A 57,671-nucleotide genomic window follows, 5' to 3' on the forward strand; every position below is an offset into this window, starting at 1 on the left:
GTCAGCGATGCTGGCCGGACGGCTTGGCATCGGTCCCGGAGGGCTTGTCCGCGCCTTCCATCTGCGAGCGCATCGCCTTGGCGGCCTGCGCCGCCAACTCGGCCTGCCGCTTGGCGGCGCGTGCCACCTTGCTCTGGGCCGCGGCCAGCTTCTTTGCCCGATCCGCTTCCGCCCGGGCCTGGTCGGCCGCCTGCGAATACTCCAGGCCCTGCGCCTGCAGCCGGGCCGCCTCCTCCTGCGCCAGCTGGTATTGCAGGCGCTGGCGCTCCAGCTCGCGCCGGGCCAGCTCCGCATCGCGACGGCTGTTGTCCAGCAGGATCTGGTCGTGTTCGCGATCGAGCTGGGTCAGCTTGACCTGGGCGTCCTGCACCTGCGCGGCGGTCTTGGCCAGGTCGACGCGACGCTCGGCCAGATACAGCGCATGCGGCCGCTCACGCGAGCCGGCCTGGGCCAGCCGGTTGATGGCGTCGCGGGCACGGGCCTGTTCGGCCTGGGCGTAGGCGCCCAGGCCGGGATCGCTGGCGAGCTGGTTGAGGCTGCCGGTCAGGCGGTTGATGTCGATGTCGTCCTGGCGGGCATGGGCCGAACCCAGCGTGCCCAAACCCAGCGCGATGGTGGCAAGGATGATGGCGGAACGCTTCATGGCTGACCTCCCGCGGGGTCCACCGCAGGCTGTTGTGCGTTGTCCGGCACGGTCTGGAAACCGTCACCGGCCGGCGTGGACAGCGCCGAGGACGGCGGAGCCGGCATGTCTTCGGTGGGCTGGGCGTTGCTGGCCGGTGGCGCCGGCGCAGGCGCCTGCGCCGCGGCGGCCGCAGCCTCGCCCTGGGCCCGCAGACGGCTGTTTTCCTGCATCTTGCTCTGGATCTGGGCGCGCGCTGCGCCCAGGCGGGCTTTGGCCTGGGCCAGTTCCGCGTCGGCGCGGGATTCCTCGGCCAGACTCGCCGCGTCGGCGTACTTGCGTTCGGCCATCGCCGACTGCGCCAGCTGGAACTTGTCCTGGGCAAAACCGAGGTCCACCGGCGCATAATCGGCCGCGCCGGCGTCGCGAGCCATCTGCAGCTGGGTCTGGGCCATGTTCATCGAGTCATTGGGCGGCGGCACCGAGGCGCAGCCAGCCACGAACAGGGCCAGGACCAGGGCGATCAGGACGGTGCGGCCGGGCCGGAAATGTCCGGCCGGCAGGGAAAAGATGTGCATCACATTCCTCATGGTGTGTCGCAGCGTATTGTGGGCGGGCATAATCCATCATTGCAACGCGCATTTCGCAAACTAGGGGTTTTTCGTGGACATCGGTTACTTCCTGAAGCTTATGGTAGACAAGGGCGCGTCGGACATGTTCCTGTCCACGGGCGCCCCGGTGAATATCAAGGTCGAGGGCAAACTGTATCCGCTGGGCAATACCGGCCTTCCCAGCGGCATGGTCAAGAAGATCGCCTACTCGCTGATGGACGAAGGCCAGGTGCCCCAGTTCGAGCGCGACCTTGAATTGAACATGGCGCTGGCGGTGAAGGAAGCCGGCCGCTTCCGCATCAACGTGTTCAAGCAGCGCGGCGAAGTGGGCATGGTGATCCGCGCGATCAAGAGCGAGATCCCCAGCATCGAGCAGCTGCAGCTGCCGAAGATCTTCCGCGACCTGATCATGGAGCCGCGCGGCCTGATCCTGGTGGTCGGCGCCACCGGCTCGGGCAAGTCGACCACGCTGGCGGCGATGCTCGACCACCGCAACACGAATTCCTCCGGCCACATCCTCACCATCGAGGATCCGATCGAATACCTGCACCGGCACAAGAAGTCGATCGTCAACCAGCGCGAGGTGGGCCTGGACACCCATACCTATCACGAGGCCCTGAAGAACGCGATGCGCGAGGCGCCGGACGTGATCATGATCGGCGAGATCCGCGACACCGACACCATGGAGGCGGCGATCGCCTTCTCCGAGACCGGCCACCTGTGCCTGGCCACGCTGCACTCGAACAACGCCGACCAGACGCTGGAACGCATCCTCAACTTCTTCCCCGAATCGGCGCACAAGAACGTGCTGATGAACCTGGCGCTGAACCTGCGCGCGGTGATCAGCCAGCGTCTGGTGATCGGCAAGGACGGCCGGCGCATTCCCGCCGCCGAGGTACTGCTGAACACCCCGCTGATCCGCGACATGATCCGCCGTGGCCAGACCCACGAGATCAAGGAGGCGATGGACCGCAGCCTGCAGGAAGGCATGCAGACCTTTGACCAGTCACTGTACCGCCTGTACAAGGAAGGCCGCGTGGACCTGGACGAAGCGCTCAACAAGTCCGACTCGCGCGACGGCCTGGCCCTGAAGATCCGCCTGGCCGAAGGCGGCACCAGCGACGAGGAACTGGCCGGCAACGACCCGTACGGGATGGGCTTCTAGAAAAGCGGCCCATGGCCGCCGCAAAGCCCCTTCTCCCCGCCGGGGAGACAAATCGGCAGGATTGCCGATTTGCACGGCGACAGCCGCCCGAAGGGTGAGGGCCAAGGATGGCCCGAATGCAGGTGGCCCGAAGGGCCGGATGAGGGGTCACGGTTGCGACAGACCCCCACCCCCGACAGAGCGATCGCGCACAAGGTGCGCTCCTGCACGTTCTCAAGGCGCGTCCGGCTGAGCCTCCGGCGCAGCCCGCTGGAAGGCTTCCAGCTCGTTGCAGGCGCGGTGGATGCGCGCGATGGTGGGGTAGTCGTCCATCGGCAGTTTCCAGCGCAGCGCGTTGTACACCTGCGGAATCAGGCAGGCGTCGGCCATGCTCGGCGTCTCGCCGTGGCAATAGCGGCCCGTCGCGGCGCTGTCGGACAGCTGCTCCTCGATCGCCTTGAAACCCACGGCCATCCAGTGCCGCGACCAGGTCGCGCGCTGTTCCTCGCTGGCGCCAAATTCGGCTTCCAGCTGTTGCAGGACACGCAGGTTGCCCAGCGGATGGATGTCGCAGGTGACCGCCATCGCCAGCGCCCTGACCTGGGCGCGACCACGGGCGTCCACCGGCAGCAGGGCCGTTTCCAGTTCCGGGTGCATCTCGTCCAGGTATTCCATGATCGCCAGTGACTGGGTGATCACCCGATCGCCATCGAGCAGGCACGGCACCATTTCCTGCGGGTTGAGTGCCTTGTAGGCCGGCGCATGCTGCTGACCGCCGTCCTGTACCAGATGCACCGGCCGGGTTTCGTACTCCAACCCCTTGAGGTTCAGCGCGATGCGCACGCGATAGGCAGCGCTGGAGCGCCAGTAGCTGTAAAGCACCAGACCGGTGGCCATGAGCAGTCCCCCTCTGCACGATGATGGCAAGCAGGCGACAGTGTGGCCCGGGCCGGTCCGGGCCGCAACGCCCCGTCGAACGGCAGCCGGTTTGCATCGACACGACCGGGGCCGGACAATAGTCGGCTGCCGCCCGTTCGCGGTGAATCCCGACCACCACTGGAGTCCTGCCGTGTCCGTCACCCGCATGAGCGACCTCGATTTGCGCGACCAGCGCGTGCTGATCCGCGAAGACCTGAACGTGCCGTTCGACGACCACGGCCAGATCACCTCGACCCAGCGCCTCGATGCCGCCCTGCCGACCATCCGGGCCGCCCGCGACGCCGGTGCCCGGGTCATGGTGATGTCGCACCTGGGCCGCCCCAAGGAAGGCCAGTTCGACGCCGAATCCTCACTGGCGCCGGTGGCACTCTGGCTCGGCGGCAAGCTGGATCAGCCGGTGCGGCTGGTTTCCGACTATCTGGCTGACGGCGTCGAGGTCGGCCCGGGCGAAGTCGTGCTGCTGGAAAACTGCCGCATGAATGTCGGCGAGGGCAAGGACGATGAGGCGCTGGCAAAGAAATATGCGGCGCTGTGCGACATCTTCGTGATGGACGCCTTCGGCACCGCGCACCGCGCCCAGGCCTCGACCCACGGCGTGATCAGGCACGCCCCGGTCGCCGCCGCCGGCCCGCTGCTGTGCGCCGAGCTCGACGCGCTGGGCAAGGCGCTGGAACATCCGGCCCACCCGCTGCTGGCGATCGTGGCCGGTTCGAAGGTGTCGACCAAGCTGACCCTGCTGGACAACCTGATCGGCAAGGTCGACCAGCTGATCGTGGGCGGCGGCATCGCCAATACCTTCATCGCGGCGATGGGCCACTCGGTCGGCAACTCGCTGGTGGAGATGGACCTGCTCGACGCGGCGAAGAAGGTGCTGGCCGACGCAAAGCGACGTGGCGCCGAAGTGCCGATGCCGGTCGACGTGGTGGTGGCACCGACCTTCTCCGCCCAGGCGCCGGCCACGGTGAAACCGGTCGACCAGGTCGGGCCGGACGAAATGATCCTCGACATCGGCCCGCAAACCGCGGAGATCTATGCCGCGCTGATCGCCAGGGCCGGCACCGTGGTGTGGAACGGTCCGGTCGGCGTGTTCGAGTTCGACGCGTTCGGCAAGGGCACCGAGACCCTGGCGCGCGCGATCGCCGCGTCGAATGCATTCTCGATCGCGGGCGGCGGCGACACCCTGGCGGCCGTCGACAAGTACGGCATCGCCGACCAGGTTTCCTACATCTCCACCGGCGGCGGCGCCTTCCTCGAATTCCTCGAAGGCAAGGAACTGCCCGCAGTCACCGCACTGAAGGCGCGGGCCGCGAAGTAATGCTCTGCCTGTTCGACCTCGACGGCACCCTGATCGATTCCGAGCACGGCATCACCGCTTGCGTGAAACACGCGCTGGCCCGGCTCGACGTGCCGGCGCCCGCGCACGAGGAACTGCGTCGCTGGATCGGCCCGCCGCTGCGGCACAGCTTTGCGCCCTTGCTGGATCACGATCCCGAGCGGATCGAGGCGGCAGTGGATTACTACCACGAGCGTTTCAACACGCTGGGCTGGCAGGAACACGAGATCTATCCGGGCATCGAGGCGCTGATCGAACGGCTGCTCGGCGCCGGCCACCGACTCGCCGTGGTCACCAGCAAGCCGCACCGCCATGCCGCGCCGATCATCGCCCACCTGCCCTTCGGCGACGCCTTCCTGCGCCTGTACGGCCCGCATCCGGACAGCCCGAACAGCGAGAAGGCCTCGATGATCGCCGAGGCGCTGGCGGACTTCGACAGCGACCCGGCAGACGCCGTGATGATCGGCGACCGCCACTTCGACATCGACGGCGCAGTGGCCAACCGCGTGCGCGGTTTCGGCGTGCTGTGGGGCTTCGGCAATCGCGAGGAACTGGAGCAGGCCGGGGCCAGCGCGATCGCGGCGACACCGGACGAACTGGCGGACTTGCTGCTCGCCTGAGTTTGCCAGCGCGTAAAAAAAGCCGCGGCATGCCGCGGCTTTTTTGTGGATGAAGAAACCCGCGCTCAGCGCACGACGCGCTTCACCGCATCGATCACGTGCGCCACGGTGAAGCCGAAGTGCTCGAACAGCTGCGGTGCCGGTGCGGAGGCGCCGAACGTGGTCATGCCGATGACTTCGCCGTCGAGGCCCACGTACTTGCACCAGAAGTCGGCCGTCGCCGCTTCCACCGCCACGCGGGCGCGGCACCAACCGGGCAGCACGCCTTCGCGGTATTCCAGCGGCTGCGCGTCGAACACTTCGGTGCAAGGCATCGACACCACACGCACGGCCACGCCCTGCTGGGCCAGCGCGCGCGCGGCTTCCATCGCCAGCTCCACTTCCGAGCCGGTGGCGATCAGGATGGCCTGGAACTTGGTGTCCAGCGGATCGGACAGCACGTAGCCGCCGCGCATGATGTCGGCGACCTGCTGCTCGCTGCGCTGCTGATGCTTGAGGTTCTGCCGCGAGAAGATCAGGCAAGACGGCGCGCCCTTGCGCTCGATCGCCGCCTTCCACGACGCAGCCGATTCCACCGCGTCGCACGGACGCCACAGCTGGTTGTTCGGGATGTAGCGCAGGCTGGCCATGTGCTCGACCGGCTGGTGGGTCGGACCGTCTTCGCCCAGGCCGATCGAGTCGTGCGTGTAGACGTGGATGGCGTGCGCCGGAATCAGCGCGCTCATGCGCACTGCATTGCGGGCATAGTCGGAGAACACCAGGAAGGTCGCGTCGTACGGGATGAAGCCGCCGTGCAGCGCCACGCCGTTGGCGATCGCGGTCATGCCGAACTCGCGTACGCCGTAGTAGACGTAGTTGCCCTTGCCGCCCGCGCTGTCGCCGGTGGCGGCGTCGAGGCTGCCCTTCCACTTGGTGAGGTTGGAGCCGGCCAGGTCGGCCGAGCCGCCGATCAGTTCGGGCAGCAGCGGGCCGAACGCGTCCAGCGTCATCTGCGAGGCCTTGCGCGAGGCCACTTCCGGGCCTTCGGCCTGCAACTTCGCGATATACGCCTGCGACTTTTCCGCCCAGTCGGCGGGCAGCTCGCCGGCGAGGCGGCGCTTGAACTCGGCGGCCAGCTCCGGATGCGCGGCGGCGTACTTCGCGAACGCGTCGTTCCAGGCCTGCTCGGCTTCATTACCTGACTTTTTGTGATCCCAGCCGGCGTAGATCTCGGCCGGGATTTCGAACGGAGCGTACTTCCAGCCCAGCTGTTCGCGGGCGGCGGCGATCTCGTCCTTGCCCAGCGGGGCGCCGTGGCTTTCTTCCTTGCCCTGCTTGTGCGGCGCGCCGAAACCGATGATGGTCTTGGCGCAGATCAGGGTGGGCTTGTCGTGCTGCGCCGTAGCGGCAGCAATCGCCTTCCTGATCGCCTCGGCGTCGTGCCCGTCGATGCCGCGGATCACGTTCCAGCCATAGGCCTCAAAGCGCGCCGGCGTGTCGTCGGTGAACCAGCCGTGCACTTCGCCGTCGATGGAGATGCCGTTGTCGTCGTAGATCGCGACCAGCTTGCCCAGCTGCCAGGTGCCGGCCAGCGAGGCCACTTCGTGCGAGATGCCTTCCATCAGGCAGCCGTCGCCGAGGAAGACGTAGGTGTGGTGATCGACTACTTCGTGGCCGTCACGGTTGAAATGCGCCGCCAGCACCTTCTCCGCCAGCGCGAAGCCGACGGCGTTGGCCAGGCCCTGGCCCAGCGGGCCGGTGGTGGTTTCCACTCCCGGCGTTTCACTGGCTTCCGGGTGGCCGGCGGTCTTCGAATGCAGCTGGCGGAAGCGCTTCAGCTGATCCATCGGCAGGTCGAAGCCGGTCAGGTGCAGCAGCGCGTACTGCAGCATCGAGCCGTGGCCGTTGGACAGCACGAAGCGATCGCGGTTGAACCACTTGGGGTTGGCCGGATTGAACTTCAGGAAATCGTTCCACAGCACCTCGGCGAGATCGGCCATGCCCATCGGCATGCCCGGATGGCCGGACTTGGCCGCTTCCACGGCATCCATGGCAAGGGCTCGCACGGCGTTGGCGAGTTCGCGGCGGGTGGTCATCGGGCAGTCTCCGGCGGGTGCAAAACGTCTATTGTCGCCGATCGACCGTGCGCTGTCGTCTGCGGCTTTTCGATTAATCACCGCTTAACCCCGACACCCCACGGTTCGGCGAGCTTCAGTCTCGACCCACTATCAATGTGCCCGCAGCGCCATCCCCGAGCGCTGCCCGACCCGTGCGTTCCGCTGAATGCGCCGTGGTCCGGATCAAAGAAGAGGACTCCCCATGAACAAGCATCTATTCGCACTCGCCATCGCCACCACCGGACTGTGCACGGTTCCGGCCTTTGCCCAGGACACCCAGTCCACGGCCAGCACGACTGAAGCCGCCACGAGCGGCAACTTCCAGCCCGGCCAGCCGATCGGCAGCGGCAACTGGTTCCTCAACGGCAGTGTCGGCCAGGCGCACATGCGCGTCGGCCCCTACAACGACCACCCGACGACCTACGCCATCAACGGCGGCTACCGCTGGAAGGTCGGCCCGGATGTCGGCCTCGGCGTGGAGGTCGGCTACAACGACCTGGGCAATTTCAAGCTGAAGAATGCCTTCAACAGCGACGACGTCAACCTGACCGACCGCCGCAACGCGCTGCGCGGCTGGACCGCCGGTGTCAACGGCAAGATCAACGTGTGGCAGGGGCTGTATGTCAGCGGCCGGGCCGGTGTGTATGGCTGGAAGGGCCACGGCTACGCCAACCAGGACATCAACCGGCATGACCTCGACCAGGTCGACTGGTATGCCGGCGTGGGCACGGGCTACGACTTCAGCCCGCATTTCAGCCTGGGCCTGTCGTACGACTACTACCGCGCCAACAAGGATCGGGTCGGCCTGACCTCGGACACGGCTTCGCTGACGGCCGAGTACCGTTTCTGATCCGTCCGAGCCGTTTTCGTTAACGCCGGCTTAATACTGAACCAATCGGTATTGAATCTTTTACGACCCGACCCATCTAAGTCTCCGTGTCGCCGACCACCTTGGACAGCGCACCACCAGCAGCGGCCACTCCCCCATCGGGCCGACTGCCATGACAACAAACTGGAGAAGCTCCATGAAAATGAACAAGACTCTGATTGCCCTCGCCCTGGCCACCGCTGGCGTGTTCGCCGGCCCCGCCGTGTTGGCGCAGAGCGCGCCCACGCACAATGACGGCTGGTTCATCAACGGCAACGTCGGCCAGACCTCGATCAACCATGGTGCGTATGACGACAACGACACCGGCTATGGCATCAACGGTGGCTACCGCTGGGCGGTGAGCCCGTCGGTCGCGCTGGGCGCCGAGGTCGGTTACAACGATCTGGGCAACATCCACGCCAAGAACATCTTCAACAGCCAGCCGGTAGTCGAGGATGGCAAGTCGCAGCTGCACGGCTGGACGGCCGGCGTGAACGGCCACTTCAACGTCACCCCGAACTGGTACGTCAGCGCCCGCGGCGGCATCTACGGCTGGAAGGGCCACGGCCTCAGCAACGACGCCAACCCGGTCCGCAAGGGCCTGGACGACACCAGCTGGTACGCGGGTGCCGGCGTGGGTTACGACTTCAGCAACAACGTCAGTGTCGGCCTGAACTACGACTACTACGACGCGAAGAAGGACCGCGTGGACCTCAGCACCGACATGGTCTCGGTCAGCGCCGAATATCGCTTCTGATCGGTTGTCGGCTCAACGTAAAAAAGAACGGGCGCCGCGAGGCGCCCGTTCTTTTTTCAGCGTACAACTTCCCGCGATCACCGACGATCGCGGGAATTCAACCTCAGCCCTTCCACTGACCCAGCGCCGCCAGGCCGTTGTCGCGGGCGCGGGCGTGCACGGTCTTCTGGGCATCGGCGTAGTTCGCCTTCATGTCCTTCGACCACAGCTTCAGCGCCGCCTGCTGCATGGCGCGACCGTAGGAGAACGACAGCGGCCACGGATGCGGGCCGATCTGGTTCATCGCGTTCAGATGGGCGGTGGACTGCTCGTCGGTCTGGCCGCCGGAAAGGAACACGATGCCCGGCAGCGAGGCCGGCACGGTGGACTTCAGCACGCGCACGGTGGCCTCGGCCACTTCCTCGACGTCGACCTGCTCGTCCGAGTCCTTGCCCGGGATGACCATGCTGATCTTCAGGATGGTGCCTTCCAGCATCACGTTCTGCTCGTACAGCGCGTTGAACAGGCTGCGCAGCACGGCCTCATGCACTTCGTAGCTGACTTCGATGCTGTGGTCGCCGTCCATGATCACTTCGGGCTCGACCATCGGCACCAGGCCCGCTTCCTGGCACAACGCCGCATAGCGTGCCAGCACGTGGCAGTTCGCCTCGATCGCGGTGGAGCTGGGGTTCTCTTCGGTGATGTTGATCACCGCGCGCCACTTGGCGAACTGCGCGCCGAGCCTGGCGTATTCCTGCAGGCGTTCACGCAGGCCGTCGAGGCCTTCGGTGACGACATCGCCGGGGAAGCCGGCCAGCGGCTGCGGGCCCTTGTCGACCTTGATGCCGGGGATGATGCCCAGCTTCTTCATGACCTGGGTGAACGGCACGCCGTCCTTGGTCGACTGGCGGATCGTCTCGTCGTACAGGATCGCGCCGGAGATGTGCTCGTTCAGGCCCGGCGTGGTCAGCAGCAGCTCACGGTAGGCGCGGCGGTTTTCCTCGGTGTTCTCGATGCCGACGGCCTCGAAACGCTTCTTGATGGTGTTGGTCGACTCGTCGATGGCGATGATGCCCTTGCCGGGCGCGACCATCGCCAGGGCGATGCTTTCGAGATCTTCAATACTCATGACGACTCCGTGGTGCGGCCGGCTTCACGCCCGCACATGGTTGAAGCCGCCTCGAAGACGAAGCGGCATGGTTCAAAACGGCAATTATAGGCCAGATTCACCGGCGGGCGCGCCGGGCCGCCCCGCGGCGGCCCGCGACCGCCTCAGGGCGTGTAGCCAGGGAGCTTGCAGGCATCCATCAGCTGTTGGCGCTGGGCCGGGTCCTTGGGCGCGTTGAACGGCACGACGTAATAGGTGGCCACCGGCTCACCGATGCGGTTGCTCAGCGACGGACCGTAGCGGAAGTTGGAAACCGCGCTGCGCGCCACCGGCCCCAGGTCGCTCTTGGGCACCACCTTGGCCACCTGCACGTTCATCGGCACGCCGTCCGAACCGACCGTATACGTCACCGCCGCACAACCGGGCTTGTCCAGGTTCAGTCCCGTATTGGGCACATCCATCTGCACCTGGGTGTTGAGCAGGATCCAGTAGCGATAGAGGTCCTGCTGGTCGATCTTGCGCGCCTGGCCCTGGGCGAATACCGGGGCGACGACGCCAAGCGCCAATGCAAGCAACAGTCCTTGGCGCAATGGGCGGAAAATGGTCTTCATGGCGTTTCTCCAGCACGGGTGGGCAGTTCAAGTTTAGTCGACCGCTTGTTCAGCGACAGTCAGCACGACCCGGCCAGACAGCAGGCCGTCAGCATTACAGGTCGCGCAGGCACTCCACCATGCCGTCGCTGCCGACCGAAAGCAGCTTCAGCGTATTGGTGCCGCCGCCCTGGCCGACGTGGTCGCCTTGGGTCAGCACCACACGATCGCCTTCCTGCAGGCGACCTTCGGCGAACAACTGCTGCACGGCCGAGCGTGCGGTGGCGACCGAGGTCAGGCCCTCGTGGGAGAACGCCACCGGCTGCACGTCGCGCAACAGCAGCATGCGCCGACGCGAACCGGCCATCGGCGACAGGGCAAAGATGGGTACGGCGCTGCCGTAGCGCGACAGCCATTGCGCGGTGGCGCCGGATTCGGTCAGCGCCACGATCGCCCGCACGTCGAGCTGGCTGGCCAGCATCATCGCGGCCAGCGCGATCGCCTGGTCGGTGCGATCGAGCATGTGGCCGGTGGCGGTCAGGTCCTCCTTCGGCTCGAACTGGCGTTCGGCGCCCAGGCAGATCCGGCGCATCGCGGCCACCGCCTTGTCCGGATGCGCACCGGCGGCAGTTTCCTCCGACAGCATCACCGCGTCGGTGCCGTCGATCACCGCGTTCGCCACGTCGAGCACTTCGGCGCGGGTCGGGATCGGCGAGCGCACCATCGACTGCAGCATCTGGGTGGCGGTGATCACCGCGCGGTTGCGCTGCACCGACTCGCGGATGATCTTCTTCTGCAGGCCGGGCAGTTCGGCGTCGCCGATCTCCACGCCCAGGTCGCCGCGCGCCACCATCACCACGTCGGACGCGTCGATGATTTCGCCCAGCACGGGGATCGCATCGGCGCGCTCGATCTTCGCCACCAGCGCGGCGTTGCCGCCGGCCTCGTGCAGCAGGCGCCGCGCCTGGTGCATGTCCTCGGCCGAACGGACGAAGGAGATGGCCAGGAAATCCGCGCCGATCTCGGCGGCCAGCTTGATGTCGGACTTGTCCTTGTCCGACAGCGCCGTCACCGAGAGTCCGCCGCCCTGGCGGTTGAGTCCCTTGCGGTTGGACAGCCTGCCGCCGATCAGCACCCGGCAACGCACCTCGGCGCCGACCACGTCCAGCACGGTCAGCGCGACGAGCCCGTCGTCCAGCAGCAGCACGTCGCCGGCCTGCACGTCGCCGGGCAGGCCGTAATAACTCACGCCCACGCGCGAGGCGTCGCCGGGCGGCGCGTCGGGCCGGCAATCCAGCACGAAGGGCGCGCCGTCGGCCAGCTCCACCGGCCCGTTGGCGAACGTCTCGATGCGGATCTTCGGACCTTGCAGGTCGGCCAGGATGCCCACCTCGCAACCGGCTTCGCTGGCCGCGGCACGCACCGCATTGGCACGCGCCCGATGATCGTCGGGCTGGCCGTGCGAGAGATTCAGGCGAACCACGTTGACGCCTTCGGCGATGATCCGCGCCAGCATGCCCGGCGCGTCGGTGGCGGGGCCCAGGGTGGCGACGATCTTGGTACGACGCAGCGGATTCTCGTTCATGAGTCGAGGCTAGCAGATGAATGGCAGCGCGCCACCCCCATGCATTCGTATGCATGAAAACGGTGACGCGGACGGACGGCTATTTGCCCAGGGCGAGGTTCAGTACCGCCGCCAGCCGACGGCCGGCCTGGCGCAGGCGCAGCTCCGCCTCGGGCAGCTCGGCCCTGACGTAGGCCTTGTCGATTGCATGCCCGGACGGATAGAAACCCGGCTCGGCGGTCATCCGGCAGGATTCCTCTGCCCACTGGGCGTAGGGGTTGTCCAGCGGGGCGATCGGCGCGGGCAGCGCGACCGGCACGGCGGAATCCAGCCGTTGCGCGTACTGCTGCCAGTCCAGGTCGCGGCTGTAGAGCATGCTCGAATCCCACACCTTGTGCAGGTTGCTGCCCTTGCCCTCGAACTGCACCTGGAAGGTGTTGCCACCCTTGTCGTCGCGATAGCCGGCATGCAGCGGCTGGTGGATGTCGCCGACAAAATGCACCACGAATTTCAGCGCGTTGCGCCGCGCCTTGTCGCTCTGGCTGCGGTCGCCCAGCACGCCGACGTAATACTGCAGGGCCGACACCACGCAATTGCCTTTGCGGCAATCGCGCGGCGGCACGTAGTCGCAGGCGCTGCCGCCGCGGAAGTTGATGTAGTGCTGGCCGCGAGTCTGCTTCCACAAGGCCGCCATCGCCGGATCGTCCTGCATCTGGTCCGGCCAGTTGGCGACGTCGGCCAGCGAGCTCGTGTGCTCCGGCGCCAGCAGGCGCACGACCTCGGCTTCGGCGGCGGGACTCAGATGGCGCTGCGCCAGTTCGGCCACCACGCTGTGCCCCAGCGGCCCCCATGCCTGCGCCGGCGCGATGACGAGACAGGCCAGCAGGACGGCGGCGCGGCGGGTGAAACTCATGGCGGTTGATCCAGCGGAATGATGTCCGCAGCATGCCACAGACGGCTGCGGCTTTTTGCCGCTCGCCGTGCCCCGTGCACGGCGGCGGCCGGTGCCATGCCATCCGGCTTCGCCCGGCCTGCCGCGGCGGTCGGGCAACCCGGGCGGATTGGCTGTAAAATGGCCGTTTCCCGGCCGCTGCCGCGGCCTTGCCTGCCATCCCCTAAGGAGGACGTTCACTCATGACCATCAAGGTCGGCATCAACGGCTTCGGCCGCATCGGTCGCAACGTGCTGCGCTCTGCCGTGCAGAACTTCGGCAACGATATCGAGATCGTGGCGATCAACGACCTGCTGGAGCCGGACTACCTTGCCTACATGCTGAGCTACGACTCCGTGCACGGCCGCTTCAAGGGCGACGTGAAGATCGTGGACGGTCAGTTGGTGATCAACGGCAAGACCATCCGCCTGACCCAGGAACGCGACCCGGCCAACCTGAAGTGGAATGAAGTGAACGCCGACGTGGTGATCGAGTCCACCGGCCTGTTCCTGACCAAGGAAACCGCGCAGAAGCACATCGACGCGGGCGCGAAGAAGGTGATCCTGTCCGCGCCGTCCAAGGACGACACGCCGATGTTCGTCTACGGCGTCAACGACAAGACCTACAAGGGCGAGGCGATCATCTCCAACGCCAGCTGCACCACCAACTGCCTGGCGCCGATCGCCAAGGTGCTCAACGACAAGTGGGGCATCAAGCGCGGCCTGATGACCACCGTGCACGCGGCCACCGCCACCCAGAAGACCGTCGACGGCCCGAGCAACAAGGACTGGCGCGGCGGCCGCGGCATCCTGGAAAACATCATCCCGTCCTCCACCGGCGCGGCCAAGGCGGTCGGCGTGGTGATCCCCGAGCTCAACAAGAAGCTCACCGGCATGAGCTTCCGCGTGCCGACCTCGGACGTCTCGGTGGTCGACCTCACCGTCGAGCTGGAAAAGGACGCCAGCTACGCCGAGATCTGCGCCGAGATGAAGGCACAGTCGGAAGGCGCGCTGAAAGGCATCCTCGGCTATACCGAAGACAAGGTCGTGGCCACCGACTTCCGCGGCGAAACCTGCACCTCGGTGTTCGACGCCGACGCCGGCATCGCGCTGGACAGCACCTTCGTCAAGCTGGTCAGCTGGTACGACAACGAGTGGGGCTACTCGAACAAGTGCCTGGAAATGGTGCGCGTCATCGCCGCGTAAGCGAAGGCCATCGCCACACGAAAAAGCCGGGCATTGCCCGGCTTTTTCGTGGAACGAGGAGTCAGTGGAGATGAGCGGGAAGTGAGAAAGAGCCTTTTCTCCCGTTTCTCACTCCTCTCCACTCACTCCTCGCTTCTCCGCAGCAGCGGCAGCTTGTCCGGCACGCCGTCCCACTTCGCTGCATCCTCCATCGCCGGAATCTTGCTGGTCAGCACCGGCCATTCGCGCGCCAGCTCGGCGTTGATCGACATGAAGATCTCCTGGCCCGCCGGCACGTCGAGCTCGGGGAAGATCGCGCCGACCGGGCACTCCTCCACGCACAGCGTGCAGTCGATGCATTCGTCGGGGTCGATCACCAGGAAATTGGGACCGGCGTGGAAGCAGTCCACCGGACACACCTCGACGCAATCGGTGTGCTTGCAGTTGATGCAGTTTTCGGTGACGACGTGCGTCATCTTGCCTCCTTCCGACGCCTGCCGGTGTGTCGCTGGAGTGTCCGGGACGGATAGTGCGAAAGCCATGATCCAGGTCAGTGCCGATGACGCCCCACCATCGCAGAATTCACTCGATCCCCAACTTCCCCAAGGAGCAACCCATGATGCGCAAACTGATGGCCATTGCCCTGCTCGGCCTGCTTTCCACTCCGCTGATGGCCGCCGAATGCGCGACCACGGTCGAGGCCAACGACGCCATGCAGTTCAACACCAAGACGATCACCGTACCCAAGACCTGCAAGTCGTTCAAGGTCACCCTGAAGCACACCGGCAAGCTGCCGGCCACCGCGATGGGGCACAACTGGGTGCTGTCGCACGCCAGCGACGAAGCAGGCGTGATTTCCGACGGCATGAAGGCCGGCGCGGGCAGCAGCTACGAGAAGCCGGGTGACGCGCGCATCATCGCGCACACCAGGCTGATCGGCGGCGGCGAATCCGATGTCGCCACGATCGACGTGGCCAAGTTGAAGGCCGGCGAGCAGTACGCGTTCTTCTGCACCTTCCCCGGCCATGCCGCGCTGATGAAGGGCACCTTGAGCCTGGGCCAGTAAGCTCCTTGGACCAGCGACGCATCCGGCCGCCATGGCCGGGTGCGTTTTTTGTTGGTGCCGGCATCACGCAGCGCTCCACGCACGGATCTACCATGTCCCGCATGAACCCGCAGTCACCCCTCGATGAAACCGCCCTGGCCAGGCTGGTCGACCACTTCTACGAGAAGGTGCGGCGCGATGCGCAGATCGGCCCGATCTTCAACGCTGCCGTGCATGACTGGGACGAGCACAAGCGCCTGCTCACCTCGTTCTGGGCCTCGGTGGCGCTGCGCGCCGGCAGCTATCGCGGCAACCCGATGGGCGCACACCGGTCCCACCCGATCCGCGCCGAACACTTCGACCGCTGGCTGGCGCTGTGGCGCGAAACCTGCGCGGAAGAACTGGACGAAACCGCGGCCGCCACGATGCTGGAATACGCCGAGCGTATCGGTCGCAGCCTGAAATACGGACTGGGTCTCCATCCGCAGGCCCAGCCGTTCGGCGTGCCGATCGTCGGCATCGAGCGCCCGTAGGAGCGCACAGGGTGCGCTCCTACAATAGTCGCGATCAGGCCAGCACTTTCAACGCCGCGTCATAGTCCGGTTCGTGGCCGATCTCGCTGACCAGCTCGGCGTGGATGACCTTGTCGTGTTCGTCCAGCACCACCACCGCGCGCGCGGCCAATCCCGCCAACGGGCCGCTGGCGATCGCCACGCCGTAGTCGTTGAGGAACTGGCGGCCGCGCATCAGCGACAGGTTGATCACCTTGTCCAGTCCTTCGGCGCCGCAGAAGCGCGCCTGCGCGAACGGCAGGTCGGCGGAGATGCACAGCACCACGGTGTTGTCGAGCTGGCCAGCCAGCTCGTTGAAGCGGCGCACCGAGGTGGCGCACACGCCGGTGTCGATGCTGGGAAAGATGTTCAGCACCTTGCGCTTGCCGGCATGGCTCGACAGCGTCACGTCGGACAGGTCGCCGCCGACCAGGCTGAAGGCCGGCGCGGTCGAACCCGGCGCGGGAAACTGGCCGTCGACGCTGATCGGCTGGCCCTTGAATGTGACTGCGGACATCGTGCACCTCGTTGCTGGATGGATGGCTACAAGTAGAACATGGTCTTGGCCAGGAACACGATGCCGACCATCAAGCCCAGCACGATGCGATGGGTATGCCTGAACCGGCAGACATCCATCCTGCCGCTGCGCATCGCCCACATCGCGTTGACGAATACCCCGAGCACGCCGAACGCCAGCAGCACCTTGAGCAGCAACCAGTTGCCGAAGCGGCTGCCGACGCATTCCAGTCCGCCGCAGCGGATCTCGAACAACACGCCGCCGCTGACGAACAGCAGGATAACCACCACCGGCATGAACCGGCGCACCCGCGCCATCACGGCCTTCTCGATGCGCTGCATGGTGGCGATGTCGAAATGCCGGTGCAGCGCTTCGAGCACCACCACCTCGAAGGTCACCGCGCCGACGAACACGATCGCGCAGGACAGGTGCAGCAGCACGATCCACGGATACCAGGCACTCATGCGCACTCTCCGGAAGCATGCGCCCAAGTCTGCGCGCGACCGCCGCATGTCGCGCTGACATGGATCAACCCGGGCTGCCGCCCTGCGCTCAACCCTGCGGCGTGGCAGCCACCAGCTTGCGGATCGCCTCGACGAAGGCCGGGTCGAGCTTGCCGATGCGGGTGGTGCGCGCGGCGATGCGACCGTCGCTGTCCAGCAAGATCAGTTCGCTGCTGTGGTTGAATTCCTTGTCCGGCAGCTGGCGATACTGCAGGCCCAGCACGCCGGACAGCTGGCGCACCTGTGCGGGCTCGGCCCGGGCCAGGGTCCAGATGCGCGAATCCAGCTTGCGCTTGTCGGCGTAGCTGCGCAGCGTGGCCACGTCGTCACGGGCGGGGTCGAAGCTCACCGCCAGCAGGTCGATCCGGGCACGGGTGGCCGGGTCCAGTGCATTGCGGGTCAGCCGCATGCTGTCGATGATCATCGGGCAGACCATCTGGCACGAGGTGTAGAACATGGTGACCAGCTGCGGCCGGCCGCGCCGCTCGGCCAGCTTCTGCCGATGACCGTCCTGGTCGGTCAACTGCACCGACAGGTTGTAGACCGAATCGCCGGGCAGCGGCGTGGCCGCCCGCGCGCTGCCGAGCAGCAGGAGCATCGCAAGCAGGGACAACAGACGTTTCATGGCGCATGCCTCATTCTGACTTCGCGCAACGGAAGCCCATGTTGTTGGTGGTGTTGGCGGCCTTGAGCGCGGACAGCATCGCAATGCGCATCAGCACCGCGTAGTTTTCCTTCTCCTGCAGGCTGATCGCGCCCGCGCCGCAGAATTTCAGCAGGTCCGGATCGCCCTGCTCGCGGCTGTCGCTGGCGACCATCAAGGCGTTGAAGTCGTCCACCCACTCCCACACCAGCCCGTTGATATCGCGCACGCCATAGACGTTGGCGATGCCGCCCACGTCGGGCAGGGCCGTGTTGGACGGCCGCGCGTACCAGCCCAGGATGCTTTCGCGCCAGGCCGGGTCGGCGCGGGCGTCGCGGCGGGTGGCGTCGGCCGCGGCCGCGTATTCCCATTCGTACCAGCTGGGCAGGCGCGCGTTTTCGCTCTCGCAATAGGCTTGCGCCGCAAACCAGCTGACCCGGGTCACCGGCTGACGCGGCAACGCCGTGTCACCCAGTGCGTCGGCGCTGCCCCACTGGGTGAGGTAGCGCGCATCGGCGAGGATGCTGGCCACCTTGTCGCGTTGCCACTCGGGATGCTTCTTCACGAAGGCCAGGAACTCGCCGTTGGTGACCAGTTCGGTGCGCAGGCGGAATGGCGCCACCTGCGCCGGCGCCGCCTTGCCGTCGGCGGGCAGCACGCTGGTGAAGGTCCCACCCGGCAGGGCGACGTAATCCGCCGCCACTGCCGGCAGTGCCAGCATCAGTCCCAGGACGAACAGCAGGCCTGCGCGCATCTCAGTGCTCCGGGGCCGCCGCAGCGGGTGCCTCTGCGCGTGCCTTAGCCACTTCTTCCTTGCTGATCTGGCCACCCGGGTTGTCCCAGCTGTTCAGCACGTAGGTGAGGATGTTGGCCACCTCGTCGTCGTTGAGCTGGCTCATCGGCGGCATCACCGAGTCGTACTCGTGGCCGTTCACCGTGATCTTGCCGGTCAGGCCGTGGGTGACGATGGTCATCGCCCGCTTCGGATCGGCCGCCAAGAAGTCCGACTTCGCCAGCGGCGGGAACACGTTGGCCAGGCCTTCGCCGTTCGCCTGGTGGCAGACCGAACAGGTGCCGGTGAACAGCTGCTTGCCCGCGGCGATCTGCTCCTCCTTGGTCAGCGTGCCGGCCGCATGCGCCTTGGCCGCCGTGGTCACCGCCTTCAGGTTCGGCTCCGAGCGATCGCCCAGGTACACCGCGTCCACTTCCTTGCCCGAGTAGATCGACTTGTCTTCCGGACCGTCCACCTTGAGGATGCCCAGCGCGCCCTTGTTGAAGGCGCGGAAGATCGAGTGGTCGACCAGCACGTAGCTGCCCGGCACGTCGGTGTGGAATTCCACGATCGCCGCGCCGCCGGACGGGATCAGCGTGGTCTGCACGTTGTGCTGCGCCACCGTGCCGCCCTCGGGTTGCACCTTGTCGAAGATCTCGCCGATCACGTGGAAGCTCGACACCAGGTTCGGACCGCCGTTGCCCACGAACAGGCGCACCGTCTCGTTGGTCTTGGCGGTCAGCGCGTTGTCGCCGGTGAGCGCGCCTTCCTTGCCGTTGAACAGCACATAGGTCGGATGCTCGTCGATCGCCTTCTCCATGTCGAACGGCTGCAGGCCCTTCTGCCGGTACTTGCCGGTGGTGTAGAAGTCGCCCTGCATCACGTAATACTCGTGGTCGACCGGGCTCAGGCCCTCCGGCGGCTCGACCAGGATCAGCCCGTACATGCCGTTGGCGATGTGCATGCCCACCGGCGCGGTGGCGCAGTGGTAGACGAAGATGCCCTGGTTCAGCGCCTTGAAGGTGAACTGTGATTCGTGGCCCGGCGCGGTGAAGCTGGACGCCGCACCGCCACCCGGACCGGTCACCCCGTGCAGGTCGATGTTGTGCGGCATCTTGCTGTCCGGCGCGTTCTTCAGGTGGAACTCCACCGTGTCGCCCTGGCGCACCCGGATGAAGCTGCCCGGCACGGTGCCGCCGAAGGTCCAGAAGGTGTAGCTGACGCCTTCGGAAATCGGCATCTCCTTCTCGACCACTTCCAGCTCGACGATGACCTTCGCCGGATGGTTGCGATGGATCGGTGGCGGCACGTGCGGCGGGCTGGTCAGCACCGCGTGGATCGGCTCGCCCTGGGGCGGGCCGAAGTCGCCGTGAATCGAAGCAGCGGGGGTCTCCGCGGCCGGACTGGCCCCGGCCGTGGCCTGCGGCTTGCCGGAGCAGGCCGCCAGCGTGAACAGCGCCGCCGTGGCGAGTAGGAATAGACCTGGACGTGACATGGACGCTCTCCGTGAGTTCTTGCGACTGCAAGCCTAGGCTATCTCACGGAAACCCAAGTGACGTGAGTCAATTGGCGAATCTTTTCCGCCGGGGTGCGTCACCCTGTCAATGCACTCAACCCGGCTTGCCGTCCGCCCGCGGCGTCAGGTAGATCCACGCCGAGCGCAGCACCCACGGCAGGAAAGCCAGCAACCAGCCGTAGGCGGCAATCACCAGCCACAGATAGACATCGCCACCCAGTTCGGCACGGATGCGCAGCAGGGTCACCACCTGCAGCAGGGCGAAGCACAGCCACGCGACCTTGCCCATCTGCATCGGCCGGCCGGAGTGGCCCTGGGTGACCCGGGTGACCATCGCCACCAGCATCGAGCCGAAGAAACCGATGCCCAGCGCATGCAGCGGGGCGCGGCCCAGGATCAGCTGGCCGCTCAAGGCATGCACCACGTCCTGGATGGCGAACAGCGCGAACGCCACCGGCAACCAGGCAAACGCCAGGTGCAACACCGCCAGGATGCCCGGGCGCATCGCCTTCCACGGCTGCCAGCGCAGCGAGTGCCAGGCAAACACCAGCGCCAGCGGGATGTCGACGACCCACAGCCAGTCGAGCACGCCACGCCAGTCCAGCAGCAGATGCGCCAGCAACAGCGCCCACACCACCGGCATGCTCCAGTCCGGCCGGATCACCTCGTACCCCTTCACCATGTTGCCGGTGAAGAACGGCAGCATGCGGTGCATCACCGAGAAATAGATCGGCAGCAGCAGGCCGAAGGTGCCCAGCTTGATCGCCAGCAGCGCGCACTCCGCCGGCGCGCCGAACAGGTAGGCCAGGAAGATCGCCAGCCCCAGCGCGCCCAGGCACAGCGCCGCCAGGCAGGAACGCGCGTGACCCTTGCGCTCGGCCACCGAAGCACGCAACACCCCGGCCAGCGTCACCACACCGATCAGATAGCCCGCCAGCATCACCGCGATGCCCAGCTTGAGCAGCCACGCCAGGTCGAGCAACCCCGCATTCGCCAGCACGTAACCGCCGAAGACGCCGCCGGCGACCGGCAGGAAGCGCGTGCGCGGCAGCTCGGGGCGGCCCAGCCACTTGGGAAACGTGGTCATCAGGAAGCCGAACATGAACAGCGGAAACAGGCCGTACTGGATCAGCATCGCGTGCGCCCAGCCCGGCGGAATCGTGGGCTGCGGCCAGCCGGCCAGGCCGAAGCGCATCCAGGTCAGCTCCACCGCCCACCACGCCATGCTCAGCAGCACCGCGACGGTGCCGGCCAGGAACAGCGGCCGATGCGGGGCGGAGGCCAGCAGGCGGGCGGCTTCGGCGAACGCCGGCGGCGTGTTGCCGGCGGATGGCGAATCAGACATGGCGAGTCCACACGAATGCGAATGATTCGCCATGCTGCCACAGCGCCTTCGCCGGCAACCATGACATGCATCAACCACGCCCCGCGGCATGGCCGGCGCTTCAGCGAATCATCGGGTCCGGCAATGCCCGGACGGCACCCCGCTCGAGCTCAATCCGGCAGCAGGGCTTCGCCGATCTTGCGCAGCGCCGCCACATTCAGCAGCTCCAGCTCGCGTCCCTCGATCGCGATCAGCTTCTGCGCGCGGAAGCGGCTGAGCACGCGGCTGACGGTTTCCGCGGCCAGCCGCAGGTAGTTGGCGATGTCGCCACGCGACATGCTGAGGTGGAACTGGCTGCCGGAGAATCCCCGCACCGCGTAGCGGTTGCCCAGGTCCAGCAGGAAGGCGGCGACGCGCTCGTCGGCGCTGTGGTCGCCGGCCAGCAGGCTGGCCGTGCCCAGTTCCTTGCTCAGCATGCGGAACAGGTGCTGCTGCACGGCCGGCACGCGCGAGGCCAGCGCGCTCATCGCGGGGAACGAGAAACGGCAGAAGTACGCCGTGTCCAGCGCCACCGCGTCGCACGGGAAATGCTCGGGATAGATCGCGTTGAGGCCGATCACCTCGCCCGGCAGATAGAAGCCCAGCACCTGCTCGCGGCCTTCCTTGTCGACCATGCGCGTCTTCACCGTGCCCGAACGCACCGCGAAGATCGCCCGGAACGGATCGCCGGTACGGAAGATGTGCTCGCCGACGCGGAACGGCCCGACGTGTTCGACCAGGCATTGCAGCTCGGCCAGCTCGGGCTTGTCGTAGCCGGCGGCGATGCACGCGCTGGAAAACGCGCAGGTACCGCAGAAGCGCGTTTCATCGCCGTCGTCGGCAATCGGGCTACGCGGCTCGGGCAGGCGACCTGGCCGACCTGGCGTGGGCTTGAATTGCATGATTGTGATGAGGCCGGGTTGGGGCTGCGTCGTCGTCGATCAGATCACGCGCGAAAAACGCGGTGCCTGCGCCGCTTCGTCCAGATAGGCGTCGAAGCACATCGCGATGATACGCAACAGCAACCGTCCCCGCGAGGTGACCCGGATTTCGCGGTCACTCTCCAGCACCAGGCCATCGGCCACCAGCGCCTGCAGCCGCTGGCGTTCACGCATGAAATATTCGTCGAACACCAGCCGGTGGCGCGCGCCGAAGCCGTGCTTGTCCAGCACGCCGTGGCACATCAGTTCGTTGATCAGCTCGCGCCGGATCAGGTCGTCTTCGTCCAGTTGCAATCCGCGCATCAGCGGCAGGCGGCCGGCATCCAGCGCTGCGTAATAGCCGACCAGGTCACGCGCATTCTGCGTGTAGCTGTCGCCGATGCGGCCGATCGCACTGACGCCCAGGCCCACGATGTCGCAGTCGCCATGGGTCGAGTAACCCTGGAAATTGCGCTGCAGCGTGCCCGCGCGCTGCGCCAGCACCAGCTCGTCGCTGGCCTTGGCGAAGTGGTCCATGCCGACGTAGACGTAGCCGGCGGCGGACAGGTGCTCCAGCGCACGGCCGAACAGCGCCAGCCGGGTGGCGGCATCGGGCAGGTCGGCGGCGTCGATCTGCCGCTGCGCCTTGAACATCTCCGGCAGGTGCGCGTAACCGTAGACCGCCACGCGGTCGGGGTTGAGCGCCACGATCTGGTCGAGCGTGCGGCTGAAGCCGGCCACGGTCTGGAACGGCAGGCCATAGATCAGGTCGACGCTGGTGGAACGGAACGACGACTCGCGCGCCGCGTCCAGCACCTCGCGGGTCTGCTCGAAACTCTGGATGCGGTTGACCGCCTGCTGCACCACCGGGTCGAAATCCTGGATGCCGACCGAGATCCGGTTGAAGCCCAGGGCGCCCAGGTTGCGGATGTAGTCGCCGTCGGCGAAGCGCGGATCGATCTCGATGCCGTATTCGCGCTCCGCCTCGTGGCTGAAGCTGAAATGCCGCGCCAGCGACTCCAGCAGCTCGCTCATGTGCGCGGTATCGAGGAAGTTCGGCGTGCCGCCACCGAAGTGCAGCTGGCGCACCGGGCGATCGCGGTCGAACAATGGCGCGATCAGTTCGATCTCGCGATACAGCCGTTCGAGGTAGCGATCGGCCTGGGTCACGTCGCGGGTGATCACCCGGTTGCAGCCGCAGTAGAAGCACGGGCTCATGCAGAACGGCACGTGCACGTAGAGCGACAAGGGCCGCGGGATCGGCTCCTCGTTGGAGGCCCGGATCACGCCGCGCAGCACCGTCTCGTCGAAGCCGGCCTTGAACTGCGGTGCGGTCGGGTAGCTGGTGTAGCGCGGACCGGCCACGTCGTAGCGGGCGATCAGCGCCGGGTCGAATTCGGGAGTGCTTATGGGAATGGCCATGGAGCGAGTCTGTCCCCGCTCCGATCCGGCTGCCTTGATCCGGATCAATTAGGCCATCGGCCGCGACGCCACGCCGCAGCCGCCCCTCCGCGCGATGACCTCAAGGCTTGTGCGGTTCGATCTGCTGCTCGATCGAGCCAAAGATCGAGGCGCCGCCGGCATCGGTGACGTCGATCTTCAGGCGGTCGCCGAACTTCAGGAACGGCGTGGTGGGATGGCCGTCGCGCAGGGTTTCCACCGTGCGCTGTTCGGCCAGGCACGACGCGCCCTTGCCGGTGTCCTCGTTGGCGATGGTGCCGGAGCCCACAATGGTGCCGGCGGTCAGCGGCCGCGTCTTCGCCACGTGGGCGACCAGTTCGGCAAAGCTGAACTGCATGTCCACGCCACACTCGGCCTCGCCGAACCATGCGCCGTTCAACCACGTGCGCATCGGCAGGTGCAGCTTGTCGTCCTGCCACGCATCGCCCAGCTCGTCGGGCGTCACCAGCACCGGCGACAGCGCCGAGCGCGGCTTGCTCTGCAGGAAGCCGAAGCCCTTGGCCAGCTCGCCCGGGATCAGTCCGCGCAGGCTCACGTCGTTGACCAGGCCGACCAGCTGGATGTGCTCCGACGCCTGCGCCGGCGTGGTCGCCATCGGCACGTCATCGGTGACCACCACCACCTCGGCTTCCAGGTCGATGCCGAAATCCTCGCTGGGCACCACCACCGGATCGCGCGGACCCAGGAAGCCGGCGCTGGTCGCCTGGTACATCAGCGGATCGGTGTAGAACGACTTCGGCACCTCGGCGCCGCGGGCGCGGCGCACGCGCTCGACGTGCGGCAGGTAGGCCGAGCCGTCGACGAATTCATAGGCGCGCGGCAGCGGCGAGGCCAGTGCGTGCATGTCCAGCGCGAAGGCATCGGCGGCGTTGCCGGCGTTCAAGTCGTCCGACAGCGCATTGAGCCGCGGCGCGGCGTTCGACCAGTCGTCCAGCGCCGCCTGCAGCGTCGGCGCGATGGCGCTCGCCTTCACCGCGCGAGTGAGGTCGCGGCTGACCACGATCAGCGTGCCGTCGCGGCCGCCTTCCTTGAGACTTGCGAGTTTCATGGATTATTCCGCTCTTCTGAAGAGTCCGCCATGGATGGCGGTCTTGTTCTTTGCCGTCAAGGAGGACGGCACCAGTCAATATCAACCACAGCCTTCCACGTAATCGACCTGCGGCGGCACACCCATGCGCCATCGCGTCACCTTGCCATGTTCATCGGTTTCAAACAGCAACACGCCGTCACCTTGCGGCGCGGCGATGCGCAGGTATTTTGCGCCATCGACATACTTGTGCGGCTGCGCCTCGACACGCGTTCCGTACAGCGCGCGGATCTGCGCCTCGTCCATGCCGACCTTGCCACCGCCGGGCGCGAGCTCTTTCGCGCTGCCCACGTCGTAGCGCACGAAATGGCCGGCTTCAAACATGAAGGCGAAATCCTTTGGCGACTTCACCCAGGCCGGGGTCTTGTAGAAGCACGTTGAGCCCTGCTCCGGCGCGCCCTTCAGCTCGCCACTCCAAGCCTTATTGAAGCTGGCCTTATTGGAGCTGGCCTTGTTGAAGCTGGCCTTTTCGAACGCGGCCTCGTCCATGCCGAAACGCAGGTCGCCGTAACCGTCGTAGCGGGCCATCGTGTCGGCAGCGCTCGTTGCCGGCGTGCTCGTGGCCACGGCCGGACGGGCGCTCGATGCGGCGACAGACGGGGCCTCCGCCGTCGGCGGTGCCGACGGGCCCGCCTGGCCGCATCCGGCCAGCGCCAGCACCGCGGCCACGATCAGCGCATGGCATTTCACGCCTTGCGGCCTGCATCGAAATGCTTCGCGATGCCCTGCCAGCACTCGTGATAATCCTGCTGCAACTGCGGTGCCTCCAGCGCCTGCCGGGTGGGACGGATCACCTTGCGCGTCTCGAACATGAAGGCCATGGTGCCGCCGATCACGTCGGGCTTCGACAGGTCGGCGTTCGACGCCTTCTCGAACGTGGCCGCATCCGGACCGTGCCCGCTCATGCAGTTGTGCAGCGAGGCGCCGCCGGGGACGAAGCCCTCGGCCTTGGCGTCGTAGACGCCGGTGATCAGGCCCATGAACTCGCTGGCCACGTTGCGATGGAACCAGGGCGGACGGAACGTGTGCTGCGCCACCAGCCAGCGCGGCGGGAAGATCGCGAAGTCGATGTTCGCCGTGCCGGCGGTGTCGCTGGGCGAGGTCAGCACGGTGAAGATCGACGGATCGGGATGGTCGACGCTGATCGAGCCGATCGTGTTGAAGCGGCGCAGGTCGTACTTGTACGGCGCGTAGTTGCCGTGCCAGGCGACCACGTCGAGCGGCGAATGACCGATCTTCGCCGACCACAGCCCGCCCTGGAATTTCGCCACCAGCTCGAATGCGCCCTCGACGTCCTCGTACGCCGCCTCCGGGGTGAGGAAGTCGCGGGCGTTGGCCAGGCAGTTCGAGCCGATCGGGCCCAGATCCGGCAGGCGCAGCAGGGCGCCGAAGTTCTCGCAGACGTAGCCGCGGACGGTGTCGTCGAGCAGGTCGACGCGGAACCGCACGCCGCGCGGAATCACCGCGATCTCCTGCGGCTCCAGCTCGATCACGCCCAGCTCGGTGGCCAGCCGCAGCCGGCCCTGCTGCGGCACGATCAGCAGCTCGCCGTCGGCGTCGTAGAAGAAACGCCCCTGCATCGAGCGATTGGCCGTATAGACGTGGATACCGATACCCGCCTGCTCGGCCGGGCCGCCGTTGCCGGCCAGGGTCACCAGGCCGTCGATGAAGTCGGTCGGCTGTTGCGGCAGCGGCAGCGGATTCCAGCGCAGCTGGTTCGGCGTGGCGGGCGCCTCGTCGAAGCGGTTATGGAACGTGGCGTGGGCCAGCGGCTGGAACGGTTGATGCACCGCCGCCGGGCGAATCCGGTACAGCCAGCTGCGCCGGTTGCTGTGGCGCGGCGCGGTGAATGCAGTGCCCGACAACTGCTCCGCGTACAGGCCATGGGCCACGCGCTGCGGCGAATTCTGGCCGACCGGCAAGGTGCCGGCGATCGCCTCGCTGGCAAACTCGTTGCCGAAACCCGACTGGTAGCCCTTGCTGACATCGATCGTCATGAGGAGAGACCCTTAGAGGAAACCGCGCTTCATCTGGTCGCGCTCGATGCTCTCGAACAAGGCCTGGAAATTGCCCTCGCCGAAACCTTCGTTGCCCTTGCGCTGGATGATCTCGAAGAAGATCGGGCCGATGTTGTTCTGGGTGAAGATCTGCAGCAGCTTGCGCTGCTTGGTTTCCATGTCGGCGTCGATCAGGATCTTGTTCTTCGCCAGCCGCGCCACGTCTTCGCCGTGGTTCGGCACGCGCACGTCGATCACCTCGAAGTAGGAGTCCGGGGTGTCGAGGAATTCCACGCCGGCCGCGCGCATCTTCTCCACCGTGTCGTAGATGTCGTCGGTGAAGCAGGCGATGTGCTGGATGCCTTCGCCATGGTAGGCGTCGAGGTATTCGTTGATCTGGCTCTTCGGGTCGTTCGACTCGTTGAGCGGAATGCGCACGATGCCGTCCGGTGCGGTCATCGCCTTGGACACCAGGCCGGTCTTGGCGCCCTTGATGTCGAAGTAGCGGATCTCGCGGAAGTTGAACAGGCGCTCGTAGTAGTCCGACCACTTCTGCATGTTGCCGAAGTACAGGTTGTGGGTCAGGTGGTCGATGAAGGTGAGTCCGAAACCGGCCGGGTTCTGTTCGGCACCGGGAATCGCCTCGTAGTCGGCGTCGTAGATGCTGCCGGCGCTGCCGTAGCGATCGACCAGATACAGCATGCAGTCGCCGATGCCCTTGATCACCGGCGCGCCGACCGCCTTGCTGTCGACCTTGTCGGTCACCGCCTCGCCGCCGTTGCCGAGCACGGCAGCCAGCACCTCGTCCGCGGGTTTCCTGAACCGGATCGCGAAGCCGCAGGCGCTGGGGCCGTGCTTGTCGGCGAAGTCGGCAGCGAACGAATCGGGGTCCTCGTTGACCAGGAAGTTCACGCCGTTCTGGCGGTACACGGTGATCGGCCGCGACTTGTGCTTCAGCACGGCGCTGAAACCCATCCGCTTGAACAGGTCGTGCAGTTCATCGGCGCGACCGGCCGGGGCGGCGAATTCGACGAATTCGAAACCGTCGATACCCATCGGGTTTTCGAACGTGGTGACCTGCATGCCAAGGTTCGGCTGGGCGTTCATGGCGCTCTCCTGTGTGACGGTGCACGATGGCAGCACGAGAGCGTGGCACCATCGACGGTAAACCCACGTTATAGTTTCATATGAAACCATTTGCAAGGACCATCGCCGCAATGCCCCGAAAGCGCAAGCCTGCCCCAGCCACCGCCGAGCACGCCCCGCTGCAGCTGGAGCATTTCCTGCCGTACCGGCTGTCGATCCTGTCCAACACGATCAGCCAGGCGATCGCCGACGACTACCAGCGGCGCTACGACATCTCGGTGACGGAATGGCGGGTAATGGCGGTGCTGGCGCGTTTCGAGGGCTTGTCGGCGCGCGAGGTGGCCGAACGCACGGCGATGGACAAGGTGGCGGTGAGCCGTGCGCTGGCCCGACTGGTCGAGGCCGGCCGGGTCGACCGGGCCACCCACGACAACGACAAGCGCCGCTCGGTGCTGAGCCTCACCGAAGCGGGCTGGGCCATGCACGACGAAGTGGCGCCGATGGCGCGTGCCCGCGAACGCGAAGTGCTGGCCAGGCTGGACGCCGAGGAGCAGCGCTGGTTGACGCGGATACTGGACCGCTTGATGGAGTAAGAGCGGGAACGCACACCGCGCCCGCTCTTGTTCTGCGTTCCCGCTCCTGCCTCACCTCACCCCGTGCATCAGCTTGTTGATCAGCGGGGCGATCAGGAACAGCAGCACGCCGCCGCCCAGCAGGATCCAGAAGCCGGAGGTGTAGCCGGACAACGCCGAGTCCACGGTCATGCCGCTGTCGCCGCTGACGTGGGCGGCGAACAGGCCGGCCAGGTTGTTGCCGATCGCGGTGGACAGAAACCAGCCGCCCATGCCCAGCCCGACCAGGCGCACCGGCGCCAGCTTGGTCACCATCGACAGGCCGATCGGCGACAGGCACAGCTCGCCGGCCGTCTGCAGCACGTAGCACAGCACCAGGGTCCACAGCGGAATCATGCCGTTGTCGCCGACCAGGCCGGACAGCGCATACATCAGCACCGCGAAGCCCAGCGCGTTGCCGATCAGCCCCAGCCCGAACTTGCGCGGGATCGACGGTTCGATGCGCCGCTTGTCCAGCCAGCCCCACGTCATCGCCACCAGCGGCGCCAGCAGCACGATCGCCACCGGGTTCACCGACTGGAACCAGCCGACCGGGAATTCCCAGCCCGCCAGGTTGCGATCCACGATGTGCTGGGCCAGGAAGTTGAACGAGCTGCCGGCCTGTTCGAAGAACATCCAGAACAGCACGTTGAAGGTGAAGATGATCAGCATCGCGATCACCCGCTGGATCTGCACGCGTCCGGTGCGGATCGCCTCGATCACCAGCATCACGCCCACGCCGATGAACAGCGCGGTCAGCAGCCACTGGATCGCCACCGCACCGGCACGATCCATCAGCAGGTAGACCAGCGGAATGGCCACCAGCACGCCGATGGCCACGTACACCACGCGCATCGGGTTGGCGATTTCCGGTGCCGGCTTGCCGACCGGGCCGAGCTGGCGACGACCGAACCAGAACCACACCAGGCTGATCAGCATGCCCACGCCCGACGCGGCGAAGACCACGTGGAAGTTGTCGTGCTGCGGCGTGCCGAAGACGCGTTCGGCCAGGTAGCTGGTCAGGATCGGCGCGATCAGCGCACCGGCGTTGATGCCCATGTAGAACAGCGTGAAGCCGCGGTCGCGGCGCGAGTCGCCGGTGGCGTACAGCTGGCCCACCATCGAGGAGATGTTCGGCTTGAACAGGCCGTTGCCCACGATGACGGTGGCCAGGCCCAGCATGAAGATCTCGTGCTGGGGCACCATCACCATGAACAGGCCCGCGGCCATCACCACCGCGCCCAGCAGGATCGAGCGCTGGTAGCCGATGATCTTGTCCGCCACGTAGCCGCCGAACACCGCGGTGGCGTAGACCAGCGCCAGGTAGGCGCCATAAGTGCGGCTGGCCGAAGCCTGGCCGGCTTCGTCGCCGTTGAAGAACTGCGCCACGATGTACAGCGTGAGCGCCCAGCGCATGCCGTAGAACGCGAAGCGCTCCCAGAACTCCGACATGAACAGCATCCACAACGGACGCGGATGCCCCAGCATTTGCGGATAGTCGGGTACCGGCTTCGCGTCGCCGGCGAGTGTGCTGTTACTCATGCCTTGCCCCTGTACTCATCGGTGATTCGCAGGTTATTGCGAACGGCCAGATGTAACCGGCGGCTCCGCATCCGTCAAATGCGCTGCAGCACGCGGCCCGGGGAAAAGCCGCGCGCTGCCGGGGCCTGATCGCTTCAGCGCACGCCGTGCATCAGCCGGTTGATCAGGGGCGAAATCAGCAGCAACAACACACCGGCACCGGCCAGCAGCCAGAAGCTGAAGGTGAAGCCGTCCAGTGCGGAGGCGGCGGTCATCCCGCTTTCGCCGCTGATCCTGCCGGCCAGCAGGCCGGACAGGTTGCCGCCCACCGCCAGCGACAGGAACCAGCCGCCCATCGCCAGGCCGACCAGTCGCGGCGGCGCCAGCTTGGTCACCATCGACAGGCCGATCGGCGACAGGCACAGCTCGCCCACCGTCTGCAGCACGTAGCACAGCACCAGCGGCCAGAATGGAATCAGCCCCTGCACATCGAGCAGGCGCGACAGCGCGTACATCAGCACCGCAAAACCCAGGCCGTTGAAGATCAGGCCTAGGCCGAACTTGCGCGGGATCGACGGCTCGCTCCTGCGCGACGCCAGGAAAGCCCAGACCACGGTGACCACGGGCGCCAGCACGATGATCGCCAGCGGACTGACCGACTGGAACCAGCCCACCGGGAAGATCCAGCCGCCGAACATCTGCCGGTCAACCAGGTTCTCGGCGAGGAAATTGAACGAGGTGCCCAGCTGGAAGTAGAACATCCAGAACAGGATGTTGAAGGCGAAGATGATCAGCATCGCCACCACCCGGTCGACCTGCACCCGATCGTGCCTGACCGCCTCGACCAGCAGCATCACCGCCACCGCGACGAACAATGCGCCGAGCATCCAGGACAAGCCGGTGGTGACGAAGGCCAGCAGCAGGTACACCAGCGGCACCGCGACGACCATGCCCAGCACCACCCACACCACGCGCATGCGGCCGGCCGCTTCCGGCGCCGGTCGGCCCACGCCCTTCAGGCCGCGCCGGCCGAACCAGAACCACAGCAGGCTGAGCAGCATGCCCACGCCGGCCGCGCCGAACACGATGCGGTAGTTCTGCTGCATCGGCGTATCGGTGAAATGGCCGGCCATCCAGCCGGTCAGCAGCGGCGCCAGCAGCGCGCCGCCGTTGATGCCCATGTAGAACAGGGTGAAGCCGCGATCGCGGCGCGGATCGTCGCGCCCGTACAACTGCCCGACCATGGTGGAGATGTTCGGCTTGAACAGCCCGTTGCCCACGATCACCATCGCCAGGCCGAGCAGGAAGACACCGCGGCTGGGCAGCATCACCACGAACAGGCCCAGCGCCATCATCAGCGCGCCCAGCAGGATCGAGCGCTGGTAGCCGATCACCCGATCCGCCACGTAGCCGCCGAAGATGCTGGAGGCGTAGATCAGCGCGGTGTACGCCCCGAAGATGCTGGCGGCCCACGCCTGGCCGGAGGCATCGCCGTGGTAGAAGTGCGCCACGATGTACAGCGCCAGCGCCCAGCTCACGCTGTAGAACGCGAAGCGCTCCCAGAACTCGGTCATGAACAGCATCCACAACGGACGCGGATGCCCCAGCGTCTGCGGATACTCGGGTGCGGTGCTGGTCTGGACGGCTTCGTTCATGGGTGCTCCCGGATTTCAGGTGGCACATCATGACGGGATTCAGGCCGGGCTGCGCAAGCGGCGGGCGATTCGCTCAGCTGCCCAGCACGGTGCGCACGTCCAGCAGTTCGGGGAAGAATTCCAGATCGAGCGCCTTCTTCAGGAAGCTCACCCCGGACGAACCGCCGGTGCCACGGCGATGGCCGATGATGCGCTCCACCGTCTTCATGTGGCGGAAACGCCACAGCTGGAAGCTCTCCTCCACGTCCACCAGCTGTTCGCACATGTGGTATTCGGGCCAGAACCCCGCGCGATCCTCGTAGATGCGCTTGAGCACCGGCAGCAGCGCCTCGTTGCGACGATACGCCCGCGTCCAGTCGCGCTCCAGCAATTCGGCCGGCACCGCGTGGCCACGCCGCGCCAGGTAACGCAGGAACTCGTCATACAGGCTGGGCGCTTCCAGCACCCCGCGCAATTCCGCCTGCGCGGCCGGATCGTGCGCGAACACCTTGAGCATGTCGGCGTTCTTGTTGCCCAGCAGGAATTCGATCTGGCGATACTGCAGCGACTGGAAGCCGGACGACGGCCCCAGCACGCCACGGAACTCCAGGTACTCCGCCGGCGTCAGCGTCTCCAGCACCGCCCACTGCTCGAACAGCTGGCGCTGCACCTGCTTCACCCGCGCCAGGATCTTCAGGCAGGCATCGATGTCATCGGCCCGCAGGTACAGCACCGCCGCCTTCAGCTCGTGGATCAGCAGCTTCATCCACAACTCGGAGACGTGGTGCTGCACGATGAACAGCATCTCGTCGTGATGCGGCGGCTGGCTCAGCGGCTGCTGTGCCGACAGCAAGGTGTCCAGATGCAGATAGCCGCCGTAGGTGATCTGTCCGTTGAGATCGGTCTGGATGCCGGCTTCGAGATCGCGCTGGTTGTCGGTCATGGTGTTCCGTCACGTTTCCGGAAAACGGCCATGGTAACGGCTGCCGCCCGGTCAGTCCCTGACCCAGGACATGGGGCTCGTCCTGGACACCTCGAATACTTGGCAACAGTCGCGGGAGACCCGCTTTGCAGTGCGTTTGACGTTCCGGGAAGCCGCGCGACAAGCCCATCCGTACGCCCACGAATGCTGCGCTGTACCTTGCAGCGCAACATGCCCGCCTGTTATCAAGCGCGGTCTTGTTCGGTCGTTTGTGTGCCCGAGGATGCGTCGAGGGCACGCCATCAACCAGGTTTTTCCCTCTCTTCCTCACCCCGGAGCGAGTCGTGACCATCGCCGCCAAGTTTGAAATCGAATACCTGCAATACCTCGACGCCGAGGGCAAGCAGGTCCGTGACGATCTGCCCGAGTTCGCCAAGGACCTCGAGCACATGGTCAAGCTGTACAAGCTGATGCTGTCGACCCGCGTGTTCGACGCCAAGTCGATCGCGCTGCAGCGCACCGGCAAGCTGGGCACCTACGCCAGCTGCCTGGGCCATGAAGCGGCGCACGTCGGCATCGGCAGCGCGATGCGCCCCGAGGACGTCTACGCGCCGAGCTACCGCGAGTACGGCGCCCAGCTCTATCGCGGCGTGCAGCCGCGCGAGGTCTACATGTACTGGGGCGGCGACGAGCGCGGCAACGATTACCAGCAGGAACCGGCGCGGCATGACTTCGCCTGGTCGGTGCCGATCGCCACGCAGTGCCTGCATGCGGCCGGCACCGCGCTGGCGTTCAAGATCCGCGGCGAGAAGCGCGTGGCGGTGTGCACCATCGGCGACGGCGGTTCGTCCAAGGGCGACTTCTACGGCGCCATCAACATCGCCGGCGCGCAGAACCTGCCGCTGGTCGCGGTGATCGTCAACAACCAGTGGGCGATCTCGGTGCCGCGCAAGATCCAGTCCGGCGCGCCCACGCTGGCGCAGAAGGGCATCGCCGCGGGCCTGTTTTCGATCCAGGTCGACGGCAACGACATCATCGCGGTGCGCAAGGCGATGGAAGACGCGCTGGAGCGCGCACGCAACGGCGAAGGCGGCAGCGTGCTGGAACTGGTCACCTATCGTCTGGGCGACCACACCACCGCCGACGACGCGCGCCGCTATCGCGGCGAGCAGGAAGTGAAGGACGGCTGGGAAAAGGAGCCGATGAAGCGCCTGCGCCACTGGCTGGTGGCCAAGGGCGTGTGGGACGACGCAAAGGAAGAAGCCTGGAAGGCCGAGTGCGACGACTGGATGGACAACGAGGTGAACGCCTACCTCGAGACCAAGACCCAGCCGGTCTCGGCGATGTTCGACTACATCTTCGCCGAAATCCCCGCCGATCTCGCCAAGCAGCGCGATTACGTCCTGTCGCTTGAAAACAAGGGTCATTGAGTCATGGCACAAATCACTCTCATCGAAGCCGTCACCCAGGCGCTCGCCTATGAAATGGCGCACGACGATTCCGTCGTGGTGCTGGGCGAAGACGTCGGCGTCAACGGCGGCGTGTTCCGCGCCACCCAGGGCCTGCAGGAAAAGTTCGGCGAACTGCGCGTGCTGGACACGCCGCTGGACGAAACCACCATTGCCGGCGTCACCGTCGGCCTCGCCGTGGCCGGCATGAAGCCGGTCGCCGAGGCGCAGTTCGAAGGCTTCATCTACCCGATGATGGAGCAGATCGCCTGCCACGCCGCGCGCATGCGCAACCGCACCCGCGGCCGCCTGACCGTGCCGGCAGTGTGGCGCGCGCCGTGGGGCGGCGGCATCCGCGCACCGGAGCATCACTCCGAGGCGAACGAGCACCTGTTCACCAACATCCCCGGCCTGCGCGTGGTGATGCCGTCCTCGCCCGCGCGTGCCTACGGCCTGCTGCTGGCGGCGATCCGCGATCCCGATCCGGTGATGTTCTTCGAGCCCAAGCGCATCTACCGCCAGTACAAGGAAGAAGTGCCGGACGACGGCGAGGCGCTGCCGCTGGACGTGTGCTTCGTACTGCGCGACGGCACCGACGTGACCCTGGTGAGCTGGGGCGCACAGGTGAAGGAAGCGCTGGAAGCGGCCGACGAACTGGCCAGCCAGGGCATCAGCGCCGAAGTGATCGACGTGGCCACGCTGACCCCGCTGGACTTCGACACCATCGCCGAATCGGTGCAGAAGACCGGCCGCTGCGTGATCGTGCACGAAGCCCCGAAGACCGCCGGCTTCGGTGCCGAGATCGCCGCCCGCCTGGCCGAGGAATGCATGTACGACCTGCTCGCCCCGGTCGAGCGCGTCACCGGCTTCGACACCCACATCCCGCTGTTCCGCCTGGAAATGAAATACCTGCCGAACGTGGAACGCGTCGTCGACGCGGCGAAGCGTACCCTCGCAGCAAGCTGACGCCCTTGCTCCTCCCCCTGCTTGCAGGGGGAGGCTGGGAGGGGGTAAAGCTCTTGATCTGAAGCCCGGATCAAGAGCACCCCACCCCAACCCTCCCCTGCAAGCAGGGGAGGGAGCAAACCGGAAAACTCATACCTGGAAATCCGCTCATGGCTGACATCAAGACGTTCTACCTCCCCGACCTCGGCGAAGGCCTGCCCGACGCGACCGTGGTCGAGTGGCACGTGAAGGTGGGCGACACCATCAAGCTGGACGCCCCGCTGTGCTCGATGGAAACCGCCAAGGCGGTCGTCGACGTGCCCTCGCCGTACACCGGCAAGGTCGTCAAGCTGCATGGCGCCCCCGGCGACATCATCGAGACCGGTGCCGCGCTGGCCGAGTTCGAACCCGACCCGAACGCGAAGCAGCGCGCCGAGTCGCAGGACACCGGCCACCAGCATGGCCCGAAGAAGAGTGTCGGCAGCCCGGCCGCGGATGACAGCAGCAAGGTCGTCGTCTCCGACGAGGGTGGCGAAGTCGAGACCGGCGGCAAGGATCGCGAGGACGAAGGCACCGTGGTTGGCGCCATGGTCAGTGGCAACACCGTCCACGTCGAACAGGCCGCCAGCATCGGCGGCGTCAAGGCCGTGCCGGCCGTGCGTGCGCTGGCGAAGAAGCTCAAGGTCGACCTCACCCGCGTGCGCCCCAGCGGTGCGGACGGCGTGGTCACCATGAAGGACGTCAAGGACGCCGCCGCGAATGGCTCGGCCGCGCTCGGCACCGCCCCCGCCCGCGCGGTGCCCGCCTCGGCCGGCCGTCACCTGGCGCCCGAGCTGCCGCAGCCGGAGCCGCAGCGCGGCCCGGTCTCGCTGGCCGGCAAGCCGGTGCGCACCGCGCCGCCGTCACAGGCCGCCAGCGGCCAGCCGGAACAGCTCAAGGGCGTACGCCGCAACATGGCCCGCGTGATGGCCGACGCCCACGCCCAGGTCGTGCCGACCACGCTCGTGGATGACGCCGACCTGCACGCCTGGATCGGCAAGCAGGACATCACCGCGCGCCTGATCCGCGCCATCGTGTTCGCCTGCAAGACGGTGCCGGCATTGAACGCCTGGTTCGACGGCAAGAACCTCACCCGCACGCTGCACCCGCAGGTCGACATCGGCATCGCGGTCGACACCGACGACGGCCTGTTCGTGCCGGCCTTGCGCAACGCCGACATGCTCGACGGCGCCGGCATCCGCACCGCGATCAAGCGCCTGCGCAGCCAGGTCGAGGACCGCAGCATCCCGGCCTCGGAGTTGTCCGGCTACACCATCAGCCTCAGCAACTTCGGCATGTTCGCCGGCCGCTACGCCACGCCCGTGGTGGTGCCGCCCACGGTCGCCATCGTCGGCGCCGGCAAGCTCAGCCACGACGTGGTCGCGGTGATCGGCGGCATCGAAGTGCACCGCCGCATGCCGCTGTCGCTGACCTTCGACCACCGCGCCGCCACCGGCGGCGAAGCCGCGCGCTTCCTCAAGGCGATGCTGGACGATCTGTCCCTGCCGAACTGAGCAGGCGGATCATCGTCAAGCAAACAGGGCGCCCTCGGGCGCCCTGTTTGTTCGTGCCAGGGACAGGCATTCCCCCGGCTCCAGGCCTGGCGATGGAAGCGCGGGCCGCCGCCCCGGCGTGCCGGCTCGCGTCAACCGACAGTCCAGCCTTCCTCGTTGGTGATGCGAATGATGGCTTCGAGCGCGGGCAGCATGTGGCAGGGCAGGATGTCGCGCCCCTTGCACATGATGCTGGTGGTCATCATGCCCATCGGAGGTTTTGCCGCCTTGTGCACATCGCACATCGCGCAAAACCGATTGATGGCAATGGCCTTGGAGGAGCGGTCCGTGGGAGCCGGCGGCGCGTCATATTCATCCGGCAGGCCCAGCATGTGGCCATACTCGTGGGCGAAGATATTCATCCACATGTCGTCATCGAAGCGGGTTTCGAAGGTCAGGTCGCACTCCAGTTCGATGAATCCGGCACTGGGCAAGCCCAGATCATTGACTGCCAATGGATCGACGCTGACCGGGTTGCGCACGCCGAATGCGATCAACTGATCGCGTACGGCGCGCATCTGCTTGACCACCTTTCCAGCCGACGCGCCCATGCCGGTGTTGTAGCGCGCCTTCACGATCAGCGGCACCAGTGGACGCGAGGGTGTCCCGGTCTTGATGCGCAGGCTCAGGTTGGCCAGCGCAACCTTCAGCTGCGGTGTCAGGGTGCCGTACGGATCCAGCACGACGGCATTCAGGCCCAGCGGCAGGAACAGCGCGCTGATCCGGCAGCGCTCGTCGCGTGATACGTTGCCGGCCTCGGTCAACTTGACGTTGATCAGGCCAGTCGATTCGCTGTGGACCATGGCGCTCGATTGCGCGGCAATGTTGCCGGTGTCGATCTGGCTCAGGCCCACATAGGAATCACAGCGCGCCAGCCCTCCCGGGCCGTAAGCCGACGAGTAGCGCGGTACATTCATGATGACGGTCGCCTCGCTCCTGGTCGTCACGAAATGCACGTTGAACAGGACCGAGACACGTGGCGTGGTATTCTTCTTGCGATTGACAAGAAAGAACTTCCCGTCCCAGTGCTCCCTGACTGCCGCCTTGGCCCCCGCCTCAAACCTCATGGTGTCCTGCCGGTTCCAGGACACACCCTCGACGGGGCGATTTTCGTAGTTCGGAAAGACCTTGACCGTGATGGTCATGTAACCCGTTCCATCCACATAGGTGACGTCGAAGGCGCCACGCCCTGTCATCGGAACAAACGACTTGATATCTGCCATGACACACATCCTCCCCTTGGCTATCCAGCACTGCACTCTTCCCGTGGGCACATCCCGGAACATCCACGCCATTCCCGCCGACTGACGAAGCAATCGCGCCGCCATTGATCACGCGGGCAGCCAGTGTGTTCCACCTTGAACTTGCCGACCGCTCCCACCCCATCGACGAATCACCTGCCGGCGCGGCGTTCGCGCTCAGTAGTCGCGCACGTCCAGCAGCATGAAGCAGCGGGCGCTGTAGTCGCCGCCGCGGGGCCAGGCCACTTCGTTGAGGGCCAGCGTTCCGGCCGTCCACAGTTCGTTGTCGAGCAGGGCTTCGCAGCGCGAGTCGCCGTCTTCGGCGTGGCTGTGCACCAGCCGCAACCAGTGCAGTTCGGGAGTCAGCGCTTCGCGTTTCAGAGCAGCCTCGATCGATGCCAGTGCGTCGAGCGGCATGTCGGCGACGTCCGCACCACGCACGCTGAACGGGCCGATGAAGACGTCCCAGCTGCGCAAGCCGATCTCCCACGCGGTGATCTGCATGCGGCGGTCGTCGGTGACGTACCAGCAGGCGGCCAGCAGCAGGTGGAACACGTTCTGCTCGAAGGTCTTCAGCGCATCGCGACAGCCCGCTTCGCCGCCGCCGAGGCCGGCGAAGCTTTCCTCGATGCGCCGTTCCTCGCCCAGCACCACGTCGACATCGAGCCGGCCCGGTTCACCCGCCGCGCCCTCGTGCCAGTCGGCGCGAATCGCGGGGAAGTCGCCGTCGGTGACCAGCCAGCCGTCTTCGTCGGCCTCGAGTTCGACGTCGTGCCGCTCGAACAGGCGGAGCAGGTATTTCTGCAGTGCTGCACTATCCATCATCGTTCCCGCACGTCGGTGTTGTCGGTCGAAGGCAATTCGCGCCAGGTCAGGTACACGCGCAGGTCGAACTCCAGCTGGTGGTAGTCCGGCAGCATGTAGGTGCACAGCTGGTAGAACGCCTTGTTGTGGTCCAGCTCCTTCAGGTGCGCCAGTTCGTGCACCACGATCATCTGCAGGAATTCCGGCGCGGCGGCCTTGAACAGGCTGGCCACGCGGATCTCCTTCTTCGCCTTCAGCCTGCCGCCCTGCACGCGCGAGATCGCGGTGTGCAGGCCCAGCGCATTGCGCAGCACGTCGAGCCTGGCGTCGTACAGCACCTTGTCGATGCCCGGCGCGTTCTTCAGGTGCTGCTGCTTCAGCGCGGCCACGTACGCATACAGCGCCTTGTCGCTCTGCACCTCGTGGCGATCGGGATAACGCCTGGCCAGGTGCTCGCCCAGGCGCTCCTGCGCGATCAGTTCACGCACCTTGTCCTGCAAGGTGACGGGATAAGCCTGGAGGTACTTGAGCGGTGCCATGCCGCGTATTCTCGCACTGCGCCGCACCGCGCGCCGTACAGCGGAGATGACTCATGCATCACAGCCGACTCAGCACCCTCGTCATCGACTGCCAGGTCGACGACCTCGCCACCGCCACCGCGTTCTGGAGCGAAGCCCTGGGCAAGCCGGTCGCCAGCCCCGACCAGGACGGCGACGGCAGGTACGCGGAACTGCGCACGGCCGCGGACGAGCCGATCATCCTGCTGCAGAAGGTGGAGCAAGCCAGCCGCGTGCACCTGGACATCGAAACCGACGACCTCGATGCCGAAGTGGCCCGGCTGGAACGCCTCGGCGCCCGCCGCATCGCCTTCGTGCGCGAGCGCTGGTGGGTGATGGAGGCGCCCGGCGGCCATCGTTTCTGCGTGGTGCAGCCGCAGCGCGAGGCGTTCGGGCCGTACCTCAACCGCTGGGAATGAGCGGCTGCTACATGTCGAAGCGGTAGCTCAGCTTGACCAGCAGTTGCTCGTCGTCGCGCAAGGCGAAGCTGTTGCCGAACGCGTCGGCGGTGTTGCGGGCGTAGCCGTCCAGCGCGTAGCCGCCGCGGCCATAGACCACGTACAGGTAGGACAGCGGGGCCAGCTCGTAGCGGTAACGGATCTGCAGGCCGAGGTTGCGCACGCTGAAATCGTCGACCGGCTCGTCGCTGACCACCGCGCGGCCGTTGGCGCCGACGCGATAGCCGCCGCGCAGGCGTGCATCCAGGCCGATCGCCTGCAGCTTCACGCGCAGCTCCTGGCGCGGGTCGATGGCCCAGTCGAAACCGGCATCGAGCTGCAGCGTGTGCTCGTCGAAGCGGCCGATCAGGTTGTCGTGCTGCCACACCAGCCAGTCCGGCAGATGCTCGTAGTAGGGGCCCGCGTAGACGCTGAACGCATCGCTGATGAAATAGGTGGGAATGAACTTGATGTCGTAGCCGAACTGGCGGTTGCCGCCGAGGCCGCCACTGACCACCTCCGCGTCCAGCTTGAACGCCCAGTCGCCGTGGCGTGGGCTGATCCGCTCATAGGCCAGGTCGATGCTGGGCGGCAGGAACAGCGCGCCATGGCCCCGCGTCAGCAGGTCGTCCCAGCCTGCGCTGTTGGCGTTGAGCTGCACCACTTCGGTGGCTCCGTTGCGCAGGTTGCTGTTGCGGCTGACGCGGAACTGGCGACGCAGGCGCAGGCCGTGATCGTTGTCCAGTGCGTCGATGCGGTAGCGCCATTCCTTGGAGCTGTAGGCCGAGTCGGCCGGCAACGCGGTGTAGCGCTTGCGCACTTCCCAATGGGCGTAGTTGAAGTTGTTGCGGTCGAGGTAGCCGAAATCGTTGATCTGCAACTGGTCGCCGAAGTGCATGCCCAGCCACTGCTGGCGCCAGCCGCCGCCCATCTCGTAGTCGGCAATGATGGTGCCGCCGCTGTCGCGGGTATGCGTGCCCGACTGCAGGATGTCGCTGCCGACCACGTTGGTGGCGATGGTCAGTTGCGGCGTCGGCCGCCAGTGGTGATCGACACCCAGCACGGTGGCCTCGCGATCCAGCCACGGCCGGTCGACCCGGGTCAGCAGCATGCCCAGGCTCTGGTCGCCAAAATCGTGGGTCAGCCGCGCGGCGCCGAAGAAGCGCCCCGCCTCGCCGTCCTCGTCGGCGGCCAGCACGCCGTAGCTGGTGGAGCCGAAACTGCCGTTGAGCTTGACCGCCGCATTGATGTCGGCGGCGCCATGGCCGTCATCCGACGGACCGCCCACGCGGCGCGTATAGACCAGCTGGCTGTTGTCGTCGAGCAGGCTGAAGTCGAAGATGCCCTGGTTCTCGGTGAAGAACGGACGCTTGTCGCTGACATAGGTTTCGGTGGCACCGAAGTTGACCACCAGGTCGTCGCTCTCGACCTGGCCGAAATCCGGATTGAGCGCCGCGGTGAGCTGGAACTGGCCGTTCGGCTTCCACAGGATGTCGGCGCCTTCCTGGAAGTGGCTGCGGCCGCGCACGTTGTCATACAGCCCTGACAGGTAAGGCGTGACGGCGAACAGCGACTGGCTGTAGTGCGGCACCTCGATCTGCCTGAACTCGGACAGGAAGCGCGGCAGCGTGAAACTGGCCACCGGCCAGCCGTCGCGTTCGCCGGTCGAGCCGGTCACCCGGTCCAGATAGATTCCCAGCTTGCGCTGGCCGTCCGTCGCCGCATGCATGGGCGCGGTGTACCAGGGGATCAGGATCTCGACACTCCAGCCGGCAGTATCCTCGCTCACCGCGTGCTTCCAGTTGCCATCCCAGTCCTTATTGAACTGGGTTTCGTTGGTGATCACCGCGTCGTTGATGCCGTCGGTGGAACTGACCACGAAGTCGTAACCGGTGCGGCCGTCACCGTTGAAGTCGACCATCACGTTGACCCGATCCACCTGGTCCTCGAAGTCGCGCTGCACGCGCTGATGCGTGCGCGGCACGCCAGCCGGCTGGTCGCAGCGGAAGGCCACCGCCAGGCCCTTCGGCGTGGCCAGTATCCAGGCCTCGGTGTGCAGTGAACCGGGCTTGCCGCTGAGCGGCTGCACCTGGCGGAAATCGGTGATGTGCCGCGCACCTTTCCATTCGTCCGGCTGGATATGTCCATCGATATCGACGGCCAGTGCCGGCGCGGAAACTGCGGCCAGCGAAAACAACAACAGGCATGCCACGCGCATGTGGGAACTTCCATGAGGTCTGGCGCAGGATCGCGCCTGGGCGAACGAGGCACTCGTCACCCGGGGATAGATGCACAGCTTGCCGTCAGCGTTTAAACGGGTCGACGGCCATTGGTCATTGCATGACTTGTGGCAGGTCGTCCGCGGCGGATCAGTGCCGGCGTCCCCATAGCGCATGCCGCAACAGCATCGCCAGCAACAGCACGACGGTGAACGCAGCGTAGCCATACAGCGCCGGCAGCACCTGCTGCCAGATCGCGCCGCTGGCGCGGCCGAAGCCGTCGACCGTGGGCAGCTCCACCCGATCGAAGCCGATCACCGCGCACTGCGCCGCGGCGATCAGCGCCAGCACGACGGCGGCGACGTCGAAGAACCGTCGTGCTGCCACGCGCGGCAGACTCTTCGGATAAGCCCAGTAGCCCCAGCACAGAATCAGCAGCCAGGGGGTCAACAGCAGGATGGCGAGGTAACGCATGGTTCGGTCTCCGTGGGCCTGGATTGCCGCGCCTCAGTCCTGCGCGGCGAGCTGATCCAGCGCCTCGCGCAACGAGGCCAGCGCTTCGTCACGTGCCTGCTCGTCGCGGCAATCCGGTGTGCTGGCCACCGTCGCGCCGTCCAGCTCCAGGTCCACGCCCAGCGACCGGACCTGCAGCACGGCAGCACCGGCACCGAGCGACCTGATCTGCTTCTGCAGCGCACCGGCCGCCTTCGGATCGGCAAACGATTTCGACAGCAGCAGCTCCTCGCCTTCCGCGGAAAACAGACGGAAGCGGAAGCCGCCATCGGCATCGCGGAAACTGGCGAAGCGGGGCATTTTCCCCTGCTTCGGCGTGGCCTTCGATCCGATGGCCGGCGCAGGCGCGGTGGTCATGGCACGCAGACCAAGCACCTCGCGCAGTGCAGCCAGTTTCGGCGTGGCGATCGCCCGCGCCTTCTGCGCGCCCTGTTGCAGGATCGTCTCGATCGCGGCCGGGTCGGCCATCAGCGCCTCGTAGCGTTCGCGCATCGGCGCCACCTCGGCTTCGATGCGCTCGTACAGCAGCTGCTTTGCCTCGCCCCAGCCGATGCCGTCGAGCAGGGACTGGCGGAACGCGGCGGTTTCGGTCTCGCTGCCAAAGGCGCGGAAGATGGTGAACAGCGCGCAGTCATCCGGGTCCTTCGGCTCGCCGGGCAGGCGCGAGTCGGTGACGATGCGCATGATCGCCTCGCGCAGCGGCTTGCTGCCGCCAGCAAAGAGCGGGATCGTGTTGTCGTAGCTCTTCGACATCTTGCGGCCATCCAGGCCCGGCAAGGTCGCCACCTGTTCCTCGATCAGCGCCTCGGGCAGCACGAAGAACTCGTGCCCGTGCAGGTGATTGAAACGCTGGCCCAGATCGCGCGCCATCTCGATGTGCTGGATCTGGTCGCGGCCCACCGGCACCTGGTTCGCGTCGAACGCCAGGATGTCCGCCGCCATCAGCACCGGATACATGTACAGGCCCGCGGTGACACCCGCGTCGACGTCCTCGCCCGCGGCCGTGTTCTTGTCCACCGCGGCCTTGTAGGCATGCGCGCGATTGAGCATGCCCTTGGAGGCGATGCAGGTGAGGAACCAGGTCAGCTCGGGGATTTCCGGAATGTCCGACTGGCGATAGAAGGTGACCCGCGCCGGGTCGAGCCCCGCCGCCAGCCATGTCGCGGCGATCTCCAGTCGCGAACGCTCGATCCGCCCCGCATCGTCGCTCTTGATCAGCGCGTGGTAGTCGGCCATGAAGTAGAACGCATCCACATCATCGCGCCGGCTGGCCGCCACCGCCGGGCGGATCGCCCCCACGTAATTGCCGAGATGCGGCGTGCCGCTGGTGGTGATGCCGGTAAGGACTCGGGTATTCATGCTGCGTCGCGCAAGTAAAACGCCAGTCTACGACATCCGGCCGCGCTGATTGAACCACCGGCCGTTGCTGATTGGTGACGAATTGTGGGAAGCGGGGCTGGGCAAATCACTCCCACTGGTCTTGACGCCAAGAAAAGCGGAAGCGGTTTCACCTCCCCATTATCCACAACTAAATTTAGCTCCATCCCTAGACTTCGGCCCGGGAGCAAACGACGGCACAGGCTCTGTCGCCGCTCAACCCAAGCCACCAACGGCAGCCGAAAATTGCACTGGCACGAATTGAAATTAAAAATCGAATTTTATCTTTAAACCAAGAAATTTAAATATCCATCCTATGAAGATCGCGATGAAAACTCCGACCGCCATAATCTTAAACACCATGATTGCATAAAATATTAAAGGCGTTTCATTCTTGACGACAACGGCCGCAGCCCCACCACGGCTTGTTGCAACTGCTCGACCAACCTCATATTGCTCAACGGTGCTCAATATCATGGCGTAGGAAATCAAACCAAAGGCTATAGCCATGAATAGCTCAGCGACTTTTCGGACAATGAATTTCAGCTCACCGTCTCGAACTAATTTGTTCACTATCGCGAGCACGCCTGAAAGTACGAAAAATGCAACTCCCAAGAGCCCCGCAGATGTCGTATGCAAAGCAACCCCCAAATATCAATAACAAAAACACGCGCCGACACGAACACCCACCTGGATATCATTCCATTGGGAAGGCTACTCGGAGAAAGCGGCACTTTCTTTCCCTCCACTTTTCGTCTTCACCCACCCTGCGGAGGACGCATCGGCGTCAATCGTTCGATCACCGTCACGCCTTCCGCGCTGGCCACCGCGAACCGGCCTCGGGCATGATCCAGCGCGATGGGTGGCGGCAGGTACTCGTGCCTGGTGAGGGCACTGCCCTGGCGCCCCGAGTCGATCTGTTCCCAGGCGGCCAGCGTGGAGCCGTCCAGCAGGGACAACACCTTGGGATGCACGCAGAACGCCACCGTGGACCGGGCGTCCAGCGGCATCAAGGTACCGGTGGGCGCCACGGTTTCGACGCTGGCGGTCAATGCCCGCCGCACCGGATCGAGGATAGCCAGTGCATCCGATTCGATAGCGGCTTCCGTACTGTCGTCCCATCCCGGACCAAGGACGACCAACAGCCGGCCGTCGGGCAGAAAGTCCGCAGCGACGGTCTCCCTGTCGTAGGGGTTGAAACCTTCGAAGTCGATGGGCTTGTCGAGCGTGGGGGCATCCTGCAAGGCGGCTTCAAGGTCGAAGACAGCCAACGTATCCAGCGGATGCCAGACCCACCCTGCGCTGGCCAGCCAGCGCCCGTCCGGACTGACGCGCAAGCGGGAATGGAAGAAATCTCCGGGGTCCCGTGCGCTGGTGCCGCCCAGGCGCTCGCCCGTCTCGATGTCTTCCAGCTCGAGCTGGCAATACGCCTGCGGACAATGTGCCAACACCGTGCGACCCGTGCGGCTGCGGAAGATGGCTATCGGGTACTCGTAGTCATCGGCGTGATAGAAATCCCGCTGGATCTGCCGCAGGATTTCGCCCTTGTGCAGGACGAGGCCGGTGGTGCCGAGCCTTTCGTAGATGACCGCGTAGTCGCCGCATGGCGACGCAATGGCGGCATCGAAGCGATAGGCGTAACTGACATGCGACGCCTCGATCGAGCCGTCGAGCCGGATGACGGTGCCACCCGCCACCCAGTCGACCAAGGTGTCGCCGACCCAACACAGCGAACGGATGTCGGGCACGGCGATCTTGCAAGTACGAAATTCCATGTTCTGCATGCGTGCTCCGCATCGAGGCCGGTTGCCGGATCGCTCATCTGTTCCGTAGCATTCTGCCAGCCATGACACGCCGGCACCGAACCTCCTCTATGGCCTCCATAGCACTTCCCCCATTGGCATGCGCCGCAAGGCGTCTCACCGCACATGGGAGGTTGTCATGTCGGGCGACATGGCAAGACAAGACCTGACCTTCAGCTCCCGCTTTGCAAACTACGACCAAACAGCTTCAACCGCGACGGAGACATTCCGTCGCGATCGAAGCCCGCGCCGATCGTGCTACAGCATGGCGGCAGCGCGCTCTGAATTGAACCGGTGCAGTGCATCGTGGCCCGCGATAACCGCCGGATGCTCCCAGGCCAGGTCTTGGTGCACTGGCGATGCTTCGCCCGAAGCCGGATGGAAGCGGGACATCGCTTCGATCAGCTGCTGCGTCTGGCGGCTAATGCCTATGCCATGCCCAAAGGCCGCGCCATGCTGTCTGATCGATGCGACATTCGGCTCGTCGTCGATCGTGAGGTAGCCGGCCGACCACCTCCGGCCTCCAGCAGCCAGATGGCCATGGCCTCCATCTTCGAGAAACCGGCCCGGGCGCGAGCCCGTCGCCGGCAGCCCATGCACAGTTTCGACCGCGGCAACCGATTCGTCCGCCACGAGAGACACCGGGGCTACGGCCGTTGCGAGCCCGGCAGGCAACGGGGTCAGCAAATCGGCAAAGTCCGCGGCCGGAATCGCGTAACCATCACTGGGCTGCACGTAGCTGATGGCCAAATCGCCACCTTGGAAATGGTTCTTCACCTGAACCTGCTGGGTCACGTCACCGTCCACTAGGATGATCAGATCATCCCCGCTGCGATGGAAGCTCAGCCGGGTGCGGTCGATGCCGTTGAAGAACAACCAGTCCGTGCCGCCGCCGGTGTTGTCGATCACATCGCTGCCGGAGCCAACCTGCCAGATGTACTTGTCGTTGCCGGCACCGCCAAAGAGCAAATCCTCGCCATCTTCGCCGACCAGGGTGTCGACACCGGCACCGCCGATCAGGATGTCCTTGCCCGAGCCGCTGAACGAGCCATTGCCGCCGGACAAGTAGTCATCGCCGTCACCGCCGTCGAACTTGTCGTCACCGCCGAAGCCGAAGATCGTGTCGTTGCCGCCCAGGCCATGAATGAGATCCCGCCCGTTGCTGCCTAGCAGCTGCTCGCCGGCCGAGGTGCCATCGACGGTGTTGGTGTAGTCGCCGTCATTACCCGGCTGTGTCGGGTTGCCGGTATCGCCGCCAGTGTCGCCACCGCCACCGTCGCCACCACTGCCACTGCCGACGAGTGCGTTGATGGCTGCCGTGTTCAACATGGACCCGCTGGCCGGCTGCACGTAGTCGATGGCGGCATCGCCACCCAGGAAGTGGTTGGTAACGCGCAGCGTGCTGTCTGCGTCGCCGTCCACCGTGATCAGCAGATCGTCGCCGTCACGGCTGAAGCCGAGCTGCGAGGCGGTGATACCGTCGTTGAAGAACACGCCATCGAAGCCGCCACCGGTGTTGTCGATCGTGTCCTGGCCACCGCCATAGACGTAGCTGTCGTCGCCCGCGCCGCCGAGCAGAACGTTGATGCCGTCCTCGCCGTTCAAGGTGTCATTGCCCACACCGCCCTCCAGCCGATCGGCGCCCGAGCCGGTGCTGCTGCCGTCACCACCGGCCAGGTAGTCGTCGCCGTCGCCACCCTGCAGCGTGTCGTCACCGGCCAGGCCGAACAACTGATCGTCGCCGGCCAGGCCTTTGACTAGATCCTTGCCGGCACCGCCAACAAGTTGCTCGGCGGCGGCGGTGCCCTCCACGGTCTGGTCGTACAGGGGGCCGCCACCCTCGCCCGATGCGATCATCTGGGCGATTTGCGCTGCACTGAACGAATTTCCTCCATCGGGCTGAACGTATGCAATCGCCGCATCGCCACCAAGGAAATGGTCAGCGACGCGTACCGTGGGTGCGACAGCGCCGTCAACGAAGATCACCAGATCGTTCCCGTCGCGTGCGAAGGTCAATCGGCTGGCATCAATGCCGCCTTGGAAGAAAATGCCATCGTTGCCGCCACCAGCATTGTCGACTACGTCGCTGCCGGAGCCGCCAGCAAAAACATAGTAGTCATCACCCGCACCACCTTCGAGTAGGTCGTTGCCCGCGCCACCAATCAGAGTGTCGTTACCAAGCCCACCCTGCAGACGATCTTCGGCATCGCCGCCATCGAGATAATCGGCACCGTCGCCACCAGACAACAGATCCGCACCCGCACCACCGAATATGGAGTCATCACCCGCTTGACCCTCAAGGGTATCGTCACCCGCATAGCCTGACAGCGAGTTGTTCATACTGCTGCCGGCAATGGTGTTGCTCAGATTGTTACCGTTGCCGGTCAAGGCGCCACCAACCAAGACCAAGTTCTCGACGTTGTCGGCCAGCGTCAAGTTGGTCTCAAAATGGCGCTCGACAGTGTCGTTGCCATCACCCTGATTCTCAAAGGCCTGGTCGCCCGAGGTTTCCAGAACCAGATAGTCATCACCCTGGCCACCGTACAACCGATCGACTCCACCGCCACCAGCCAGGTAGTTGTCGCCACTGCCGCCGATCAAGTCGTTGTCCAACGCATTGCCGGCACCAGATAGATCACCCGGGCCGACAAGTTCCAGCCGCTCGAAATTGTCGCCGAGAGTCCAGTCGATGAGCGAGCGGACAGTATCGGTGCCTTCCCCGGCCAGCTCGATGGCCACGTCGTCGGTCCGGTCAACGATATACATGTCGTCACCCACACCGCCCAACAGACGATCCGCACCGGAGCCGCCATCCAACTCATTGTTCTGCTCGTTGCCGGTGATGACATTGTCGAGGGCGTTACCTGTACCCGCATTGGCTGACGTACCTGTCATCAGAATCAGGTTCTCGACACCATCACCGAGCACGTAGTCAGAAGAGGACTCGACCGTGTCCGTGCCTTCCCCTGCATTCTCAATGATCTGGATTGAGCTGTCCGACACCACGTACGTATCGTTGTCCGTACCACCATAGAGACGGTCGCCTGCACCACCAGCGATCAAATCGTCGCCAGCGCCAGCGTGGATATCATCCTTTGCCGAAGTACCCGTCAGGGTATCCGCCTGGTCGGTGCCGCTGATCAGGTTGCGAGCGGTCAGATGCACCCAGGCTTTGGCGCTTTGGCCCCAAGTGTCAGTCGCGGTCAGATAGAACCCCGTATCCAGACCACCGTTGGGCACTATCCCTTGCAGCGAACCCGTCGTTGGGTCAACGGACAACCAGCTTGGCGCATTACTCTCCAGACCATAGGTCAACGTGTCATCCAACGCATCGGTGAAGACGCCGTTAGGTAGCTGGTACGTCAGGGTTTGTGTCGCGAAGCCCTCGATCTCTAGACTGGAATGCACCACCGGTGGATTGTTGGTATACGGCAGATGGTCAAGGCCGCCCCTGCGCACTGTGCCGTCCGCGAAGACGAACTGGTCGATCGACCCCGTAAGCTCAGCGCTATCGGATACATCCGCCCAATAGTTGTTCACGTGCAGCTGATTGGCAGAGTCCAGGCCCACCTGCACAATAAGCGTCGTGCCGTCGCGACTGAATGTCACGTCGTTCGTGCTCACGTTGGCGCCGAATATTATCTGGTCCAGTGCTGCACTGGGCTCAGAATCAATGGTGTCGGTGCCGTCTCCCGCATCGTAGTGGAAGGTGTCAGCACCTTGCCCGCCTTGCAGTGAGTCGTTCCCCAAGCCACCGTACAGATTGCTGTTAGCGCCACCCTTCAACGTGTCGTTGCCAGCGCCTCCGTAGAGATATCCACCACCCCAACTCGCGTCAAGCGTATCGTCGCCCGCATCGCCGTAGAGTTCGTCAGGCTGATCGGAACCGAACAGGCTGGAGCTGGTGCCATGATGTCCGCCGGACACGGTGTCATTGCCGTCGCCGCCGTGGATCACGTTGGCGTAACCGTTTCCGGTCAGGATATTGTCATAGGCATTACCGTTCAGGTTTCCGCCGCCAGCCGAACCTGTAAGGCTAAACAGGGTATCGCTTAAGGTCAGATTTTCTACGTTCGCGTAGTCGCTCACAAAGAACGATGTCGGGGTGCCTGGGACGCCGAGCATGGATAGCGACAGCGTGACCGTGTCGTTGCCACCGGCCGCATCCTCGACAACGGTGTCTCCCTCCAAAACCCCGAGCACGTACTGGTCGTCCCCCGCGCCGCCATACAAAACATTCATGCCACTGGAAGTGTTCCCGTCGAGAACATCTGCGGCATCCGTACCCCACGCCGAAATATCCTCGCTGCCCAGCAGCTGAACTTCCTCAATGTTGCTGACCGAGTCGAGGTGGTAGGAATACTTTGCCTGAACAATGTCGAAGGACTGGTCATCGCCAGTACTCGGCTCGACGATCACGTCGTTTGGATTGTCCACGACGTAGATATCGTTGTATCTGCTGCCGTTCAGCGTATCCGCGCCTGCACCACCATCCAGCCTGTAAACGATGTCAGAGTGAATGTTGCTCGATGACATATCGACCGTAATGACGTTGTCCAAGTCGTTGCCGACGAGGTCGCGCGGGTCGACGCTGTCGCCGTAGCCCCTCTGAAGCCAAGGCGATGGCTTGGCAACGAGATTTTCCACATTGTCTGGAAGCTTGACATCGTATGCGTTGGTGTACAGCGTATCCTGGCCCTCATCGGGATTCTCGATGATCGTGGCGGGAAGGTTGTACCAGAGCCGATAGTCGTCACCGATCACGTTGTAGGTATCATTTCCCGTGCCGCCGTACATCGTGCCATCAACATCCGACAAGACGTCGTTACCCGCCTCTCCTCTGAGTACATCAGAGTCGTAGCTGCCGTACCACGCATCGCTGGTACTGATCCTGTCATTTCCGGCACCGCCTGAAATCGTGTCCTTACCGACCCCACCATTCAGAACATTATCGGCAGAATCCCCTTGGAAGATGTCATCTCCAGACGTGCCGGTCCAATCGCCGGGGCTGATACGAAAATTACCTGCTGTCAGCTGTGATCCGTCCGAGAACTGGATGACGTGAGTGCCGTTCGCCTCCGCGAGAAAGCCTTTGAGTAAAAGGGTTTCTGGATATGCCAAACCTCTATGTATGTAGAGATCATTTCCACTGATCTGGTAGTTATTGACCTCGCTGCCAAGGAAATCGCAAACAATCGTGTCACTGCCGGCATCGCTGTCGCCCAGCCCTACAATCGTTTCCAGAGCATCATCGCCAATGTAGTACGTGTCATTCCCCGCACCACCTTCAAGGGTATCGTTGCCCGGACCGCCGTATATCTTGTCGTCGCCAGCACCACCATTGATGTAGTCGTCTCCCAACAGACCATAGATCGTGTTGTCGTCGTCATTGCCATAGATGCGATCGGTGCCATCGGTGCCACTGACTGGGTCAACACCGCTGCCGACAATTGGAGGTGTCGTGAGCCCCAAAAGCTGTTCCAGATCAGACTTGGTCGTTACCCCACCGTCGCTGAAGTGGATGCTTATGGAAGCATCGGGACCGAAGTAGCCGCGAACGGTCAATACGTCTCCAGTAGCAGAGTTATGGATGACCAGGTTGTCTCCATCCAACGAATAGCCGAGAGCAGTGGCTTGAATACTTGAGCCGAACGAGATTGCGTCCTGCCCTGCATCTTCACCGGCGACTTGCAAGATGCGGTCAACGCCGAAACCGCTTTCGAAATGGTAGGTATCGTTGCCGACACCACCGATGAGCTCGTCATTCCCGCCTCCACCGGTCAGGTCGTCGTCGCCGGCACCGCCGTAGACGATGTCATCGCCTGTCAAGGTCTTGACCAAGTCCCCGCCCAGCAAAATGTCGTTGCCGGCCCCGCCATTAAGGGTGTCGTTTCCTCCCTGCCCATAGATCGTGTCGTTGCCGTCACCGCCATCAAGTACGTCGTCGCCGTCGTTACCGGCAAGCAAGTCGACACCATCCCCGCCGGAAAGTGAATCGTTGCCCGCGCCACCATCGAGGGTGTCGTCGCCGACGCCGCCAATCAGTGCATCGTTACCGGCCCCACCCCAAAGTTTGTCGTTGGCGACCCCGCCATTCAGCCGATCGTTGCCATCTTCACCGTTCAGTTCATCCTCGTCGGCGCCGCCGTCAAGCACATCGTCTCCGACCCCGCCAAACAGCTTGTCGTCACCGACACCGCCATCCAGCACATCGTTTCCGCCATTACCCTGAAGTTCATCGTTTCCTGCACCACCGAACAGGAAATCGTTCCCGTGATAGGTGGCGGCTAGCTGCGACTCGTCTGCATCGCCAACTAGCAGATCATCACCATCCCCGCCATAGAGCACGTCCCCATTGCCGAAGCCGTACAACTTATCGTTGCCCGCGCCGCCATCGAGGATATCTTTGCCATGCAGGCTGCCAGCGATGTCGGCGCTATCACCGTTCAGGGTATCGGCGCCGTCTCTGCCATAGAGAACGTCGTTGCCGCCATCGCCCATCAGCAGGTCGTCACCTATGCCGCCGTCCAATATATCGTTACCGAACCGGGCGTTTGCGAGCCCATTGTCGCCACGTATCTGGTCGTTCCCATCCCCGCCGAACAAGGTATCGTCACCGTCGTCACCGTAGATGGCATCGTTGCCAATCCCGCCGTCGATGTAGTCGGCATCCGTATCCCCTTGCTGGACAGGTGAAACCTCACCACGCCCAGAAAGCCGATCATCTCCGTCACCACCGTAAACGATGTCGTTTCCGCCACCTCCCCAGACCTGGTCATTGCCTGAGCCCGCATCGATCAAGTCATTACCGCAGGGATTGGCGCTACTTGAAATCTGTGCCGTGAGATCAATGCCAGGTATCCAATGCGACGGCGTATCACCATTGATCATGTCATCGTCGGCGCCACCGTAAATGACGTCATCATCCGCTCCCCCAACAAGCTCATCTCCACCCGCCCCACCCTGGATTGTGTCCCTGCCTTCACCTGCGAGGATGGTGTCATCCCCCATCCCCCCATCGATGATGTCATCGCCGCTTGCGGCCACATTGGGATCCAGAAATGCTGTCTGTTTGGCGGTAACAATGACAACGCTATCCGCGCCACCGGCTGTGTCAGGTTCCTTTCGGACATACCAGCCTTTTCCCTGAGCGAGAACCACCGAACCCAGCTGCATGATGTCTTCTTCAACGCGCTGGCGCTGGCTTTTCCCGCTACCATCCACCTCATCGCTCCAGTCCTCCATATCCGTGAGTTCGGAGCCATCGATGATGAAATCGTTGCCGTCTCCACCTGCGAGATGGTCATTGCCGGTTCCGCCAAAAAGGAGATCCGACCCAGCACCGCCATCCAACGTGTCATCGCCGGCGCCCCCGTGCAGACCGTCATCCCCTGCGAGGCCCGCATACAGGTCGTTACCTCCATTCATTCCTGCATTTCCAAACAAATCATCTTGGTCACTGAGTGAATTTGTCTGAGGCGTGGGTATTTGCCCACTCAGCGTGATACCCAGGTCGCCGTTACTCCAATCCTTTACAAGAATGACGTTTCCCGTTGTCACATTTTTGATGGAAAGACTCTGAGACGGCAGTGAAAGATCGGCCGATACTAGAAATTTCCCATCCATTGAACGCCAAGTTTCCACTGAAAGCCTGTCGCCTACGGAAAACTGGTTATTATTGATCTCGATCTGACCACTTCTATCACTATCGTAGATAGTATCAACGCTTCCGGGAGTCGCGGCCAAATCGTCGAGCGAAAAATTGTAGCGATCGAATCCATCACCCCCTTCCAACTGATCGCTGCCAGCACCGCCATCGAGATAGTCGTTATCGTCGCCGCCATACAGTGCATCCGAGCCGCCGCTACCGCGGAGCGTATCCTCATTTCTGTCACCAAAAATCAGGTCGTTCTGTTCCCCACCCGTCAAAATATCGTTACCCAACCCACCTTTAATATAATTTCGGTCATCCGTTCCCGTAATATTGTCCGGACCTTCGCTCTCAAGTGTAACGTTGACTACTTTATTGTAAAGGTAGCTCGAGTATAAAAACGTCTCAGCGACTGACAACTCCAGACCAAGCCCCATAGCTGTAAGATAAATAGGTAAATGCTTCGCTGTGGAGAAAATTGTCGCCCTGTATGAATCATATATCGCCCGATCACCAACATATCGTTCACTATTTTCAGGCGTAAGAAGATAACCATCCGTTCCACCAATAAATTGCGCGATAGCATGCGTAACGCTAGGCCCAAGATCCGTGATCACGTGTTCCAACTTGAATTCCGGCATAAGCAATAGCTGGCGATCAGTCGCCGTTGCGTAGATCCTGACCTCGCCGAATTGCTGACCCGCCGCGGCAACCAAATCGGTCGCTCTCACATAATTAATTACCTGCGATCCACCGGCAGGGGTGCCATACTGCCCCGCAGCACCGTAGGCATTAAACGTTTCCCCATAGAGGCCATATTCAAACGCCGTTACTTGGGCCAGCGAACCGCCAAGAGAGTGCCCTGTAACCGTCACCGACACCGGCCCACCACTTGGACTCGAATGCTTTGCCAAATCAAGAGCTATTTCAACCAAGTGTCTCGCGTCATCAATCTGCTGATTGATGCGCTGTAAGGCCATCTGACCATCGGCCTCCACAAGATCCCGCAATATATCGGTCCCGGTGCCATTGTCATCAAATTCAGTGCCACGATGGGCGACAACGAGCTCGCCCGTAATTTTATTTCTATATATGGCGCCGTAGTAACCCGACGTAGTGTTTTGCAGCGTCTTGTAGACCTCGAAGTCGGTGCCATCCACCGCATGGCCGTCTGGCCAACTCTTATATGAATCCGCTGCCATTCGAGCATAATCATCCGTTGAGATTGCCATGGGTTAGTCCCTCCCTGAATTTATGGATAGTGTGTAGAAATCGCCTGGTATTTCTATGGGGTAAGACCTACTAAATGCGCAGTTAAGCGAGTATTGCCCGGGCGATCCACTCGGGCAGGTTACATAACTCTGCGCCCCATACTTCAGGTCAATGCCATTCAGCATAAATGACTGTTTTCTACCGTCTTTTCGTACAATATATATATTGATGGCGGTGAGTTCCCATCGACACACGCCCATTCCGTAGTAGTTCGACGGCTCGTACATATCCCTGTAAACGAATCCTTCATACCCACCATGTCCTGTGATAGCCACTTTTAATGTGGGGTCCATCGTGAAAATTGGCTTCATACCACCCAGCGCCATTCCGTAATCCACCGGCAAGCATGAATCATCAGCAATGTTATATTGCAATCTTCCACGCATACCTTCGATCACGGCGCTTTGACCCGTTATCGAAATATCTAATCGCTGCCGCTCGTGCGGCGCGGGATTGGTCCTTACATCCGGGGCAGGTACTCTCTCAGTGCGGCCGCATCCGAGACATAGTGCATAGAGCAACGTCAGTGTAATTAGGCTTATCTTCCGCATGAAATTCGATCCATTCGTCTGATAAATTTTGTCAACATTTTCGGCATAAAAGCCGACCTTTGCTAATTTGGAGAAGATCGAATCCAGGCTCACCATCCTAAACTTCGAGCTAAATTTGAGCTTGTTTTTTCGTCCTGTGCTTCGGTGTGAAGGACGAGAAGGCCCAGTCGAACTGGTAGCACCCATTACCGTTTCATAGGCCTGTTCACCACCGCAGCGCGCTTGTTGCATATACCGGGCCGTATGAGCACGGCGGGTGAAATCAGAGACACGATGAGATTCATAATCAAACCTCCAATTTTTCAGGAGTCGAAATTTCGATCGTTTCTGTCAAGTTTTTTGATTTCATCGCTCCCGCATCGAGTCATCCACACCTTTGCGTAGCGGATCAAGGATGTACTCGATCACCCGCCGTTTCCCCGTCCTGATTTCCGCCGTCAGCGCCATGCCCGAGGTCAGGCGCACTTTGACGCCGTCGACCAGCAACTCGGTCTTCTTCATCTTCACCCGAGCCTGGTAGATTAGCCCGAGTTTTTCGTCCTGGATCGCATCGTGCGAAACACTCTCCACGACACCCTCGACATAGCCGTAGCGCGTATACGGAAAGCTCTCGACCTTGATCGTGGCGCGCTGACCGGGGCGCACGAAGCCGATGTCTTGGTTGAGCACGGTGGCTTCCACTTCCAATGATTCGTTTTCGGGTACGACGGAAAGCAGCGGCTGGGCCGGCGTGACCACACCGCCAATGGTATGCACCGCCAGCTGCTGCACGGTGCCGGTCACGGGGGCGCGCAATTGCATGAGCGCATTGCGTTGGGTGGTGCGGGCCACTTCCGGTTCGAATTGCTGGATCTGTTCGCGGGCCTGTCGCAGTTCGTCGAGCAGCTGGCGGCGGGTGTCAGTGACAGTGACTGACAGCTCCTCCCTGGCACCGATGATGGCTGAGCGCAGCTCCGCACGGCGGCTTTGCTGGCCGGCGAGGTCACGCTCGGCATTGATGCGTTCCTGCTTGCGCTGCAGGTAGTCCTGTCGCGGGATATAGCTCTTGTCCAGCAGCTTCTCGTAGTCCGCCACGCGGGTGCGCGAGATGGCCAGGTACTGCTGCAGCGGGACGATGGCCGATTCGACCGTGCGCAACTCGGCCTGCTTCTGCGCCACCATCGCTTCCAAGCTCTGCTTCTTGGCGGCAAAGGCGGCGTACTCGCTGAGTGCGAGGCGTTGGGTGGCTTCAAAACGATCCGCAGGCAGATCGCCGTCGTGCTTCACCGCTGGCGGGGTGGCATCGTCGATGGCCCGCACCAGGGCGGCGGACCGTGCGGCGGCAAGCCGGGCGCTGATCAGGGCCTCCGCGGCCTTCTGGCTGTCGGCCGTGGTGGCGGTAGCGTCCAGCTCGATCAGCAGATCGCCCTGCTTCACGGCCTGACCATCGTGCACCAGGATGCGTCGCACCACGGCGGTCTCGGCCGGCTGGACGATCTTGGTGCGGCTGCTGGTGACGGTGTGTCCCGGGGCGACGGCGACCACGTCGAGCTTGCCGAAGCAGGCCCACAGCAAGGCCACGCAGAACAGACCCATGATGATCCACAAGCTGGCGCGCGGTGCCGGCGACAGCGGGGTCTCGGTGAGTTCCAGATGGGCCGGCAGGAACGCCAGCTCGTCGTGCGTGCGCGGGATCGGTTCCAGCGCGCGGCGTTCCGCCCAGGCCGCATGAAAAACCTGCATGTAGCGTCGCAGCACGTCACCGATGGCAGCCAGTCGATGCGTCATGGCTCAGCCCTGCTGCAGTTGGGAGAGATGGGCGAAGTGTCCATCCGGGCGCTTCAGCAACTCGTCGGGCGCACCGGTTTCCACGATGCGCCCCTTGTCGACCACGACGATGCGGTCGGCGTGCCGCACGGTGGAAAGACGGTGGGCAATGATCAACACGGTACGGCCTTGGCAGATGGCTCGCATGTTGGCCATCACGGCGCGCTCGGACTCGTAGTCGAGCGCGCTGGTCGCCTCGTCGAAGATCAGGATGCGCGGATCGGCGACCAGCGCGCGGGCAATCGCCACGCGTTGGCGCTGGCCGCCGGACAGGCCGGCGCCGTGCTCGCCGACGATCGTGTCGTAACCCTGCGGAAGTTCCACGATGAACTCGTGCGCACCAGCCAGCTGCGCGGCGTGGATCACCCGCTCCAGCGGCATGCCGGGATCTATCAACGCGATGTTTTCCCGCACGCTGCGGTTGAACAGGAAGTTCTCCTGCAGCACCACGCCAAGCTGGCGCCGCAACCACGCGGGATCGGCCAGCGACAGATCCGTACCATCGACCAGGATGCGGCCGCGTTCGGGCACGTACAGGCGCTGGATCAGCTTGGTCAGCGTGCTCTTGCCCGAACCGGAACGGCCAACGATGCCGACCACTTCGCCCGGCGGGATGTCGAGGTTGATCCCCGCCAGCACTTCGGCGGTATCGGGGCGATAGCGAAAACTCAGGTTCTCGAACGTGATGCGCCCCTCGATCGGCGGCAGCGCCATGCGGCTGCCGCCCGCTTCCGTGCGGGTGTTGAGTACGTCGCCCATACGCTCCATTGAGATGCCGACCTGCTGGAAGTCCTGCCACAACTGGGCCAGCCGCACGATCGGCGTGGAGACCTGGCCGGACAGCATGGTGAAGGCGATCAGTTGACCGACCGACAGCGTGCCGTCGATCACCATCTGCGCGCCCCAGTACAGCACCGCCACGCCGACCAGCTTCTGCAGCAACTGGATGCCCTGCTGGCCG

At 64.4% G+C, this 57,671-nt stretch carries 49 protein-coding genes (1 of these 49 running past the window's edge); 13 read left to right on the forward strand and 36 right to left on the reverse strand.

The features are described 5' to 3' along the window. Position 1 precedes the first annotated feature (1 nt). Positions 2 to 643, reverse strand: a complete 642-nt coding sequence (locus I6J77_RS14915; RefSeq protein ID WP_204109615.1) for a hypothetical protein — start codon at positions 641 to 643, stop codon at positions 2 to 4. After that, a complete protein-coding gene (locus tag I6J77_RS14920) occupies positions 640 to 1,200 on the reverse strand; it encodes a DUF4398 domain-containing protein (protein WP_204109616.1) in 561 nt (186 codons plus the stop codon). Before I6J77_RS14920 ends, I6J77_RS14915 begins: the two co-directional genes overlap by 4 nt. Before the next feature lie 85 nt (positions 1,201 to 1,285). Here I6J77_RS14920 and I6J77_RS14925 point away from each other — a divergent pair, with 85 nt between their 5' ends. Further along, positions 1,286 to 2,398 (forward strand): PilT/PilU family type 4a pilus ATPase, encoded by a 1,113-nt coding sequence (locus I6J77_RS14925; RefSeq protein WP_007807540.1) that lies wholly within the window; start codon positions 1,286 to 1,288, stop codon positions 2,396 to 2,398. Positions 2,399 to 2,611: 213 nt separating this feature from the next. On the opposite strand, the gene maiA is transcribed toward I6J77_RS14925, so the two are convergent. Then, entirely contained in the window at positions 2,612 to 3,274 is a 663-nt protein-coding gene (maiA, locus tag I6J77_RS14930; protein WP_204109617.1) for a maleylacetoacetate isomerase, read from the reverse strand. Positions 3,275 to 3,446: 172 nt separating this feature from the next. Here maiA and I6J77_RS14935 point away from each other — a divergent pair, with 172 nt between their 5' ends. Beyond that, the gene (locus tag I6J77_RS14935; RefSeq protein WP_204109618.1) at positions 3,447 to 4,631 is read left to right on the forward strand and encodes a phosphoglycerate kinase; all 1,185 of its coding nucleotides are present in this window, start codon (positions 3,447 to 3,449) and stop codon (positions 4,629 to 4,631) included. Next, on the forward strand, positions 4,631 to 5,269 hold the full coding sequence (locus tag I6J77_RS14940; protein WP_204109619.1) for an HAD hydrolase-like protein: 639 nt from the start codon (positions 4,631 to 4,633) through the stop codon (positions 5,267 to 5,269). Before I6J77_RS14935 ends, I6J77_RS14940 begins: the two co-directional genes overlap by 1 nt. A 65-nt stretch (positions 5,270 to 5,334) precedes the next feature. Here I6J77_RS14940 and tkt read toward each other — a convergent pair whose 3' ends face one another. Beyond that, positions 5,335 to 7,344, reverse strand: coding sequence for a transketolase (gene tkt, locus I6J77_RS14945; protein WP_204109620.1), 2,010 nt, complete (start codon positions 7,342 to 7,344; stop codon positions 5,335 to 5,337). Positions 7,345 to 7,567: 223 nt separating this feature from the next. Here tkt and I6J77_RS14950 point away from each other — a divergent pair, with 223 nt between their 5' ends. After that, complete coding sequence (locus tag I6J77_RS14950; RefSeq protein WP_204109621.1) at positions 7,568 to 8,215, forward strand: outer membrane protein; 648 nt, start codon at positions 7,568 to 7,570, stop codon at positions 8,213 to 8,215. Between the two features lie 175 nt (positions 8,216 to 8,390). Next, entirely contained in the window at positions 8,391 to 8,990 is a 600-nt protein-coding gene (locus tag I6J77_RS14955; protein WP_204109622.1) for a porin family protein, read from the forward strand. Positions 8,991 to 9,093: 103 nt separating this feature from the next. Here the strand turns inward: I6J77_RS14955 and I6J77_RS14960 are convergent, their stop codons facing one another. From I6J77_RS14960 to I6J77_RS14975, 4 genes are all read right to left on the reverse strand, one after another. After that, positions 9,094 to 10,098, reverse strand: coding sequence for a class I fructose-bisphosphate aldolase (locus I6J77_RS14960; protein ID WP_204109623.1), 1,005 nt, complete (start codon positions 10,096 to 10,098; stop codon positions 9,094 to 9,096). Between the two features lie 143 nt (positions 10,099 to 10,241). Further along, positions 10,242 to 10,688: an energy transducer TonB gene (locus I6J77_RS14965; protein ID WP_204109624.1), complete on the reverse strand. Its 447-nt coding sequence runs from the start codon at positions 10,686 to 10,688 to the stop codon at positions 10,242 to 10,244. Positions 10,689 to 10,782: 94 nt separating this feature from the next. Then, positions 10,783 to 12,252 carry a pyruvate kinase gene (gene pyk, locus I6J77_RS14970; protein ID WP_204109625.1) on the reverse strand — a complete coding sequence of 490 codons (1,470 nt, stop codon included), beginning with the start codon at positions 12,250 to 12,252 and terminating at the stop codon, positions 10,783 to 10,785. 79 nt (positions 12,253 to 12,331) lie between these two features. After that, on the reverse strand, positions 12,332 to 13,144 hold the full coding sequence (locus tag I6J77_RS14975; protein WP_204109626.1) for a S1/P1 nuclease: 813 nt from the start codon (positions 13,142 to 13,144) through the stop codon (positions 12,332 to 12,334). A 221-nt stretch (positions 13,145 to 13,365) separates the two neighbouring features. Here I6J77_RS14975 and gap point away from each other — a divergent pair, with 221 nt between their 5' ends. Next, on the forward strand, positions 13,366 to 14,367 hold the full coding sequence (gene gap, locus I6J77_RS14980) for a type I glyceraldehyde-3-phosphate dehydrogenase (protein ID WP_204109627.1): 1,002 nt from the start codon (positions 13,366 to 13,368) through the stop codon (positions 14,365 to 14,367). Between the two features lie 122 nt (positions 14,368 to 14,489). Here gap and fdxA read toward each other — a convergent pair whose 3' ends face one another. Then, complete coding sequence (gene fdxA, locus I6J77_RS14985) at positions 14,490 to 14,822, reverse strand: ferredoxin FdxA (RefSeq protein ID WP_204109628.1); 333 nt, start codon at positions 14,820 to 14,822, stop codon at positions 14,490 to 14,492. Between the two features lie 143 nt (positions 14,823 to 14,965). Here fdxA and azu point away from each other — a divergent pair, with 143 nt between their 5' ends. Both azu and I6J77_RS14995 read left to right on the forward strand, forming a co-directional pair. Next, positions 14,966 to 15,412 carry an azurin gene (gene azu / locus I6J77_RS14990; RefSeq protein ID WP_204111510.1) on the forward strand — a complete coding sequence of 149 codons (447 nt, stop codon included), beginning with the start codon at positions 14,966 to 14,968 and terminating at the stop codon, positions 15,410 to 15,412. A 101-nt stretch (positions 15,413 to 15,513) separates the two neighbouring features. Next, positions 15,514 to 15,924 (forward strand): group III truncated hemoglobin, encoded by a 411-nt coding sequence (locus I6J77_RS14995; protein WP_204111511.1) that lies wholly within the window; start codon positions 15,514 to 15,516, stop codon positions 15,922 to 15,924. Positions 15,925 to 15,958: 34 nt separating this feature from the next. On the opposite strand, the gene tpx is transcribed toward I6J77_RS14995, so the two are convergent. The 12 genes from tpx to hppD form a co-directional block, all read right to left on the reverse strand. Beyond that, the gene (tpx, locus tag I6J77_RS15000) at positions 15,959 to 16,459 is read right to left on the reverse strand and encodes a thiol peroxidase (protein WP_204109629.1); all 501 of its coding nucleotides are present in this window, start codon (positions 16,457 to 16,459) and stop codon (positions 15,959 to 15,961) included. 26 nt (positions 16,460 to 16,485) lie between these two features. Beyond that, positions 16,486 to 16,923: a CopD family copper resistance protein gene (locus I6J77_RS15005; RefSeq protein ID WP_204109630.1), complete on the reverse strand. Its 438-nt coding sequence runs from the start codon at positions 16,921 to 16,923 to the stop codon at positions 16,486 to 16,488. Positions 16,924 to 17,011: 88 nt separating this feature from the next. Then, entirely contained in the window at positions 17,012 to 17,587 is a 576-nt protein-coding gene (locus tag I6J77_RS15010) for an SCO family protein (protein WP_204109631.1), read from the reverse strand. Positions 17,588 to 17,597: 10 nt separating this feature from the next. Next, positions 17,598 to 18,359, reverse strand: a complete 762-nt coding sequence (locus I6J77_RS15015; protein WP_056766692.1) for a formylglycine-generating enzyme family protein — start codon at positions 18,357 to 18,359, stop codon at positions 17,598 to 17,600. Between the two features lies 1 nt (position 18,360). Further along, positions 18,361 to 19,872: a copper-containing nitrite reductase gene (gene nirK / locus I6J77_RS15020; protein WP_204109632.1), complete on the reverse strand. Its 1,512-nt coding sequence runs from the start codon at positions 19,870 to 19,872 to the stop codon at positions 18,361 to 18,363. Between the two features lie 115 nt (positions 19,873 to 19,987). Then, on the reverse strand, positions 19,988 to 21,238 hold the full coding sequence (locus tag I6J77_RS15025) for an NnrS family protein (protein WP_204109633.1): 1,251 nt from the start codon (positions 21,236 to 21,238) through the stop codon (positions 19,988 to 19,990). A gap of 149 nt (positions 21,239 to 21,387) precedes the next feature. Beyond that, complete coding sequence (locus I6J77_RS15030; RefSeq protein WP_056766688.1) at positions 21,388 to 22,158, reverse strand: helix-turn-helix domain-containing protein; 771 nt, start codon at positions 22,156 to 22,158, stop codon at positions 21,388 to 21,390. A 39-nt stretch (positions 22,159 to 22,197) separates the two neighbouring features. Then, positions 22,198 to 23,598 carry an oxygen-independent coproporphyrinogen III oxidase gene (gene hemN / locus I6J77_RS15035; RefSeq protein WP_056766686.1) on the reverse strand — a complete coding sequence of 467 codons (1,401 nt, stop codon included), beginning with the start codon at positions 23,596 to 23,598 and terminating at the stop codon, positions 22,198 to 22,200. Between the two features lie 100 nt (positions 23,599 to 23,698). Further along, positions 23,699 to 24,685, reverse strand: a complete 987-nt coding sequence (locus I6J77_RS15040) for a fumarylacetoacetate hydrolase family protein (RefSeq protein ID WP_204109634.1) — start codon at positions 24,683 to 24,685, stop codon at positions 23,699 to 23,701. An 81-nt stretch (positions 24,686 to 24,766) separates the two neighbouring features. Next, a complete protein-coding gene (locus tag I6J77_RS15045; protein WP_204109635.1) occupies positions 24,767 to 25,414 on the reverse strand; it encodes a lipoprotein in 648 nt (215 codons plus the stop codon). Then, complete coding sequence (gene hmgA / locus I6J77_RS15050) at positions 25,411 to 26,721, reverse strand: homogentisate 1,2-dioxygenase (RefSeq protein WP_204109636.1); 1,311 nt, start codon at positions 26,719 to 26,721, stop codon at positions 25,411 to 25,413. Before hmgA ends, I6J77_RS15045 begins: the two co-directional genes overlap by 4 nt. Positions 26,722 to 26,733: 12 nt before the next feature. After that, the gene (hppD, locus tag I6J77_RS15055; RefSeq protein WP_204109637.1) at positions 26,734 to 27,828 is read right to left on the reverse strand and encodes a 4-hydroxyphenylpyruvate dioxygenase; all 1,095 of its coding nucleotides are present in this window, start codon (positions 27,826 to 27,828) and stop codon (positions 26,734 to 26,736) included. Positions 27,829 to 27,938: 110 nt separating this feature from the next. Between hppD and I6J77_RS15060 the strand changes: the two genes are divergently transcribed. After that, positions 27,939 to 28,400, forward strand: coding sequence for a MarR family winged helix-turn-helix transcriptional regulator (locus I6J77_RS15060; protein WP_056766676.1), 462 nt, complete (start codon positions 27,939 to 27,941; stop codon positions 28,398 to 28,400). A gap of 51 nt (positions 28,401 to 28,451) precedes the next feature. Here I6J77_RS15060 and I6J77_RS15065 read toward each other — a convergent pair whose 3' ends face one another. The 3 genes from I6J77_RS15065 to I6J77_RS15075 all read right to left on the reverse strand — a co-directional run bounded on the left by I6J77_RS15065 (position 28,452) and on the right by I6J77_RS15075 (position 32,516). Further along, the gene (locus tag I6J77_RS15065; protein WP_204109638.1) at positions 28,452 to 29,960 is read right to left on the reverse strand and encodes a peptide MFS transporter; all 1,509 of its coding nucleotides are present in this window, start codon (positions 29,958 to 29,960) and stop codon (positions 28,452 to 28,454) included. 134 nt (positions 29,961 to 30,094) lie between these two features. Continuing rightward, positions 30,095 to 31,594, reverse strand: coding sequence for a peptide MFS transporter (locus I6J77_RS15070; protein WP_204109639.1), 1,500 nt, complete (start codon positions 31,592 to 31,594; stop codon positions 30,095 to 30,097). 73 nt (positions 31,595 to 31,667) lie between these two features. Then, entirely contained in the window at positions 31,668 to 32,516 is an 849-nt protein-coding gene (locus I6J77_RS15075) for a tryptophan 2,3-dioxygenase (RefSeq protein WP_204109640.1), read from the reverse strand. Positions 32,517 to 32,839: 323 nt separating this feature from the next. On the opposite strand from I6J77_RS15075, the gene pdhA reads away from it, so the two are divergent. The 3 genes from pdhA to I6J77_RS15090 all read left to right on the forward strand — a co-directional run bounded on the left by pdhA (position 32,840) and on the right by I6J77_RS15090 (position 36,441). Next, positions 32,840 to 33,925, forward strand: coding sequence for a pyruvate dehydrogenase (acetyl-transferring) E1 component subunit alpha (gene pdhA / locus I6J77_RS15080; protein WP_007808232.1), 1,086 nt, complete (start codon positions 32,840 to 32,842; stop codon positions 33,923 to 33,925). 3 nt (positions 33,926 to 33,928) lie between these two features. Next, positions 33,929 to 34,909, forward strand: a complete 981-nt coding sequence (locus tag I6J77_RS15085; protein WP_056718084.1) for an alpha-ketoacid dehydrogenase subunit beta — start codon at positions 33,929 to 33,931, stop codon at positions 34,907 to 34,909. A 149-nt stretch (positions 34,910 to 35,058) separates the two neighbouring features. After that, a complete protein-coding gene (locus I6J77_RS15090; protein ID WP_056766669.1) occupies positions 35,059 to 36,441 on the forward strand; it encodes a dihydrolipoamide acetyltransferase family protein in 1,383 nt (460 codons plus the stop codon). Positions 36,442 to 36,572: 131 nt separating this feature from the next. On the opposite strand, the gene I6J77_RS15095 is transcribed toward I6J77_RS15090, so the two are convergent. From I6J77_RS15095 to I6J77_RS15105, 3 genes are all read right to left on the reverse strand, one after another. Further along, entirely contained in the window at positions 36,573 to 37,703 is a 1,131-nt protein-coding gene (locus tag I6J77_RS15095) for an immune inhibitor A domain-containing protein (RefSeq protein ID WP_204109641.1), read from the reverse strand. 195 nt (positions 37,704 to 37,898) lie between these two features. Then, complete coding sequence (locus tag I6J77_RS15100; RefSeq protein WP_204109642.1) at positions 37,899 to 38,543, reverse strand: DUF6348 family protein; 645 nt, start codon at positions 38,541 to 38,543, stop codon at positions 37,899 to 37,901. Beyond that, on the reverse strand, positions 38,543 to 39,064 hold the full coding sequence (locus I6J77_RS15105; protein WP_204109643.1) for a M48 family metallopeptidase: 522 nt from the start codon (positions 39,062 to 39,064) through the stop codon (positions 38,543 to 38,545). The genes I6J77_RS15100 and I6J77_RS15105 overlap by 1 nt, the downstream gene beginning before the upstream one ends. A 53-nt stretch (positions 39,065 to 39,117) precedes the next feature. On the opposite strand from I6J77_RS15105, the gene I6J77_RS15110 reads away from it, so the two are divergent. Next, the gene (locus tag I6J77_RS15110) at positions 39,118 to 39,501 is read left to right on the forward strand and encodes a VOC family protein (RefSeq protein ID WP_204109644.1); all 384 of its coding nucleotides are present in this window, start codon (positions 39,118 to 39,120) and stop codon (positions 39,499 to 39,501) included. 7 nt (positions 39,502 to 39,508) lie between these two features. Here I6J77_RS15110 and I6J77_RS15115 read toward each other — a convergent pair whose 3' ends face one another. The 9 genes from I6J77_RS15115 to I6J77_RS15155 form a co-directional block, all read right to left on the reverse strand. Then, entirely contained in the window at positions 39,509 to 41,737 is a 2,229-nt protein-coding gene (locus I6J77_RS15115) for a DUF5916 domain-containing protein (RefSeq protein WP_204109645.1), read from the reverse strand. Positions 41,738 to 41,888: 151 nt separating this feature from the next. Beyond that, positions 41,889 to 42,212: a hypothetical protein gene (locus tag I6J77_RS15120; RefSeq protein WP_204109646.1), complete on the reverse strand. Its 324-nt coding sequence runs from the start codon at positions 42,210 to 42,212 to the stop codon at positions 41,889 to 41,891. A gap of 33 nt (positions 42,213 to 42,245) precedes the next feature. Further along, a complete protein-coding gene (locus I6J77_RS15125; RefSeq protein ID WP_204109647.1) occupies positions 42,246 to 43,610 on the reverse strand; it encodes a tryptophan--tRNA ligase in 1,365 nt (454 codons plus the stop codon). A 285-nt stretch (positions 43,611 to 43,895) separates the two neighbouring features. Then, a complete protein-coding gene (locus I6J77_RS15130) occupies positions 43,896 to 44,138 on the reverse strand; it encodes a hypothetical protein (RefSeq protein WP_204109648.1) in 243 nt (80 codons plus the stop codon). 248 nt (positions 44,139 to 44,386) lie between these two features. Further along, positions 44,387 to 45,412, reverse strand: coding sequence for a hypothetical protein (locus tag I6J77_RS15135; protein WP_204109649.1), 1,026 nt, complete (start codon positions 45,410 to 45,412; stop codon positions 44,387 to 44,389). A gap of 276 nt (positions 45,413 to 45,688) precedes the next feature. Next, positions 45,689 to 54,313, reverse strand: a complete 8,625-nt coding sequence (locus I6J77_RS17895) for a putative Ig domain-containing protein (protein ID WP_204109650.1) — start codon at positions 54,311 to 54,313, stop codon at positions 45,689 to 45,691. A gap of 3 nt (positions 54,314 to 54,316) precedes the next feature. Further along, positions 54,317 to 55,135: a hypothetical protein gene (locus I6J77_RS15145; RefSeq protein WP_204109651.1), complete on the reverse strand. Its 819-nt coding sequence runs from the start codon at positions 55,133 to 55,135 to the stop codon at positions 54,317 to 54,319. A gap of 114 nt (positions 55,136 to 55,249) precedes the next feature. Next, positions 55,250 to 56,671, reverse strand: coding sequence for an HlyD family type I secretion periplasmic adaptor subunit (locus I6J77_RS15150; RefSeq protein ID WP_204109652.1), 1,422 nt, complete (start codon positions 56,669 to 56,671; stop codon positions 55,250 to 55,252). A 3-nt stretch (positions 56,672 to 56,674) separates the two neighbouring features. After that, positions 56,675 to 57,671, reverse strand: the end of a protein-coding gene (locus tag I6J77_RS15155; RefSeq protein ID WP_204109653.1) for a type I secretion system permease/ATPase. 1,163 nt of this gene lie beyond the right edge of the window; the window shows 997 of its 2,160 coding nt (coding positions 1,164-2,160); its start codon lies beyond the right edge, outside the window; it ends in the stop codon at positions 56,675 to 56,677.

This window comes from Rhodanobacter sp. FDAARGOS 1247, assembly GCF_016889805.1.
Lineage (GTDB): Bacteria > Pseudomonadota > Gammaproteobacteria > Xanthomonadales > Rhodanobacteraceae > Rhodanobacter.

Excerpts from the sequence above, each read along its gene's own strand:
- I6J77_RS15030 (WP_056766688.1), bottom strand. The coding sequence starts at position 22,158 with ATGCAATTCAAGCCCACGCCAGGTCGGCCAGGTCGCCTGCCCGAGCCG.
- I6J77_RS14960 (WP_204109623.1), bottom strand. The coding sequence starts at position 10,098 with ATGAGTATTGAAGATCTCGAAAGCATCGCCCTGGCGATGGTCGCGCCC.
- I6J77_RS15085 (WP_056718084.1), top strand. The coding sequence starts at position 33,929 with ATGGCACAAATCACTCTCATCGAAGCCGTCACCCAGGCGCTCGCCTAT.
- hppD (WP_204109637.1), bottom strand. The coding sequence starts at position 27,828 with ATGAACGCCCAGCCGAACCTTGGCATGCAGGTCACCACGTTCGAAAAC.
- nirK (WP_204109632.1), bottom strand. The coding sequence starts at position 19,872 with ATGTCACGTCCAGGTCTATTCCTACTCGCCACGGCGGCGCTGTTCACG.
- fdxA (WP_204109628.1), bottom strand. The coding sequence starts at position 14,822 with ATGACGCACGTCGTCACCGAAAACTGCATCAACTGCAAGCACACCGAT.
- I6J77_RS15110 (WP_204109644.1), top strand. The coding sequence starts at position 39,118 with ATGCATCACAGCCGACTCAGCACCCTCGTCATCGACTGCCAGGTCGAC.
- I6J77_RS15145 (WP_204109651.1), bottom strand. The coding sequence starts at position 55,135 with ATGCAACAAGCGCGCTGCGGTGGTGAACAGGCCTATGAAACGGTAATG.
- I6J77_RS15090 (WP_056766669.1), top strand. The coding sequence starts at position 35,059 with ATGGCTGACATCAAGACGTTCTACCTCCCCGACCTCGGCGAAGGCCTG.
- I6J77_RS14940 (WP_204109619.1), top strand. The coding sequence starts at position 4,631 with ATGCTCTGCCTGTTCGACCTCGACGGCACCCTGATCGATTCCGAGCAC.
- I6J77_RS14965 (WP_204109624.1), bottom strand. The coding sequence starts at position 10,688 with ATGAAGACCATTTTCCGCCCATTGCGCCAAGGACTGTTGCTTGCATTG.
- I6J77_RS17895 (WP_204109650.1), bottom strand. The coding sequence starts at position 54,313 with ATGGCAATCTCAACGGATGATTATGCTCGAATGGCAGCGGATTCATAT.
- maiA (WP_204109617.1), bottom strand. The coding sequence starts at position 3,274 with ATGGCCACCGGTCTGGTGCTTTACAGCTACTGGCGCTCCAGCGCTGCC.
- I6J77_RS15025 (WP_204109633.1), bottom strand. The coding sequence starts at position 21,238 with ATGTCTGATTCGCCATCCGCCGGCAACACGCCGCCGGCGTTCGCCGAA.
- I6J77_RS15075 (WP_204109640.1), bottom strand. The coding sequence starts at position 32,516 with ATGACCGACAACCAGCGCGATCTCGAAGCCGGCATCCAGACCGATCTC.
- I6J77_RS15070 (WP_204109639.1), bottom strand. The coding sequence starts at position 31,594 with ATGAACGAAGCCGTCCAGACCAGCACCGCACCCGAGTATCCGCAGACG.
- I6J77_RS15130 (WP_204109648.1), bottom strand. The coding sequence starts at position 44,138 with ATGGCTATAGCCTTTGGTTTGATTTCCTACGCCATGATATTGAGCACC.
- I6J77_RS15060 (WP_056766676.1), top strand. The coding sequence starts at position 27,939 with ATGCCCCGAAAGCGCAAGCCTGCCCCAGCCACCGCCGAGCACGCCCCG.
- I6J77_RS14975 (WP_204109626.1), bottom strand. The coding sequence starts at position 13,144 with ATGAGTTTCACCCGCCGCGCCGCCGTCCTGCTGGCCTGTCTCGTCATC.
- pyk (WP_204109625.1), bottom strand. The coding sequence starts at position 12,252 with ATGAACGAGAATCCGCTGCGTCGTACCAAGATCGTCGCCACCCTGGGC.
- azu (WP_204111510.1), top strand. The coding sequence starts at position 14,966 with ATGCGCAAACTGATGGCCATTGCCCTGCTCGGCCTGCTTTCCACTCCG.
- I6J77_RS14920 (WP_204109616.1), bottom strand. The coding sequence starts at position 1,200 with ATGCACATCTTTTCCCTGCCGGCCGGACATTTCCGGCCCGGCCGCACC.
- I6J77_RS15005 (WP_204109630.1), bottom strand. The coding sequence starts at position 16,923 with ATGAGTGCCTGGTATCCGTGGATCGTGCTGCTGCACCTGTCCTGCGCG.
- I6J77_RS14995 (WP_204111511.1), top strand. The coding sequence starts at position 15,514 with ATGAACCCGCAGTCACCCCTCGATGAAACCGCCCTGGCCAGGCTGGTC.
- I6J77_RS15120 (WP_204109646.1), bottom strand. The coding sequence starts at position 42,212 with ATGCGTTACCTCGCCATCCTGCTGTTGACCCCCTGGCTGCTGATTCTG.
- I6J77_RS15135 (WP_204109649.1), bottom strand. The coding sequence starts at position 45,412 with ATGCAGAACATGGAATTTCGTACTTGCAAGATCGCCGTGCCCGACATC.
- hmgA (WP_204109636.1), bottom strand. The coding sequence starts at position 26,721 with ATGACGATCGATGTCAGCAAGGGCTACCAGTCGGGTTTCGGCAACGAG.
- I6J77_RS15095 (WP_204109641.1), bottom strand. The coding sequence starts at position 37,703 with ATGGCAGATATCAAGTCGTTTGTTCCGATGACAGGGCGTGGCGCCTTC.
- I6J77_RS14950 (WP_204109621.1), top strand. The coding sequence starts at position 7,568 with ATGAACAAGCATCTATTCGCACTCGCCATCGCCACCACCGGACTGTGC.
- tpx (WP_204109629.1), bottom strand. The coding sequence starts at position 16,459 with ATGTCCGCAGTCACATTCAAGGGCCAGCCGATCAGCGTCGACGGCCAG.
- I6J77_RS14915 (WP_204109615.1), bottom strand. The coding sequence starts at position 643 with ATGAAGCGTTCCGCCATCATCCTTGCCACCATCGCGCTGGGTTTGGGC.
- I6J77_RS15040 (WP_204109634.1), bottom strand. The coding sequence starts at position 24,685 with ATGAAACTCGCAAGTCTCAAGGAAGGCGGCCGCGACGGCACGCTGATC.
- hemN (WP_056766686.1), bottom strand. The coding sequence starts at position 23,598 with ATGGCCATTCCCATAAGCACTCCCGAATTCGACCCGGCGCTGATCGCC.
- gap (WP_204109627.1), top strand. The coding sequence starts at position 13,366 with ATGACCATCAAGGTCGGCATCAACGGCTTCGGCCGCATCGGTCGCAAC.
- I6J77_RS15010 (WP_204109631.1), bottom strand. The coding sequence starts at position 17,587 with ATGAAACGTCTGTTGTCCCTGCTTGCGATGCTCCTGCTGCTCGGCAGC.
- I6J77_RS15150 (WP_204109652.1), bottom strand. The coding sequence starts at position 56,671 with ATGACGCATCGACTGGCTGCCATCGGTGACGTGCTGCGACGCTACATG.
- I6J77_RS15105 (WP_204109643.1), bottom strand. The coding sequence starts at position 39,064 with ATGGCACCGCTCAAGTACCTCCAGGCTTATCCCGTCACCTTGCAGGAC.
- I6J77_RS15115 (WP_204109645.1), bottom strand. The coding sequence starts at position 41,737 with ATGCGCGTGGCATGCCTGTTGTTGTTTTCGCTGGCCGCAGTTTCCGCG.
- I6J77_RS15125 (WP_204109647.1), bottom strand. The coding sequence starts at position 43,610 with ATGAATACCCGAGTCCTTACCGGCATCACCACCAGCGGCACGCCGCAT.
- I6J77_RS15015 (WP_056766692.1), bottom strand. The coding sequence starts at position 18,359 with ATGCGCGCAGGCCTGCTGTTCGTCCTGGGACTGATGCTGGCACTGCCG.
- I6J77_RS15100 (WP_204109642.1), bottom strand. The coding sequence starts at position 38,543 with ATGGATAGTGCAGCACTGCAGAAATACCTGCTCCGCCTGTTCGAGCGG.
- I6J77_RS14955 (WP_204109622.1), top strand. The coding sequence starts at position 8,391 with ATGAAAATGAACAAGACTCTGATTGCCCTCGCCCTGGCCACCGCTGGC.
- tkt (WP_204109620.1), bottom strand. The coding sequence starts at position 7,344 with ATGACCACCCGCCGCGAACTCGCCAACGCCGTGCGAGCCCTTGCCATG.
- I6J77_RS15065 (WP_204109638.1), bottom strand. The coding sequence starts at position 29,960 with ATGAGTAACAGCACACTCGCCGGCGACGCGAAGCCGGTACCCGACTAT.